Raw genomic sequence first — 56,454 nt, forward strand, 5'->3', positions numbered from 1 at the left:
TGCGGGAGCCGGTCTGGTTTAGTTTAGGGGACTCTAGCTTGCGGCCACTGACAGAGTTTGATGTGGTTTGGATGCGCCCCGATCCACCGGTCAATACTGCATATTTATATGCCACCTATATTCTCGATCGTTTAGCCACAACGAAAACTCAGGTAATCAATCATCCCCAAGGCATCCGCTCAGCTAACGAGAAAATGTATGCTCTGCAATTTACTGAGGTGATTCCGACGACCATTGTGAGCCAATCGAAAACCCAAATCCGGGAGTTTGTCCAGGCCCAAGGTACGGCCGTCTTAAAACCCTTGGGCGGCAAAGGCGGAGAAGGGATTCTATTTTTATCCGCGGGTGACCGCAACTTAAACTCGATGATTGAAATTAGTACGGAGCGGGGGCAATTACCCGTCATGGTGCAGGAATATTTGCCAGCGGCCCAGGCCGGGGATAAACGGATTATTTTGCTAGACGGTGAGCCTATTGGGGCTGTGAATCGAATTCCGACCGGGGATGAGTTTCGGGGGAATATGGCCACAGGCGGGCGGGTGGCAAATGTCGAGATTACGGCCCGGGATCAGGAAATTTGTCAGGCAGTGGGGGCCATTCTCCGGCGAGATGGCTTGGTCTTTGTCGGGATTGATGTGATTGGCGGTTATTTAACAGAGGTCAACGTCACCAGTCCAACGGGGATGCGGGAAATTGATCGGCTAAGTGGGACGCGTCTAGGGAAAACGGTCATGGCCTGGCTGGAAAAAGATTACAGACAAAGGTAAACCGTCTCAACCAACTGAGTGGTTGTCAGTCATTAATGCATTTGCGGATAGGTCAACTTTGGCGAATGGGCCTGGGTGCGTTGGAGCGCGGCCACGAGGCTTTCAATCTTGACCGGCTTACTGACATAATCATCCATTCCGGCTCGGAAACACATCTCCCGATCTCCCTCTAAGGCATTAGCGGTCATGGCAATGATCCAAGGGCGTTGTTGGGCTGACCAACGTTCACAAATTTTTTCTGTCGTGGTGAGTCCGTCCATTTCTGGCATTTGAATATCCATGAGAATCACATCATAGGGCTGACGCTCTAGGGCCGCTAAGACCTCTAGGCCATTGACAGCCACATCCGCTTGATACCCGAGGCGTTGGAGAATATGTCGAGCCACTTTTTGGTTAACAGGATTATCCTCAGCTAATAAAATTCGTAAGGGTAGCCGTTCCCCTAGGGTGACATCCAGGGTGGCCAGGGCCGGAGTTTGAGGAGCTTGGGTTTGGGGATCAAGGGCCTGGAGCAGAGTTTGTCCCAATTGCTTGGCCCGGACTGGTTTTTGCAAAAACGCCACAAATAGTGATTTCGCCACAGCGGTTTGTAACCAACTCCGGGGCGTCATCAAAATCAGGGGCAGTTGGGGATATTTTTGCCGCAGTTGTTGACCCAGTTGAATCCCATTCAGACCAGGCATCTGGAGATCAATCAGAGCCACATCCCAGGGTTGGTCGGGAATCTGCAAAACCTTGGCTGCCTCAGAATAAACGTTTGGAGATAGGCCCAATTCCTGGAGCCGCGCCCCCAGAAGATGGGCAATGGGTTCATGATCATCAACAACTAAGACCTGTTTTCCTTGGAGAGCCGGGTTTTCGGGGGGGGGAAGACAAATTCTCGCCTCGACAGGGACGCGAATCGTAAACCGAAATGTTGTCCCAACCCCAACCTGGCTTTGCACCGTCATATCGCCCCCCATTAGTTGACAGAGCCGCCGACTAATCACCAGGCCCAGGCCCGTCCCCCCATATTGGCGCGTGGTTGAGGCATCCACCTGACTAAAGGGCTTGAACAATCGATCGAGGCGATCCTCAGGAATCCCAATCCCGGTATCCTCAATGGCAAACCGCAGTTCATAGTCTCCTTGGGCCGTTTGGGGGCGACTGTCCACATGGATCATCACTTCCCCTTGGGTGGTAAATTTCACCCCATTGCCGACTAAGTTCACTAAGATTTGCCGAACGCGGGTCACATCCCCCAGGACTTGTCGAGGCGTATGGCAACTGTAGGTATAGCCCAGTTCAATATTTTTCTCATCCGCTTTGGTGGCTAATAAATCGAGAACCTCCTCAATGCAGTCGGCCAAGTCAAAGGGACGTTGCTCCAAACTCATGCTGCCCGATTCAATCTTGGAAAAGTCTAAAATGTCATTAATAATCGTCAGCAAGGTATCCCCGGCCTGGCGAATCGTTTGAATAAAGTCCTGTTGTTGGGGGGATAGGGGCGTATCTAACAGCAAACTGGTCAGGCCCATCACCGCGTTCATGGGGGTGCGAATTTCATGGCTCATAGTGGCGAGAAAATCACTTTTGGCCCGGTTGGCCAGTTCAGCACTCAGGCGGGCCTGCTCCAGTTCTTGATTTTGAATTAGAAGTTGCTCCCGTTGTTCCGTTTCTTGGGACAATAGTTGAGCCTGAGCCAGTCCAATCCCAACTTGGGCCGCTACGGTTTCTAAAAATTCCACTTCCGCAAGTTGCCAGCGATGGTAGCGGTGACAGAGGTGCAAGGCAATTAAGCCATTGGGTTCACCCCGATAGGATGTCCGGACTGCTAAAAGGGACTTGAGAGAAATCTGTTGGCAAAACTCGGCAATACTGGCCGTTTCGGGTTCTTGCTCGACCCGATCCACAACCCAGGCCTGGTCAGAGACTAACACCCGCGCCAGCATCCTATTGCCACTGATGGGTATCTCAAGCTGACTAATGGGCGTAATCCCCTCTGCTAAATATTCCGCCACGAAGGGGATATCCAACTCAGGGGTATGGCGATAGGTATGAATTAAACAGCGATCGACTTTCAACGACCGCCCGAGGGCCTGGGCCGCCATTTCACAGATATGTTTAGCATTCAAACTTTGGCGAATTTCTTCCGTGATTTGCCGCAGAAGCAATGCTCGTCGCATTTGTTGCTGAAGAACCACCTCAGCCCGTTTCCGTTCACTGACATCGGTTTGAATGCCAATATAGTGGGTCAACTGCCCCTGGTCATCATAAATGGGGGAAATGGAAAGTTCATTCCAAAAGACGGTGCCATTTTTGCGAATATTTTTGAGCACAACCCGCCCCGACTGGCCTTTTTTGATGGCATGACGGAGGGCCTGCAGCCCTGGTTGATTTTGATCGTCCCCTTGGAGAAACCGACAGTTGCGGCCAATTACCTCTGAGACACGATAGCCCGTAATTTTTTCAAAGGCCGGGTTGGCATAGATCACGGGGTAGTCTGGGCGGCGATGATCCGTAATCACAATCCCGTTGGTACTGGCTTCTATGGCCCGCTCGCGCAACAGCAGTTCAATTTCAGCCTGCTTTTGGTCTGAGAGGTCACTGGCAATTCCCAAAAAACCGTTAATCTCGCCTTTGGAATTCCGCCGGGCTGTAACCGATAATTTGACCGGAAAGCGACTGCCATCTTTGCGAATATAGGTCCATTCCCGCTCATCGGCCTGACCAGATCGAGAACGATGCACAAAAACCTCAAACCCTGGAGCAATCTCTTGACCCACTTCTTGACTGAGGATTTTAGCCTGGAACTGAATTTCGAGTGGATCATGAAAAATTGCTGGCGTTGCACAACCCAGTAGCTCTGTAGCTTTATAGCCCAACCATTTTTCGGCCACGGAATTAAACGCGCAGATCGTCCCATCAACAGTTGTGGAAATAATGGCATAGTTGGCACTATCCAAAATATCTTTCTGTAGGCTATTGTTATGTTGCCGTTCTCGGAGCAGCTTTTGAACCCGACGCAGATTCCGGCGGACTTCCAGTTGGGTGACAACTTGTTGAGCGAGGGTTTGTAAGGTTAGGGCTTGGACTGGGGTGAGTTGGCGGGGGTGTTGATCAATGACGCATAGGGTTCCAAGGGTAAATCCGGTCGGGGTGATTAGGGGCATTCCCGCATAAAAACGAATATGGGGTTCACCCGTGACTAAGGGATTATCAGCAAAACGTTCATCTAACAGGGTGTCGGGAATAACCAGAAGTTGGGGTTGCAAAATAGCGTGGGCACAAAAAGCCAGGTTTCGGGGAGTTTCGGTTGCGTCCAGGCCCACCTTGGCTTTAAACCATTGGCGATCTTTATCGATCAAGCTGATTAAGGCGATGGGTACGTCACAGACCGCAGCCGCTAATTCGGTAATTTGATTAAAGTCAGACTCCGGCGGCGTATCTAAAACACGATAGGCATCAAGGGCCTGGAGGCGGCGATCTTCGTTATCTGGACAAGGGGCACAGAGCATTGCAAAACCTTTTGACCGGCGATTCCAATGGCTTGAAACCTGGGAGAAATTGTAGGAGATTGGAGGCTCCTAGTCAGTGGTTTCTCAACGGGAATATATAGAGAAATCAATCAATTTCCAGTTTAGGCGATTTGTTCAAGAGGACAGCTAAAGGGGCTTTGATTCGGGAAAATAGGGATTTTCATTTCAGCTAATTCGTAAAAATTGTTAAGATATGTAAAGAAACTCTCAGAAATACAGGCATTATGGGTCAGCGCGTCATGGTGATTGGGGCTGGGATTGGTGGGCTGACGGCGGGGGCGTTGTTGGCGCGGCGGGGTTTTGATGTTTTGGTCTTGGAGCAGGCGGCAGTGATTGGGGGCTGTGCTTCGACCTTTAAGCGGCGGGGGTTTACCTTTGATGTGGGGGCAACTCAAGTGGCGGGCCTGGAACCGGGGGGCATTCATCACCGCATTTTTCAGGAGTTAGAGTTACCGATTCCCGCTGCAACCTTTTGTGATCCCGCCTGTGCAGTCTATTTACCGGATGAACGGGAACCCATCCAGGCCTGGCGAGATCCCGAAAAATGGCAACAGGAGCGACAACGGCAATTTCCAGGCAGTGAACCCTTTTGGCAGTGTTTAAGCCGCTTATTTGATATTAGTTGGCGATTTCAAGCCCGGGAACCCGTCTTACCTCCCCGCACGGTTTGGGATCTGTCGAAACTATTGGCGGCCGTAAGGCCAGATACCCTCTTAACCATTCCCTTTAGTTTGCTGACGGTGGGAGACCTATTAAACCTGTTTGGCCTGGGGCAAGATGACCGATTGCGGCGCTATTTAGATTTACAACTGAAACTCTATTCCCAAGTGGAGGCCCGTGAAACCGCCCTGTTATATGCAGCCACAGCCCTTGCCATGTCCCAGGCCCCGTTTGGGTTATATCATCTCAAAGGGAGTATGCAGGTTTTAGCGGATCGCTTAAGGGAGGGCCTGGAAAACTTTGGCGGTAAACTCCTGACCCGACACCGTGTCGAAAACATTCACCTCGAACATGGCCAGGCCAAGTCGGTCACAATCCGCAACTTCAAAACAGGAGCAACCTGGATAGAAACCGCCGACCACATTGTTGCTAACACCACAGTGCAAAACCTCAGTCAACTCCTTGGTGAGCAAGCTCCAATCCCTTACAAACAACGGATTGAGAAACTTCCCCCCGCCTCTGGGGCCTTTGTGGTTTATTTGGGGGTTCAAGAAGCTGCCATTCCCAAAGATTGCCCGCCCCATTTACAGTTTTTGTACGATAACGATGGCCCCATTGCTGAGAATAATTCCCTGTTTGTTTCCGTCAGCCAGGCCGGGGATGGACGCGCCCCTGAAGGATGTCGAACGATTATTGCCTCCAGTTTTACGGAGCCGATCTTATGGTGGGGCGATGATGTGAGTTATCAGGCTCGGAAAGAAAACTATACCCAAACTGCCTTAGAACACCTTGGCCGATATTTTCACCTCACCCCAGAGACCATTCGCCACGTTGAAGCTGCTACCCCCAGAACCTTTGCCCGCTATACAGCCCGAGATTTAGGTATTGTGGGTGGTTTGGGTCAGCGTTTGAGTACCTTTGGCCCCTTTGGCCTGGCCACCCGGACTCCCATTTCTCGATTATGGCTGGTGGGGGATTCTGTCCATCCGGGGGAAGGAACAGCGGGGGTGAGTTACGGGGCCTGGACAGTGGTGGAGCAAATTCTGGCAGAGGGGTGATGTGCTGTGAATGAGAATCACACTTGATGAGGTTGAGGTATTTTTAACAACGTCTTGAGGTTTGTATTTTATGACTTTGATTAATATTTCTAAGACTTTAACTACCGACTGGGTTATCTAGCTTGGCCTGGATCACTCATTCAAACCCTAATCATCCATATTTTGCTGAATCTCTTGGCAAATGGCTGTTAATTTCTGCTGATTTTCCGGGGTTGGCTCGGCCAAGTAAGTTAGGAGCGCAAAATCGCGTCGATCCTGATATTGCTTTCTCTCAATCTGGCGTTGCTCTCTCTCAATTTCTCGGTTTCGAGCTTGATTTGCCTGGTCTCTTGCTTGATCCTCTCGGTTTCGAGCCAAATTTCCATTGAACCACTTAAGGCCAAGATCAACCAAAGCCACCAAGAGGGTTGCGGCAAAGGCCCATAGACTCCAGTCTCTAAAGGTTCCGGGGGGGAATTGGGGTGGGAAGTCGGTGGGTTCATAAAACCTGAGAGCTGCTGTGACTGCAATTAAGACTGTTAGGAGTGTATTGGGTAAAATTCCCAAAAACATCAGTAATGACTTTTTCATTATAGTTTAGGGTGCTTCGAGTTTAAGTTCCTCTAGCCAAGGCTCTAAAGCATTGACCTGGGAGATCTCCACAGGCTCATAGGGGCTTAAAAGATTAAGAACATCCTGACCATAACTGCGGTGAATAATCCGAGTATCAAACAAGGCAAGGAGAGTGTTTTGATTCCGAATTGGGGCGACAATTTGGGCCAAGCGAGATAAACACTCTGGCCATAAATATTCTCGAAACCAATCTCGATGCTGTTGTTTATAAAATTCAATCCGAGCCGCCACAGGAGGATGTTCGCGAGAGGGAATCGGCAATGTCACCACCAACAGGGTTTGGGGAATCGGTAAAGCGCGGCTGTGGGCCACCCAATACTGCCACCGACAAATCAAAATTCCTCTTTCTGACCGTAGCGGCGCTTCAACCCGCACCTGAGACCCAAAACTGGCAGCTAAATTGGCGGCTATCTGCTCCCGTAAAGGCAAATCATCAACAATCACCACCGCAAACCAGGGATTTTCGGGCGGACTGCTACGGGCTTGCAACTGCCAGAGTAAACCACCTAACTGGGCCTGGAGATAGGGGGCAAATTCCGGTGTATTGGGCAATGGAAATCGCTGCGGCAGATAGAGGGATAAGGTTTCTTGGGCCCGGGCAGGATGAAAGGCTAGGTTAATGGATGCCAAACCACTCAGGCCAAGGCGATGACGCAACAGGGGAGCTTGGGGGTCGAGTTCAATTTGCTGCCCAAGGAAAACGAGGGGTTGGCGGGGCCAGAGGGCCTGGAGTTGGTCTCGAACGTTCAGGGGCCAACCGTAGAGAGTTATCTGCCCATAGTTGGGATCAGGATCGGCTAAAAGACAGTGATGTTGGGGCTTTTGCAGCATCATGAACCATTGTTGCCAGGCCTGGGGGAGGTTCAGGGAATTTATCGCCACTAACTCAGTCAACAGTTGCCAGAGCCGCTCAATGGCCAAGGGGGAGAGGCGGTAGCAGCCATAGGGATTACGGGGATATTGAAAAACCTCATGAATTAGCTTAATCAACACATCCCGAATTGCTTGCCGGGCCTGGGGAAAGCTGCGAGTAAGTTCGTCCCAATTCCCAGGGGTCAGTTTAACCGTCAAGACAGCTTGGGCTGTAGTTTCAAGCATTTCCAGGCCATCAATCACAGTCGGAAGAGCCGAGGGAATCCCTGGAGTTGCGGCTAACATCCCCCTTAACCAGTCGGCCTGGGTAATTAACAGCAAGCCTTGAAAGTTTGGATCTGGCCAGGTTGGTGCAGTCACAACTGGCTTATCAATCGGTAAAAACTCTAAAAGCTGGGGCAATTGCCCGTGGAGAATATATTGCTGGGTTGCGGGACAAGTGACCAGAACTGCTGGGCCAGGCAGTAACAATAGGGGGACTAAATAGCTCAAAGTATGGTGGTAATGATAGGTGGCTTGGCCAGAAATTTGCATTAAGGCATCGCGGTGCAAGTGTAAGGTACGAGCGACTAAACGGGCCAAGGTCAAATGATGGGGCCAGTCACTTCCTCCCACCGCCCGTAAATAGGCCCGTAATTGCTGATGCACCAAAACTTCCAACGCCCGTCTCCCAACTGTATGAACTCCTCAACTACCCCTATCCCCTTGGCCCTGACACCTCCTTAAAAAGAATCTCCCAGGCCTGGCAAAAACTGTAAGTCGTTTGTAGATCACCTTCAGTCTATTGACCAAATGGCAGGCAAGCGGGTAGCAGTGATATTTTAGGGATGCAGTGTGAGGTTTAACTATGAGCTTACCGACTCCCAGTCCCGAAGTGGTATTGCAACAACTGAATTGGCGCTATGCCACGAAAAAGTTTGATGCAGACAAAAAAATTCCGGCAGATGTCTGGGCGTTACTGGAACAGAGCTTAGTCCTTGCACCCTCCTCATTTGGCCTCCAACCCTGGAAATTTTTTGTGATCGAGAATCCGGCCATCCGGGCCCAACTGCTGGAACATTCCTGGGGACAAAAACAAGTCGTGGATGCCTCCCATTTAGTAGTCCTTGCCATCAGAACCACCATTGATGCGGATTATGTGGATCACTATCTCGCTCGGATGGCCGAAGTCCAGGGAGTCCCGGTGGAAAATCTGCAAAAATTTGGCGATGTGGTGAAAGGATTTATTGCCAAGCCACCCTACCCCTTGGATATGCAAGATTGGGCCACTCGACAGGTCTATATTGCCTTGGCTCAGTTAATGACCGTTGCTGCAATGGTGGGAGTGGATACTTGCCCGATGGAAGGCTTTATTCCCGCCAAATATGATCAGGTCTTGGGCCTGGCAGAATTAGGCTATAAATCCGTGGTTGTCTGTCCCTTAGGCTACCGGGCTGCAGATGATAAATATGCCACTTCGCCGAAAGTCCGCTTCCCCGTCTCAGAAGTAGTGGAATATCGCTAAGGAGTTATGGATTGGCTTAACCACGGCCCGAGGGCGGGAAGTAGATCACGGGATACGCACTCCGGCGCAAAATTTCACCGGCAAAGCTCGGAATGGAAAGCTCCCAGATTTTACCCACCGCTGCCGAGGACAAGCCAATGGCATGAATATCCAACTCATGGGCCACAGCTTCAACTTCTGTGACAGGGGTTCCGACTTTAATGATTGTTTTGATCCGTAATCCCAGGCCAGTCAATTCTTTTTCAGTCTCCGCCAAAATTATTTCTGCTTCCTTGACCTTTTGGTTAACACTTAAATCCTGCTGACCGGAATTATTAATTACCCAAACTAGCGTACAAGCCGCAAGGGGATGGGGCGGAGCTTCTTGGGCTAGGGTTTTAATTTGTTGCAGCAGGTGTTGAGCCGAGGGGCTGTGATCGTAGGGAATCATTACATGACGTAAGAGGTGCTGGCAGCGCAAAGCCAGTTCTTCCGAGGTCATGACCCAAAATAAATGGGGCCGGGCAATCATCACTGGAACTTTGGTACGTTGAATTAAATCAATGGTGGTACTGCCAAAGATTTTTTCGTCTAGTAAGCTCCGAGCCGGCCGACTCATCAAGACTAAATCTATCTGGTGTTGCTCAATCCCTTCTAAAATGACATCCACCGCTCGCCGGGTCTCAATAATGACTTCTGCGGTCAAACCGGGAGGAAATTGGCTTTGATCCACTGTCAAAAGTTCCCGGGCTTTGGTCAATTGTTTTTCCCGCTGGCGGATCCGTTCCAAGTCATCCTCAATGTGGCAGGAGTGGAGAAAAATCACCTTTTCCAGGCCATTGACCGCTAATTGAGGAATAAAATTCACCAGTCGCGGCAAGCCATCCGCTAAGTTGGTTGGGATTAAAATGCGCTTGAACATGGCTTTAGAGGTGCTCTCGAACTGTGCTTAGTTTGCAGCTTACCATAGAGTTTCCAGACCCCACCCCCGTTTTACTAGCCCCTAGATGATCTTAAATATCATCCCGGAGGATTTTTGGTAAGGCGGTCAAAATGGCCTGGCTTACCTGACGAGGGCGCAGATTATCCGCAATAGTTAAGGTTAAGTCGGCCTGGGCATAGAACTCATTGCGGGCCTGGGCCAGGGTGGTCAGTTTCTCGGCTAAAGCGGCATGAGCGAGGAGGGGACGGGTGGTATCTCCAGCCAAACGATTGACCAAGTTGGGGATCGATACCTTGAGCCAAATGACCAGGCCATGATGCAGATAACTCCAATTCATCGGCTCTAGAATAATTCCGCCCCCCGTGGCCACCACGAGATGATGATAGCAGGAGACTTCCGCAAGAACTTGGGTTTCTAGTTGACGAAAGGTGGCTTCCCCGGCCTGGGCAAAAATTTCACTCACAGACTGGCCGGCCACCTGTTCAATCAGGCGATCTGTATCCATAAACCGATAGCCCAAGGCCGCAGCAAGTTCTTGGCCAGTGGTCGTTTTACCGGATCCCATCATCCCAATTAAATAGAGATTCGTACCATTGAGGCGATGGGGGAGAGTTGAACATTGCGGGTCAGAAATCATCTTTCCTCCTCTAACCAGTCACCCCAGTCGTCATGATCCCTAACCCCATCATCGGAACCGGAGGGATGGTAGGGGGGTGTTAAAACCCGAAACTCAGCATCCACCACATCTTGGCGGACATTTGGGCGGGGGCGACGGGGTTTGCGCGCTGGCCGAGGGCTGGGTTCGGGCGGAACTGGCTCTGATTCAGGGACTTCTACCTCGGGAGTTTTGACCTCGGGGGCTTCTGGGCTGGGGTAACTCTCTTGGGGGCGGGGGAGTTGATCCTCAGGGGGGGTGACATTCCGGGCCTCTGACCAGCTTGCGCGACGGGGTGAGGCAGTCGGCTCCGTAAACCAGTCCTCAAGTTCAGGATCGGGTTCCGGGGCGGGGGGCGGTTGCGGGCGAGGACGGCGAGGGGGTTCCGCAGCCTTAACAACCCTATTTTGCCCGATTGACCACAGAAATGTGATCACCATCCCCACCAACAAACCTAAACCCAGGCCCGCCAAGATTAACAGTCCAAAGGGGTAAGCCGGAGTCCGCCAAAATAAAAAGACGATGGGGAATGAAACCTGCCAATTCTGCCAAATCAGCAAGGCCAGGCCAACTAGAACAACTAATAGAAGAATCCGCCGCACCAACTATTACTCCTCAGATGAAATTGGCCCCTGCCAACGCTTGAGGGGAACGCAGTCAACCTGGAGTTGATCAAGGGCGCGGGCCACGACAAAATCGACCAAATCTAAGATGGTTTGGGGTTGGTGATACCAGGCTGGGATCGCTGGAACAACGCGGGCCCCCGCTTCGGCCAATTGAGTCAGATTTCGCAGGTGAATCAAACTCCAAGGGGTTTCCCGCGGCACCAGGACTAATTTTCCCCCCTCTTTTAATTGGACATCGGCCGCCCGTTCAAGGAGATCACTACTCAATCCCGCCGCTAATTTCCCCACGGTGGCCATACTACAGGGAATCACCACCATCCCCAATGTCCGATAGGAGCCACTGGCAATGCTCGCCCCTAAATTCGTAGCTGAATGACAAATTAAGGTTCCCCCCGCTTCTTGGGTTTGTGACCGCCAAAACTCAGCTTGTTGGTCGGGTTGAGAAGGCATCATCATTCCCAATTCTGCCCGCCAGACTTGATAAGCCCCCTTAGAGGCAACCAAATCCACTGGATAGCCGGCCTGGAGTAAAAATTTCACGGCCCGGACTGCATAAATTAACCCAGATGCACCGGAAACACCCATAACAATCGGCAGTTTTGCTGTCACAGTTAATCCAAACCAGAACCGATGGCCCAACAGCCCCATTGACTATTGTAGGCGGGGCCTGGATTATCCTAATTTGTAATCATTGCGAGACTGGCCATGAATTCAATTCCGACTACCCATAATTTTGACCTAGAGCACCCAGGCCCCTCTTTATCGCCTGTCAACGATTGGCTTGATGTGGACTTACTGAACCAGCTTTTAGGAGCCGAGTCCCTGGAACAAGAAGTCGAAGCTCTGTTCGCAGACTTACCCCCCTTAGCTCTCAATGAAGTTAGGACTGTATTCTCATCTCCGTCCTCTCTTTTGTTATCAACTCCGACCCCCCAGGAAATCTACTTAACCCATCTCGCCACAACTAAAGCCTTGATCTACCACCTCCAGGCCGTAGTCGCGGAATTTGTCCCTGCTAGCCCTGGCATCTCCCCCCACCCGTTAACTTACCTCACAGATCAACTCCTAAATTCCGTGGAAGCGACTCAATTAGCTCTCGGAGCCTGGCCTGAGCATCCACAGCCCTAAACCCCTTTTCTAGTCAATCAATAAAATAAAAACTGCCTCAAGTGGGACAATTTCCGGTACATTTTGAGAATTGATTCGGCACATTTTTTAGCAGTAGGAGCGTAATCATGCAGGTCTGTGTGATTGGAACAGGGTATGTAGGCTTAGTCACGGGGGCCTGTCTGGCGCACATTGGCCATGATGTGATTTGCATTGATAACAACGCCGAGAAAGTTAAAATCCTCCAGGCCGGGCAATCCCCCATTTATGAACCAGGTCTGACGGAAATTCTCCGGGAGGCAATCCAGGCCCAAAAGATTCAATTCTCCAGTGACTTAGAGGCGGGCATTGAGCATGGGGAAATTTTATTTATTGCGGTGGGGACTCCGGCCTTACCAACGGGGGAAACGGATACTCGCTACATTGAAGCCGTCGCTCGGGGGATTGGTGAAAATCTTAAATCGGGGTATAAGGTCGTGGTCAATAAATCCACAGTCCCCATCGGCTCTGGAGATTGGGTCAGGATGTTGATCCTCGATGGGATTAACGAAAAGCGGCCGGAACTTGTCGATCAAAGTGGGGCAATCAAAGATGAGAGTCTCTTGTCCTTTGATGTGATCAGTAACCCGGAATTTTTACGGGAAGGTTCAGCCGTCTTTGATACCTTCAATCCAGATCGGATTGTCTTGGGGGGGAGTAGTCAGCGGGCCGTTGGGCTGATGAAGGAGCTATACACGCCGATTGTGGAGCGGAAATATGCTGAAAATCAAACCTTGCCGCCCGTACCAGTCCTCGTTACAGATCTCAGTTCTGCCGAGATGATTAAATATGCCGCCAATGCGTTTCTGGCCACCAAAATTAGCTTTATCAATGAAGTCGCTAATATCTGTGATCGGGTTGGGGCTGATGTCGTCCAAGTGGCTCAGGGGATTGGCTTAGATTCGCGGATTGGCTCAAAATTCCTCCAGGCCGGCCTGGGTTGGGGCGGGTCTTGTTTCCCGAAAGATGTCTCTGCCCTTGTCCACACGGCCGATGACTATAAATATGAAGCGGAGTTACTCAAATCTGTGGTGGCAGTCAATAAACGGCAGCGGTATATTGTCGTTGAAAAACTCCAGCAAGTCTTGAAAATTCTTAAGGGCAAAACCATTGGCCTGTTGGGACTCACCTTTAAGCCCGATACCGATGACTTGCGCGATGCCCCGGCGTTGAACCTGATTGAGGAATTAAACCGACTGGGGGCCAAAGTTAAAGCCTATGATCCCCTGGTCTCTCAATCGGGATTACGGTCTGGGCTATCGAATGTGATTGTGGAAACGGATCCCCTCCAACTGGCCGATGGGTGTGATGCCCTTGTCCTGGTTACAGACTGGCAGCAATTTCTGGAGTTAGATTACAGCAAAATTGCCGAGAACATGGCCAACCCCGTGATTGTTGATGGCCGCAACTTTTTAGACCGCCAGGCCCTCGAAACCTTAGGATTTCGCTATGTGGGGGTGGGTCACTAAATTACGGTTATTGATTGTCACTTTTGACTTTCGACTTTTGGCTTGGATCAGTCAATCCACACCCTAACCCTGCTTTGATCGGCCTGGTATAGTTGTCTTAAGACCTTGGTCGTTGTAATTAACCAGGCCAAGTTTTCGAGTCTGCCACTTCTCATCAGGCTGCGATCCATGCAACTTATCAGAATCAGGGGATGACCTATGCTGCATATTCTTTCTGATCAAGCCCAATCCTTCCTCACTACCTATTTTTTTGTCGGCATTGGCTTAACGGGAGTCTCCTTCTTTAGCGGCTGGTTCAAAAAGAGTTATGACGGCCCCCTCAAACAGGCCTGGGGTATTGCCGAGCGGCTCAAAACCGAGAAACAGACCTTAGAAGCCAAAGTGGCCCAAATTCGCCAAGAGTACCAATACCAGGCCCAGCAAATTGAACAGTACAAAGCCCAGGCCGAAGCCTATGCCGCCCAAGTCAAAACCCTGGAAACTCGCTATCTCAATCTAGAAACCAAATATGAGCACCTGGCTGCCGACTATCAAACCCTCCAAGAAAACTATGCCGCCAGCCAAAGCCATTGCCAAAATCTGGAATTTGATCTCCGTGATCTAAGTGCCAAACTCGAAAACGCTGACTATGATAATGAACAACTCCGCCAGGCCTATCAGGCTCAAGAGCAGGAATTTGTTGCCCAAACCACGGCTCACCAGCAACTTCAAGAGAGTTATCGCCTCTTGGAAGCCGAGCAAGTCACCCTCAATGCCCAATGGCAAAGCACCAAAATCGAGTACGAAGCCTTGCAAGCCAACTACCAAGAACTCCAGGAGACGATGACTGAAATTCAAGGCATCTACCAGCAAACTCGGCTTGAAATCACCGACCTAGAGAAACGGGTGACAAAAATTTTGGCCGATAACGATCAACTTTTGGCCGATAACCTGTGGCGGGAAGAACGGTTACGCAAGCTCCGCTTCTGGGAATGGCTGATGGGGGGGTGCAATAACTATGTCCCGCGCTCTAAGTCCTTGTTGACCTTCTATATTGGTATGCCGCTCCAGGCCTGGTGGTCGAATCTTGTTAATCCGGCCTAGGCTCGTGAAGTTATCCCAATGAAACCGGCAACACGGCTTTGGCTTTATCTAGCGTTGATCCCAGTTTTTGGTGTGCTCCCAGCCATCTGGACTATCAGGCAATCTCAAGTCAATTCCGAGCCGCGCAAAATCAGCCGGTTAGTCATTCTTTTAGCCTTGGCCTGGGCGGTGGGTTATGGGGCCTTGAATTTAGGAGCCGGAACTACTGAAATGTGGCCAGAAACTAGCCTCCTATTTCTCAATAGCCTCTGGACATCGGGATATTTTTTGACATTGTTTTGGTTAATGACTCGCCTCAGCCGGAATCAGCCCTTGAGTTTGCCATTTTTCAGTTATTTCGCCAAGTATTTACCCTAACCCATGTCCCGTTCACTGCTGCTGATTCTTGGCCTGGGGATTGTTTTAGGATTAATGCTCTGGTTAGTGGCGGCCCTCCATGGCCTGTATGTTCAAATTGCCTTTTCCAGCCCCCTCCTGGCCAATATCCTCCTAGTTGTCCTGATTCTGGTCTTCTTAGCTCTCCTCTATGCCCTGATTCACTACCTTGGCCTGGTGCGCCAAACCAAAGCCCGCCCGCCCCGCCCCCAGGCCCCGGTAGAAAAAACCGAAGCGGCAGTTGAAACCCTGGAAGCCCTGCAAAAACAACTCAGCCAAGTCGAAGATGAAGTTGCCCGCCTGGCCCTCCAAGCCAAAGCCCGAGAATTAGAACATAGTTTTAGTCGTCAACATATCCGCTTAGTTGTCTTTGGCACAGGTTCGGCGGGCAAAACCTCATTAGTGAATGCAATTGTCGGTAAAATTGTCGGTGAAGTCAGTGCCCCGATGGGAACAACCACCATGGGAGCCACCTATTGCCTCCAGTTGCGGGGGATTGACCAAGATATTTGGATTACCGACACCCCAGGCATATTGGAAGCAGGGATTGCTGGCACAGAACGGGAGCAACAGGCCCGCCAACTGGCCACGGAAGCTGATTTACTCCTGTTTGTCTTAGATAACGACCTGCGGCAATCGGAATATCTCCCCTTAGTCAGCCTGGTGGAAATGGGCAAACGCTCGCTGGTGGTTTTGAACAAAATTGATCGGATGACCGCAGCAGATCGGGACTTAGTCCTAGCCCAACTCCGCCACCGTCTCCAAGGCATTATTGCCCCACCCGATGTTGTCGCCATTGCCGCCGCTCCTCAACCCATTATTTTGGAAAATAGTAATACGGTGATCCCGGATCCCGACATTTTGCCTGTCTTAAAACGGATTGCAGCGATTCTCCGGGCCGAGGGACAGGATCTCGTTGCGGATAATATCCTCCTCCAATCCCAACGTCTGGGGGAAGAAGCCCGCCGTCTCATTGACCGCCAACGGAAACGTCAGGCCGATAAAATTGTCGAACGCTATCAGTGGATTGGGGCTGGAGTCATTTGTGTTACGCCAATTCCAGTCGTGGATTTACTTGCGGCTGCCGCTGTCAATGCCCAAATGGTGGTGGAAATTGGCCGCGTCTATGGGTGTGATCTCAATGCAGCCCGGGGCCGGGAATTAGCCCTCTCTTTGGGGCGCACCTTAGCCAGTTTGGGGATTGTCAAAGGGGCGATGGACTTAGTGGCGACTGCTTTACAACTCAGTGTCGGGGGCATTGTTGTTGGGCGGGCAATCCAGAGTGTTGGGGCCGCCTATTTAACCCGCATTGCTGGGAAAAGTTTTATTGAATATTTCCGCCAAGATCAAGACTGGGGCGATGGGGGCATGAGTGAGGTCGTCCAGCAACAATTCCAACTGAATCGCCGCGATGAATTTATCCAGGCCTTTATCCAAGAAGCGATTACCAAACTGCCGGATACCCTCGGGCGGGCCATTAACCGTAACTCAGCAGCAAAAATTGACAAGGACACTCCATAATTGAAACGATTGAACTCGTATTAGCTTTTCCCCAGAATGCCCTAGTCTTAGGCTCTTAAGCGGGAATCAAGCTAGAATGGGGGCAATCCAGGGAGCTACCTTGGCTAAACTCTTATTCTTTAGGACGTTAAAAACCTCTGTATGACAGAACCAACCCGGACTCCCAACGTAGAAACTCCCAAGTTTGGCTTTAACAGTTTTGCCGAGCGCTTAAATGGCCGGGCCGCAATGGTTGGGGTAGTGGCCGTCTTGTTAGTGGAATATTTTACAGGTCAAGGGCTTCTTTCTTGGTTGGGCTTGTTCTAAACTGATTGGCACGATCTCTATTACTTTCTAACCTAAGCACCATGATTTGGCCCCGTTTTCTCCGTACTGCCTACCGTAAAGAACCGATTTCCGCCTTTGTAGTCATTGTTGGGTCTGTGGATACGGCCATTGGTGGCATGGGTGGCTATGGAGGCTTGGTGCTTCTGGGGCTTTTAGCCGTTAGCTCAGCCCTGGCCTGGCGGTGGTTAACCTGGCAACGTTGGCAGCGGAATCATCCCCCAGACAAGATGGCTGCCTATGCCTTACCCCCCCAATCGGCTCGGGCTTTACCGATGTTGTCAATGTCAAAAAACCAGCGACCCTAGGGACAATTCAGAAAGCTTGGCCTGGGAGAGATCAGATTTTTAATTGCTTTAGTCAGGTCTAAAGTGATGGTATGTTCAATTCGGAAGTATCTGAGGGATTGGCCTGTAAAGAAACCACTAAGTGACGATTCGGTTCTTCCCCTTGGCTTTGGGTATTCAGTTCGGGATATTCCTGCAAAAGGGTGTGAATAATCCGCCGCTCAACTGCGGGCAAGGCTGGAAACTGATAAGCTTGCCCTGTTTCTTTCACTTTTTCAGCGACAGACTCCGATAATTTGACTAGTTCCTGATAGCGTTGGGCTCGGAAATCCCCTAATTCCAACGTAAAGATCAAATGCTCATCTTTCGGTAAGCCCAAATTTAAGGTGGCATTGAGCAGGTATTGGAAAGAGTTGAGTAAGTTGGCCTGGGCACCCAAAAGCTGACTCCGCTGCTCTGGGGTCAGACTCTCGGCCTGAATTTTTAGCCAGCAGCCATTTAACTGACTCACGGGTGGCTCAATCACGGAAATTACAGCCGGAAAACCAGATTTAGTTAGGGCCTGCTCTAGCCATTGGCATCCCTGTTCAATTTTCGGATCGCTCATAGTTAACTCAAGAGAGTGGATTCAATCTAAGGGAGTGACTAGCTACTAGTTTTTCGTTTGGCTTTACCGGCCTCAAAAGGCAGAGCATCTCGATTTTTAACCGCTTCTGCTTTTTCCTTTTCATCCAGGAGTTTTTGCAGGTTTTCCGGTAAGGGTTCTCGCTGCAAAATGAAGGTTTGGACTGTCTGGAAAATATTAGCAATCAACATATAAAGCAAAACTCCAGCCGGGAGGGGGAAAAAGAGGAACATCCCTGAAAAAAGAATTGGAGTCAGTTGATTGACTTGATTTTGCTGAGGATTACTAGTTGCACCTTGGCCAGATAGGAGTTGGTTAACGTACAAGCTAATCCCAAAAGCTGAGATCATGAACAAAATATCCCAGTGAATCCCGTCCCAATTCACGGTCTTACTACCATCAGGGGCCGTCATAAAGAGTTCATTGTCTAAGGCTCCAACTCGCCCAAGGGCATCAATAAACAAAAACCCTTTCTTAGAAGCAATACCAGGAACGATGCCTTCAAGGGTGACATCACCAGGCTGGAGGGCAACAAGATGGCCGTTTTCATCCAGATTGACCCGTTCTTGTCCCCGAGTGACCTGCCAGTGGGGTTGAATATCTGTTTCTGGATAATTTCCCAGGATATCTCCTAGGGGCTTACCTTCCGTAGTTTGAAAGGCCAAATCAATCTTTTCCCCGACCGTGAGCTTAGTGCCTACAGGTAACACCGCTTGGATCGGGTAATGAGTTCCTTCAGCCACATAGATATTTTGAGATTTACTGGCATAGGGCTGAACCTGCACCGCTTGGTCGGCTGGAACAATTTGTAAGTTAACTGGGTATTTTACATCAGCAAAGGGCGATCCCCGGAGGGTAGCAAAGAGGGCAAAGAGAATGGGCAACTGGAGGAGTAAGGGAAAGCAGCCGGCTAAGGGATTACCAAACTCTTTGTAAACCTCTGACATGGCCTGTTGCTGCTTGGCCGGGTCACTCTTGTAGCGCTCTTGAATGTCCTTAACACGCTCTTGCATGAGGGGCTGAACAATTTTCATCCGCCGCATACTGCGAATCGAGCCAGCACTGAGGGGGTAAACCGCAAATCGAATCACTAAGGTTAACGCCACAATCGCCAGGCCATAACTGGGCACAATCCCGTAGAAAAAATCCAGGATCGGCAGCATGACATTACTGGAAAGAAACCCAATACCAAAATCCATGAACTTAAATGAATCCCTAGTGCAAGAACAGCAATCTTATCGCAATCTGACCCCTATCTTAGCGGCCGAGGGCCCCACTGACACCCTGGGCCTGGGGGGTTAACCGTTCCGAGATAAAGGCGTAAACATCACGAAACCTTGGCACAGCCCGCATTTCCAGTCGATTTCCATCTTTTAAGGTCACGACCATATCCCCATAGGCTCCCCAGCCCCGCGGCACGGTCACAACCTTGGCTACTTCGCCATAGACAATATCCGAGCGATCACGCCCTAACCAGCCACCAATGATAGTAATGCGGCGGTCTGTAATGCGATAGCGCACCCACAAGGCCCGAACAATTGCCCCAACGGTTAGCGGTAAACAGATCACTGTAAAACCTAAAAAGATATTGATCAGTAAATCCCCCCAGTGGGGGCCACCTTCATAGTAAATGTCTTCTTTAATGCCCATGTAAGATACCTGCTTGTGCCAGTAACTGCTCTAATTCTGGCAGATATTGATTGGCTTGGAGATCTAATACTGCCCGCCGGGCTACTAAAATCACATCCCAGCCTGGTTCGATCTCCTTTAATAATTCCCAGCAGGCCTGGCGCATACGGCGTTTGACCCAGTTACGTCTGATGGCCAATTTACTGACTTTTTTGCCAACTACCAGGCCAATCCGGGTTACGAGGAATGAAGCGGTTGACAGAGGCAGGCCTGGTTCTAGGGTTGCGCGAGGGAGTAACCAAGTAACAAAATATGGCCCGTGCCAACTTTTGCCCTCTTTATAAATGTGGTTAAAGTCATGCCGAGATCGCAGCCGATGGGGGCCTGGGAGCATTACACAGCTAAGCGGGCTCGACCTTTACGCCGCCGTGCCTTAAGCACCTGTTGGCCTGTGTGTGTTCGCATCCTAGCCCGAAAGCCGGATGTCCGTTTACGTTTGCGAACCGTTCCGCCCAAAGTACGTTTAGTCATAGCCGTATAATCTTCTTAGCCGTGATGAATTATTGCAAGCCAAAAATCAAATAATTTTTCCCATTTAGGTATTTCTAAGCGGGATTCTGATCCTACCATGCCCAATCCAAATTTATATTCCCAGTTTCCATCCCCAGAGGCCAGTGTGGAGATTTCCCCAGAAACATTTTGGAATCAAATTCTCGAGCGACTTCAACTCCTCCTCAGCCGTCCCACCTTTGAAACCTGGATTAAAACTGCCACTGTGGAAAGCTTTGATGGTAAGGTGCTGGTGGTCTGTATGCCCAATCCTTTTGCCCGTAATTGGCTGCATAAATACTATCTAAAAACCATCTCTGATGTTGCCCATGATGTGATGGGATATCCGGTGGAGATCCGCTTAGCAATTGCCCAAGGCAGTGAAGAGTCAACAGAGATACCCAATCCTCCCCCCCAAACCATGGAGCTAGTCCCGAATCAATCTGGCCCCTCTTTGCTCGTCCCGCCCCCAGCCCCCAGTCGTGACCGGATTGGAGAACTTAATCCCAAGTATGTTTTTTCCCGCTATGTGGTTGGGCCCAATAACCGCATGGCCCACGCGGCCTGTTTAGCAGTTGCCGAGTCCCCCGGCCGGGAGTTCAACCCCCTCTTTCTCTGCGGAGGAGTCGGCCTGGGAAAAACCCACTTGATGCAGGCCATTGGCCACTATCGGCTAGAAATTGACCCCCAGGCCAAAATTTTCTATGTTTCCACAGAGCAATTTACCAATGACCTGATTGCGGCAATTCGGAAAGATAGTATGCAAACCTTTCGGGAGCACTACCGGGCCGTAGATGTCATTTTGGTTGATGATATTCAATTTATTGAAGGTAAAGAATACACCCAAGAAGAGTTTTTCCACACCTTTAACACCCTCCATGAAGCCGGTAAACAGGTGGTTCTCGCCTCGGATCGCCCCCCGAGCCAAATTCCCCGGCTCCAAGAACGACTGTGTTCGCGTTTTTCTATGGGCCTGATTGCGGATATTCAACCGCCAGATTTAGAAACGAGAATGGCAATTCTCCAGAAAAAAGCCGAGTACGAAAACATTCGCTTACCGCGGGAAGTTGTGGAATACATTGCCTCTAGCTACACCTCGAACATTCGCGAACTAGAGGGGGCGTTAATTCGGGCTGTGGCTTATATTTCCATTTCTGGCTTATCTATGACTGTGGAAAATATTGCCCCAGTTTTGAATCCTGCCAATCGAAAAATTGAAGCCTCACCAGAAATTATTTTCAACGTGATTACAGAGTCCTTTGGCATTGCAATTGAAGACCTCAAAGGTAACTCACGGCGGCGAGAAATTAGCGTGGCCCGACAGGTGGGGATGTACCTGATGCGTCAATACACCGGGCTGAGCTTACCCAAAATTGGCGAAGAATTCGGCGGCAAAGACCACACCACAGTGATGTATAGCTGTGAAAAAGTAACTGAACTGCAACGCACAGATCCCGAAATGGGTTCCCTACTAAGACAACTCAGTGACCGGATCAATCTCGCCAGTCGCCCCGCCGAAGCCTGAGGAAAACCTCAGAACTCAATAAGATTCCAGCAGAGTTTTGTGGAAAAGTGCCTATTTTCTGTGGAAAACCTTGGGAAAAACCTGTGGAAAACATGAAGGAGTTGTGGAAAAAGATTACAAAATTTAATGCCCTGTGGAAAACTCACCTACTTTATCCACAGGTTTTCCACAGGCTTAAAGTGGTTTAATCCCTTATGGGAAGAGACTTTCAAAAAGTTTTCCACAGTTTCCACAGGCCCTACTACTACTATAAGAAGATCTATTTATCTAGAATTAGTAGATCAGAGACTATTAAAAAAAGAAAAAAATTATGCGGTTATGGTTTGGTAAACGGCTTAACAGTCAGGACTGTGCATTGAGGTAGTCAATTTTTTTGTCCTTAAAATCAGGACTAAGCCTAGAAAACCTCGAAACTGCTTTGACGATCAGAATAAATTTTCTCAATGTGCTGAGATTCTGACTTGTTATCCCCAGTTGAGATCGTTGCCTGTGGAATTGTTGAATGTAGAGTCATTTCTGCGCTCGTTGAAGATGGGTTGACTCCCCTGAAGATAGGTTTTCTTGTTCGCCCAAAATCAAGGGGCTTAAACGGGCAACTAGACGTAAACTTAAAAATCACCCAGGCCAAAAAAAACTGCCCATAGCTGATCTCGATTAAAGAAAAAGCTACCGACAGTGGCCGTTGGAGTTTTAAGTTTGGGAATTAGGGCATTCTTGACTCAGGTAACTCTTAAGATTGTCTCAATATCTCACTTGAGATTATAGGTGAGCTTACTTGTTGGGTTGGGGAGTTAACCGGAGGTAGGGTTTGACCTCAGTCACGCCTTTGGGGAATTTTTCCCGAGCCAGATCAGTTGGAATGGACGGCACTACCACACAATCATCCCCATCTTTCCAGTTAGCGGGGGTAGCAACACTGTGGTAATCCGTCAATTGTAGAGAATCAATCACCCGTAAAAGCTCATCAAAGTTCCGACCAGTGCTGGCGGGGTAGGTGATGGTTAAACGTAATTTTTTGTTCGGGTCAATGATAAACACAGAACGGACTGTTAAGGTGTTGCCAGTGCTGGAGTTGGGGTGAATCATGCCATACAGGGTAGAAACTTTTTTATCCCCATCGGCAATAATTGGATAATTGACAGTGGTGTTCTGGGTTTCGTTGATATCGCTGATCCAACCCCGGTGGGAGTCAGCATCATCTACACTGAGGGCAATGACTTTCACGTTGCGCTTGGCGAATTCGTCTTTCAGTTTGGCCACAACCCCTAATTCGGTAGTACAAACGGGGGTATAGTCCGCCGGGTGTGAGAAGAGAATCACCCAACTATCTCCGGCCCAATCGTAAAAGTTAAGTTCGCCTACGGAAGAATCTTGGGTAAAGTTGGGTACGACATCCCCGAGTTGGAGGGACATAGATGACTCCTGTATCAAAAAACAGCATCATAGATTACTAAATGATCATGCCACAGACTCCTATATGTCGGTCGGAATATGGCAGAAATTACATAAACTCTTGTAAATATTGCTTAAAGTACCCCTGTGTTTAAATTTGACTGCCAGGCCCGTTGTCCCGAAACCCAAGCCCGTGTCGGTGTCTTTCATACCCCCCATGGCATCATTGAAACGCCGCGTTTTATGCCGGTGGGAACCCTGGCCAATGTGAAAACGGTGACACCGGCCCAACTGGCCACCACTGGCGCGCAAATGATCCTTGCCAATACCTACCATCTCCACTTGCAACCTGGGGAAGAAATTATAGCGGCGGCGGGAGGATTGCATCGCTTTATGGGTTGGTCGGGGCCAATTTTGACGGATTCTGGCGGCTTTCAGGTTTTTAGCCTCAGTCAAATGCGGGCCATTAGTGATGCTGGGGTGCTCTTTAAGTCTCCTAAGGATGGGCAGGAGATTTTCATGAGTCCAGAAATCGCCATGGAGATTCAAGGGCAATTGGGGGCTGATGTGATTATGGCCTTTGATGAATGTCCCCCCTATCCCGCGACCCGTGAACAGGTACAAGCTGCCACAGAGCGGACAATCCGTTGGTTATATCGCTGTCACCAGGCCCATTATCACCGCCCCAATTCCCCGCTATCCCATCCCCAGGCCCTCTTTGGCATTATTCAGGGAGGAGTATATTTAGACCTCCGCCGGGCCTGTGCCGCTGAAATGGTCAAACTGGACTTACCCGGTTACGCGATTGGGGGGGTGAGTGTGGGAGAACCGCCGGAATTAATTGCCGGAGTCGTGGCCGCAACTACGCCCCTGTTACCGGAAGATAAGCCCCGCTACTTGATGGGAGTTGGTACTTATCGGGAAATGGCCCAGGCCATTGCCGCCGGAATTGATTTGTTTGATTGTGTCATTCCCACCCGTCTGGCCCGTCATGGCTCTGCTTTAGTGCAAGGGGAGCGTTGGAACCTCAAGAATGCTCGCTTCAAAACAGACTTTACCCCCCTGGATGAAACCTGTACCTGCTATGCCTGCCAAAACTTTAGTCGGGCTTACCTAAGTCATTTAATTCGCGCTCAGGAAGTCTTGGGGTTTACCCTGTTGGCGATTCACAACTTGACGGAATTGATTCGTTTTACCCAACGAATTCGGACGGCAATTTTAGCGGGGACTTTTACTAGTGAATTTGCGAGTTGGTTAAAGCCGCAGGAATCAGCCTAATTCATCGAAAGCTTGCTTTTGCTCTTGCCTAGCGATGTCTAGCCGCCCCGTAAAATAATTTTTTGGTTTTGTCGTGCGACTAACTCCAGCTTCATTGGCCCAGAAGTGTAGATGGCCTGGGGAACAATACTACTAATTTCCATCTCACCGGGATAGTTTCTTAAGGCCAAAATAAACTTGACGAGTTCAATTTGATCAAAGGCTCCCACAGTGCCGCTGACTGGATCAGGCCAAACCCCAGCTTCAATGGCCCGTTGATTGGAGGTGCTAAAGAGGGCATCTAAGCGTTGGAGAATTTGTTCGTCACTCATTTTGCTGGGATTGAGGCGAATTTGGGCAATGGTAGCTCCCGGCTCAAAAATCAAGGTATTTTCGGCGGCCTGGGGAACAACTAAGATATTGGCCTCGCCTTGGAGATAGTTGGCTGCGGCTAATATCCGCACGCTATAGGTTTTGCCCGTTAATAGCTGCTGCATGAGGCGATCAATATCTGCCGTTGTAACTTGAATGACCTGATCTGTGGGTTTAATGTTTTGGGGATTATTCAAAATAATTGCATTGCGGCGGGCCTGGCGGAGAAATTCTTCGATGGCCTGTTGGGCTTTGGTGGGGCTATCAATGTTTTTCACAACTCCAGCCGCTAACACTTGCCCCGCCCGAATCGAAATGGTTCCGCGTCTTAAACCCAGCAGGAGGACTTCGACATTTTCTTCAAGGCGTTGGCGACTGGTTTCCAAGGTCTTGATTTCAGAGCGGAGTTTGGTTTGTTGATCCAACAGGGCTTGGCGTTGTTGATCGGCGCTGGCGAGTTGGGTTTGAATCGTGGCAATGGAGTCCTCAAGGGCTTGCTTTTGGCGTTCGGCAGCGGCAAGACGCGTTTGTATCTCGGTGACAGCTATTTCGAGTTCTTGGCGTTGACCTTGGGCAGTCTGGAGTTGACGCAAGGCCGTGGTTTGTTCTGCCTGGAGACGGGTAATTTCGGTTTGCAGGGTGCGGCTTTTGGCCTGGACTTGGGCCAGGTTGGCCTGGGTTTGGCGATAGCGGGCTTGGAGTTGTTTAAATAAGCGTTGGGTCTGGGCCTGGCGGGTAAGGGCGGCTTTGAGGCTCTTTGTGGCCCCGGCTAGTTGGGTTTTGACCTGGGAAAGGTTGGCCTGGGATGCGGCTAGATCCGACTCAATCGAATTTTTCTGAATCAGAGCGGTTTTGAGTTCCACTTCTGCAGCTTGGCGTTGACGTTGAATTGATTCAATCCGAAATACAGCATCCCGCAGTTCTTTACTAACTGCAAATAATATGCCCAGGGTTGAACCAGCAATTAGACTCCCCGTCAGAATGGTAATTAAAACGGCGGTTTGCTTAGGACGTAAATTAAAGAGAGATAAACGGGCTTTACCGACCTTTGACCCCAGCCGATCGCCGACGGTTGCAATCGCCCCACCCAAGATAATAACCGCCAGAATTAAAACATACCCAACCATGGATTTAGTTCCAGTTCACTCACATCACCACCTCATCCCCTTGGCCAACACCCCTAGATTAGACCAAGCCTTCCAGGCCCGTCACGATTGGCAAAACTCATCTAATTCATGACCGTTGATAGACATAGACGCGTTTCTTAACGTTACTGTGTCTGGGGTAAAGATAGGGCATTTAAGGAGGAGCAGATTGAGAATGTTCTACGGTTGTGGCTTTCCCCTGGCCTGGTAGGGATGAGCCACCATAAGAAGCTTCTCAATGTCACCTCATTCCCACTGGCTAGAGATCATTACCGGTTAGACTCTCAACATCAGCATTGGCAGGCCCATACCGGGGGTAATGGTGTCACTCTAGGCAGGGTTTTTAAGTATTGGTTTGACTCAGGCTATGGAGCTTTTAAAATAACTGCTGCATCCAGGCCAGGCCAGTTAGGTTGACCGTATCGCGCACAATTAAAACCATCCCTAAGCCCAACAACAAAACCAAGCCCGTTTGCATGACCCCTTCTTGAATCCGAGTTGGTAAAGGTTTACCCCGCAGCCCTTCAATCAGCAAAAAGACTAGTTGACCCCCATCTAAGGCCGGTAAGGGCAAAATATTAATTACGGCTAGGTTAATACTAATCAAGGCGGCAAATTGAAATAACTGCCCAAAATTAGAGCGGACAATATCAGCCCCAATGGCCACAATCGCCACCGGCCCAGACACTTGTGAGGCGGCCTGATCTAAGTGCTGAAACAGTTTAATAAAACCGCTAACCGTCAACTGGGTAATCCGCTCAAACTCCCGGGCCGCCGCGCCAACTAATTTAACCGGATTGAGGGTATGTTCACGGGTCACTTCCACGTTGGGAGCCAATTGTACCCCCACCCTAGCCCGACCATCCTCGCCCAATTCCGGTACAATCGTCAGATTTTCGATACTATCGCCCCTAGCAACGTCTAACTGAAGCGGTTCCCCGGGGTGAGACTGAATCTGCTCCATCAAGTAAGTAATACTTTCAGCGTTTGCTCCTAAGGGATAGCCATTGACGGCTGTAATGCGGTCTCCAGCTTTGACCCCGGCTTGAAAGGCAACAACACTACTCTCGGTCGCTAATTGTGGTACTAAGACCCCCGGCTGATAGGTAATTTGGGGAATGCCAAAGAGGCCCATCTGGGTCAGAATCAGCACAAAGGCAAAGAGGAGATTCGCTAACACCCCCGCACTGATGACGATGGCCCGATCCAACACCGGGCGGTTTTTCAAAAGATTGGGATCCTGAGGGGGAATTGCACTATCGGGATCATCATCGGGGAAGCCAACATAGCCGCCCAAGGGAATTCCCCGCAGCGCGTATTCTGTTTCTGGGCCCTGATATTTCCACAAGACCGGGCCAAAACCAATGGAAAAGCGATTAACATAGATGCCCTGAGTCCGTGCGGCTAAGAAGTGTCCTAATTCATGGACAAAAATTAAAAGTCCGAGAACAGCAATTGCCGCCACGATGGACAAAAGGGACATAAACGTTACCTAATCTGTCTGAAAAATACTCATATCTTAACGTGACGGGCTGAACATCAACCGTTGGGAAAACTTTAGCCCTAGAGATTTGGGGCAGTGGTGACCGCTGTTGAGACTAGTTCCGGGTCTCCAGACATGATAATTTCAAGGTCGGTATTGGCCTGGGCTAGACCCATTTGGCTAAATTGCCCCAAACAGCCATCCATTAAGCCATAGACAATCACGACTCCCCCAGCCGAGACAGCCACCAACACACTAGCAATTGCTAAGGACGAATCCTTGAGTCGATAAGCTCCCTGGAGAAGCCGCACCGACCAAATCACTAAGCCAATAACCAGCAAGAGTAAGAGAATCATAATGTTAATTATCTTAACAACTCTTGCCAAAATTCTCATAATTACTTAACAATTTCCTAAGATTGCAGGCAGACTCGTCTTGGCAACTCGCGATATTTCCTTATTCTCTAGCGGATGATTCTAGGGATATGGAAATATTAGAGATATCTTCAGGCTCTTTTTCCCGACTGGTTTAACTTTTATGAAGCGTTTCTTAAGCTTTGCCCTCAGCCTAGCCCTAGTGATCTCAATCGGCTTAACCGGGTGTAGTAATACTCCCCCAGGCCTGAGTGGTAATTTTCGCCAAGACACCATTGCTGTTATTGATAGCCTCCGCCAGGCGATTGCCTTGCCTGAAGATGACCCCACAAAAGCCGCCGCCCAGGCCGATGCCCGCACCAAGATCAATAGCTTTATTGCCCTTTATCGCCGTGATGACAACTTGACCAGCTTGACTTCCTTTACGACTATGCGTACTGCCTTAAATTCTTTGGCTGGTCACTATAGTTCTTATCCCAATCGCCCCGTCCCCGAAAAACTGAAAACCCGTCTTGAGCAAGAGTTTCGCCAGGTGGAGTTGGCCTTGGATCGGGAAGCTAATAGTTAAGATTCAAGTAAATGATTACAGCTTGATTTAAGCGAGGATTAGGCCTATGTCTTTGGAGAATCCAGGCAACAATATTAACGATCTCCTTCAAAATGGCGCGCAGGTAGTCAAAGGAATTGATGATACTAAGGTCACACAGGAGGTAGTTAAAACTGGCATGGCATTGGGGGCAGCAGTCAGCACAGCTACGGGATTAACGGTTGCTGCAACTTCGGGAGCCGGAATTGCCTCTGGACTTGCAGCCGCAGGTACTGTTGTTGTTGGTGGTATGGCGATGGGGCCAGCAGTTTTAGCCGCAGGGCCGGCCTACGCTGGAGCCAAAATTATCAATGAAACCCTTTTCAAAGATCAACTCAACCTTTGATCAGAAGAGCGGATTGCACGGGCGGCGGCAAGAACTGCAACAGGAATTGGGGCCGCTGCTGGTGTGGCTGGGGCTGGGGCAATCACGGTTGCAGGTGGTGCATCTGGGGCTGCAATTATGAGTACCTTGGCTGGTATCGGTGGCATTGTTGGCGGAGGGGCGATTGCTGGCACTGCCATCGTGGCTGTTGCTCCTCTTGCGGTGGCTGGGGCGATTGGCTACGGAATCTACAAACTTTTTGGCGGTCATGAAACCCTAACTGACCAGTAAAGCTAATGCCTCAGTCGCTGTTGGGCCTGTGATCGAAACCAATCAATAACTTGCTCTAAGCTCAGTTCCTCTGGACTCACCTGGCAAAACTCGCCGGCCTGTCTGAGTTGATTGAGGGAGGCGATCAAAAATTGTCCATACCAGGTGAGGAAGCCAGGGGATTGGTGTTCTTCTTTTAGCAGTGTTTCGTCCTGCTCCAGCCCTTGATAAATTAGCTCTGGACTGAGTTGATTTAGGGAAACCTGGGCTTGCTCGGCCATGGGTTTCAGGTAGCGCAGGGAATAGAGAGCCACCCGGATTAAAAATCGTTCTTGAGCGGGAAGGAGGGTTTGCTCAATGGCCTGGGCTTCCTCGAGGGTAAGGAGGCGGTTGGGATCAAAGTTGCTGAAGGGACTGGCCATGGAGGTAGAGTTGGGTATTGGGTTAACAGGAAGAACCGACAATCATGGAGCCAATCCCAGAGTCGGTGAAAATTTCCAGAAGTAGGGAATGGGGAATCCGCCCGTCAATGATATGGGCTGCTTTGACACCTTGGGCGAGGGAGCGGATACAGCAATTGACCTTGGGAATCATCCCCCCAGAGACAGTTCCATCTTGAATCAGTTCACGGGCCTGGGCAATATCCAGTTTATAGAGCAGGGTGCTGGGGTCGTGGTAATCCCGTAAAATTCCTGCGGTGTCTGTCAGCAAAATCAGTTTTTCGGCCCCCAAGGCAGCGGCAATTTCCCCGGCCACGGTATCGGCATTGATGTTGTAGGCTTGGCCGGTTTCATCGGCAGCAACGCTGGAAATGACGGGAATATAGCCTTTTTCAACTAGGGTCGAGACAACGCGGATATCTACACTTTGAACATCGCCGACAAAGCCAATCCCATCTTGTCCCTGACTGCGGGCCTGGATGAGGTTCCCATCTTTACCACAGAGTCCCACCGCCTGCCCCCCGGCCTGGTTAATCAGGGAGACCAGTTCCTTATTGACCCGCCCCACCAGAACCATTTCTACCACATCCATTGTGGGGGCATCGGTCACTCGCAGGCCATTCTTGAATTGGGGTTCAATGTTGAGTTTGGTTAGCCAGGTGTTAATTTCTGGGCCGCCCCCATGCACTACTACGGGTCGGACTCCCACAAAGGACATAAAGACAATATCCCGAATCACCGTTGCTTTCAGGTTGCTGTCTTTCATGGCTGCACCCCCATATTTGACAACCACCGTGCGTCCGGCAAAGGCCTGGAGATAGGGGAGGGCTTCGCTGAGGACTTGTACCCGGTCGGTGTCATTCAACATGGTTGCATTCCGTAAAATAGTTCTGCAAATGATCGGGAATTATTACATGATTTAGTCGTAGATTACACCAGTCTGTTTATGTCGGCTGCTTTCACACCTGCTCCGATGATTACCCTGCTGACTGATTTTGGCTATCAAGATTCTTATGCAGGCATTCTGCGCGGCATCATTTTCCAAATTAACCCCACCGCAACCATCATTGACCTGACCCATGGCATCGCTCCTCACGACTGTCATGCCGCAATGTTCCAACTCCGCCAGGCCACGCCCTACTTTAATCCTCAAACCATCCATCTAGCGGTGGTGGATCCAGGAGTAGGCAGTAGTCGCCGGGGCCTAGCCATCCAAACGAGTCAAGGGGTTTTAGTTGGCCCAGATAACGGGATTTTTACAGGAGTACTGCACCAGGCCCAGGTTAGCCAAGCCGTCGAGTTAACTAATCCAGACTATTGGCTCCCATTGGAAATTAGTACCACGTTCCATGGCCGAGATATTTTTGCCCCCGTAGCAGCCCATTTATCCTTGGGAGTAGCCCTCGGTTCTTTCGGAAATCCAATTGATCCGGCTGCTTTAATCCGTTTACCTGGCCTGGAACCGGAACAAACCTCTGTGGGCTGGCGGGGAATTGTCCAAGGCATTGATCATTTTGGGAATGTCATCTCAACCTTGCCAAAAACACTCTGCCAAGGCGGGACGTGGATGGTTCAGTACCAGGCCCTAACTTTACCGTTGATGCAGATCTACAGCGAAGTTTCTCCCGACCAGCCCATTGCCCTGATCGGTAGTCATGGTTGGCTTGAAATTGCCATTAACCAGGGTTCTGCAGCCCAAATCTATGGAACTCGACTGGGGGACACCATTTACCTATACCCTGCCTAAATAGAACCTACTATCCAAGAGCAAATCGGATGTGTTACCTTGGTAAATGCCTTGAATTTAAGGCGCAAAGCAGTGGGTCGCTAGCTCAGCGGTAGAGCACTCGGCTTTTAACCGATTGGTCTTGGGTTCGAATCCCAGGCGACCCATGAAATATTTATCTGAGACAGTCTGATAATGTCTATAAAGTATTGCTGGTAAAGGTTTACAGCCTTATTGGTTGTCTCAGTCAGTCTCATGTTGTCTCAGATAAGCTAGGGATAAGTGGGGGTATGAATTAGGGTATTGCCCCCTTGTCTCAGACTAGCTACCCCCAATGCTGACAGAACTAGCTATCCGTAAGGCTAAACCGACTGAGAAACCCCAAAAGCCCTTTGATGGCAGTCGGTTATTTCTGGAAGTGCCGCCCAAGGAAAATAAGCGATGGCGGCTGAAGTATCGGTATTAGGGCAAAGAAAAGCTCCTGAGCCTGGGGCTTTATCCTGCAATCACTTTGGCAGATGCCAGACAGCGGCGGGATGAGGCCAAGAAGCTGTTAGCCCATGGCATAAACCCATCTGCGGAGCGCAAAGCTACCCAGGCGGCTAAATTTGCCAGTGAGTCAGGGCGGTTTGAGATTGTGGCCAGGGAATGGTTCAGTAAGTTTCAAACTCAATGGGCAGAGAGTCACGCCAAGGTGAATATGCAACGCCTGGAGCGGGATGTGTCCCCTTGGTTGGGTGATCGTCCAGAAATTTCCAATCAGCAAACCCTCTATCCATTAGAGCAGCTGTGTTTTCCGGAATCATTGTCAGGATTTGCTCGATAAATTTAAGATCATTTTCTTGACCGAAGTTAATCACACAGTCACTCGTGACATTCTGAGTCAGGTTAAATCCATTCAGGAGCTTGACTTGATGATATCCTTGCGACCAAAAGAGTTGACTGGTTAGAGTGACTACGGTTGAGTCAATCGGGAATAACATTAATGTTGAATCCGGATTTTTCCGTCTAACTCTCTGAATCAGTTGAGCATAGATTCGCCGAAATAAACCATCATCACGAGTTTTATTGGCTTTTGAAAACGTGGATATATCAACCTCAATTCCTGATTTGTTTAAACGGTAAAATAAGGCTCGCATACTCGTTAATCCTTGGTCTATGACGTAGGTTAACTAGATTTTGAAAAATAGTTGAGAGTTAAGAACTGGGTAATCGTGACTGCTGAGTTGCTTGAGAATCGATTTGAAAATGTTTGTAAGTGATGCCATTATACTCTCACTATTTTTTTGTTTATTTAAAGGGAGAATACTTAATTTCTGCCCTTTTTTTGTACTTTAAGCTAACTTTCAACACTTCTGGAATGGTACGAGATGCAAGATGCAGTTGACTACTGGGAACTTTTTGAATATCCCAAAATAGTCTGGAAGGATTTATCAACATATTCAGAATTTTGTCTGGACTTAGCCGGAACATTTACAAATGATTTATGTTTTATATTGCAATCAAATGATCAGTATTTACTAGCCGTTTTGAACTCTCCGATGATGTGGTACTACCTTTTTAGGAACACCATTTATCGAATCAATGAAACCTTAAGACTAAAGAATATTTACACTGAGTCTTTACCCATTGCGTTGCCGACTGATCAAATAAAGTCACAAATTGAGCCTAAAGTGAGTCGCTTAATTGAAATCACCCAACAAAACCAGGCCAGCCATCGAGAACTCCTGGATTGGCTCCAGACCGAACAGAACATTCCCAAACTCGGCCAAAAACTCGAAAACTTTGCTAGCTTAGACCGTGATCAGTTTGTCCAAGAAGTCAGAGCCAGAAAGCCCAAAACCGAGAGCCTTAGCCCCAAGGGTTTGAAAGAACTCCGAGAAGCCTATCAAGACTATGCCCCCCAAATCCAGGCCCGCAATGCCGAAGCCCTTACCTTGGAAATTCAACTTTCAGATTTAGTCAATCAAGCCTATGGCCTCACCCCTGAAGAAATTGATCTGATGTGGAAAACTGCCCCGCCAAGAATGCCCATCCCCCGGCCTTTTTAATGGATTAGTGGATTTTGGCCTGGCCTGGAGATCGAGTTTAATATGCAGTGACGATTTCTGTGGTGCTGAGGCTATCTGTTTTAGTCAAGTCCTCGATTTTAATCCAATGAACAGGCTTCCCCTCAGACAGAGCGATCGCAGCAAGTTTCTCGTTTTGCTCATTAATTCAAACATCAGCGGTGATCGGAAAAACAGCGGCTCCATTGGGTATATCGGCTAAGATTTCAGGATTCTTCAGAGCCTGACCTAATTGTTGAGCGACTTGTATATTGACCGCAGCTAGGTGTTGTTGTTCAGCTTTAGTTAAGTTCAGACTCATATCGTTCTTGCTCTTTGTACCAGTTCTCTAGCATTCAATCTCAGGCTATCTCGCAACACAGGCTCGGCAATCAATACATCAACCCCAAAAGGGGTGAAAGGTTTTGTAATATGGCACTGTATTAACTTCGTAGTGTAGAAGACTCCAGGCAATGACTATCTCTTTGGAATTACCATCAGGCCTAGAGAACGAGCTTTCTGACGAGGCTGCCCAACTAAATCTACCGCTGCCGGAATATATTCTTCGAGTTCTCTCCTTTCGCCCATTTCTGCAAAACCCGCCCAAAACCGGAGTTGAGCTTGTTGCCTACTGGGAAAGTATTGGGGTGATCAACTCACGGCCAGATATTACTAATAGCCAAGAATATGCCCGCAGATTAAGCGATCAAGCTGAACACCGAAAGCAGGTTTAGAGTCTAAATGTACTTGGTTAATACCGATGTCATGATCGACATTCAGCGGGGGTATGGGCCTGGCCTGGTTTGCAGAACTAACGGGTATTCATGGCTTTGTCGTCATGGAGTTGATTCAAGATGCTCAGAACAAGCAAGCTCTAGTCGGTTCTTACCTCTCCAGGCCTGGGGCACAACCTCCTGTAGCCAAGGTGTTGATCTAGGGACTTGAGCGCAAGAGTCACCGATTAACTTAAGGATGACAACTCATGGGACCCAGATAGCGACAGAGATAGGGTGAAAAAACTTCATAGATGACTGTTAACGGGCGATGATCGTGCCAGAACAAGTAATGTCGGCCCCAAAACGGCCCGGTTTCCCCGAAGGCAGCAGCTAACTCTGGGGAATGACCCAAATAAACCCCCTGAATATCCCGATACAGTTCGACCTTTAGTTTGGCCAGACTTGCCCAAATGGGTAAAGCCCGGTTTTGGAGATATTCATCCACATGGGCAGCTTCCCACCAAGACGTGGCATAGGCCAAACGTTGCCCCGAAGCTGTCCGTAGCCACACCTGTCGTCTGAGTCTGGGGCCAGGAATTGCCGTGATTGCCGGTGGCGCATGATCTGGATCCAGGCCAACTAGGGACATATCAATCACATCCACTTCTGTTGGTTCTCCGGTGAGGAGTTGTAAATGGCGGGTTGGCGAGCCGTCTCCCAAAATTAAAATCTGCCAGGCCGGGGCCAACAGGGCATGGGGTAATCCCACGGGAATCACATCCGTTGTTCCTTGCCAAACCGGGTCTAGGGCATACCAGGCCGGGGCTTGCGGATCCCTGATTACGGTTGCTGGCGTTAGAAACGGTTGAGAGGGCATAGGAGTTTGTGACAAAACTTTACTTCCCTTACTGTAACGATATTTGCCCCATCGCGTCCTCAAACTTCCCCTATCCCCCGACATGAATTCTCGGCCGTTGCTCAGGATCCGGTTCGGCTTGACGCAACACTTCCCGCGTCACTAAGGCCGTATCTCCTTCGCCAAACAAGATAAAGCGGATTAAAAACTTAATCGGATGTCCCTCGGCCCAACCAAAGTAAACATGGGGGAGTTGGCCTGTATCATGCCGAATTTGGAGCAAAATTGCCGCAATGGCATTGGGAATCGCCGCGGCCTGGGTGCGTAAAACCCGCTGTTCTCCAATGGTTAGCCCCTGAACTCCAATGGTTTGGCTAAAGGTGGACGCATCAGCAACCTGCACCTCCAAAAATAGGACTGAATCTGTTGGCGGAATATGGTCATCCTCACGGACCCGCTGTTCCTTGGCCTGGTAGTCATTGGGGACTGTATTGGCACTGTAGCGATGGGCAATCAGACGAATAATCCCTTGATGGTTACTTTCCTGGTTAATAAACTCCATTGCCGCTGGATCAAAGCTGACCGACTCAATGCGTAATTCCGTAGACCGCCAGACGCGGGAAATCAGGGAAATGATCACAACCACCCCAATAAAAAAGCTGGCAATCTTAATCCCTTCCGGTCGCTCGGCAATATTGACAAGAGTTGTATAGGCAAAAACCAGACTAATAAAGCCAAAGCCCCATTTAGCCAGGCCTGGGCGATGTCGAAAGGCCAAGGTGACAGCGACAGCGGCCGAACTCATCAAAACTAACACCCCCGTTGCATAGGCCGCCCCTTGGGCATCCACATTGGCCTGGAAGAGCACGGTAACGAAAAAAGCAATGGCGGTATAGACCAAGACCAAGGGCCGCCGCATTCTTGTCCAACTGGGAGCCATGCCATAGCGGGGTAAATAGCGGGGAACTACATTCAACAGCCCCGCCATCGCCGAAGCCCCGGCAAACCACAAAATTAAAATGGTACTGATGTCATAAACCGTGCCAAACCCATTCCCCAAATACTCATGGGCAAGATAGGCGAGGGCCCGGCCATTGGCGCGTCCTCCAGTTTGAAATTCTGCCGCCGGGATTAAAAAAATGGTTACCAGACTACTGGATAACAGAAAGATACTCATCAGCACCGCCGCCAGACCCAACATTTTTCCGGTATTCTTAATCCGGCCGATGGGTTGATCTTCTGTATCTCCGGCCTGACCCCGAATCAAGGGCATCACTACCACCCCGGTTTCAAAGCCCGATAGCCCCAACGCCAATTTAGGAAAGAGTAACCCTGCCGTCACCAGCAGCAGCAGTGGGTTTGGATAACTGGTGAAGAGGAGATTTTTCCAGGCCACCACCTGCCCCCAGTTTTCTATGACATGATAGCCAGCCACAATAATCGTGATGGTATTCAGGAATAAATAGACAACTACCAAGGGCACGGCAATCCCCACGGCCTCCCGAAAACCCCGCAGAAAAACAAGGGCTAGGAGGACAATCAAAACCAATGTGACGAGAACATTTTCCCCTGGAAACAGTCCCAGGCCCTGTACAAAGGGATTCTCTAAGAGGTGGGCCGTGGCATCGGCGGCGGAAATGGTAATCGTAATCATGAAGTCTGTTGCCATAAAGCCCAACAGGCCCAAGACAAACAATTTCCCCTGCCACCAAGGAAGGAGATGTTCCAGCATGGCAATGGAGCCTTCTCCCTGGGGGCTAAAGCTGGCCACCCGCCGATAAATTGGTAACGCGCCAAAGAGTGTTAGGAGGATCAAAATCAAGGTTGCTACGGGAGAGAGGGCCCCAGCCGCCAAAGCCGCAATTCCCGGTTGATAGCCCAGGGTCGAAAAGTAATCCACACCCGTCAGACACATGACCCGCCACCAGGCCTGGGACTGCTCGTGCCCCTGCGCTGTATTTTCCCGCAATAACCAATGGGATAACTTGGCCGGGTAACTTGGGCGCAAGCGCATAGGAAATCCTTAAAAACTGAGGCACAACTGAATCATATCCAGGCCCTATTCTCTCCCATGATCCGCTTTCCAAAGCAAAGGCAAAGCTTAAGTTTATCCGGGTCGAGGGGCTATATCTAAGCTGGTAGAAATTCTCAAGGCATTGCCTCAGAACTTTTGCTGACCTGCTCCAATCTAACCCCACATGGATCATGCCATAGCATGATTTCAATCATCTTCAAAGATTAATCTCTCTGATCAGGCATCCAGAGTTAACGCTTGAGACTGATTTCGCTAGGAAAATCACCGCCATAGGCTGTCTCACCATGCTCATGAATATCCAAGCCCTCATCCTCCACATCGGTACTCACCCGTAAGTCCATCACCAATGACAGTAGTTTGAGAATAATGAATGTACCGAAACCCGCTAACACCCAAGAAACGATGATGCTGGTGAGTTGAGGAAGCAGCTGGCCTGGATTGCCGGACAGTAAACCATCGGTATTGGCAAAACCATTGACCACTTTGGTCGCAAACACCCCGGTTAAAAGGGCCCCGACTGTTCCCCCCACTCCATGGACCGGAAATGTATCCAGAGCATCATCAAACTTTAACTTGGCTTTTAAGTTGACGGCTCCATAGCAGCACAAGGCTGTAATGACCCCAATCGCCAGCGCACTCAGGGGAGTCACAAAACCGGCCGCAGGAGTAATTCCGACCAGGCCAGCCACAAAACCACTTCCTAATCCGACAGCAGTGGGGACACCTCGTAGTAGCCATTCCGCCAACATCCACGTTAAGCCTGCTGCTGCTGCTGCAATCGTTGTTGCGACCACTGCTACTGTTGCTGAAGGTAATTTGGCCACATCACCACCAATCCCTAAGGCACTACCGCCATTAAAGCCAAACCAGCCAAACCAGAGCAAACCCACCCCGAGCAAAACAAAGGGCACATTGTGAGGCAACATGGGGGCAACTTGATGATCCTTGCGCGGCCCTAGCATCCAGGCCGCTACTAAGGCCGAGACTCCAGAACTGATATGCACTACCGTCCCCCCGGCAAAATCGAGCGCATTGATGCTACCTAAAAAGCCCCGTCCCCAAACCATATGGGCTAAGGGCGAGTAAATAAAAGTTGACCATAGGATCAGAAACCAAAAGTAGGCCTTAAAACTGATCCGCTCCACAATCGCGCCTGATACCAAGGCCACCGTAATAATGGCAAAGGTCATTTGATAGACCATAAACAGTTCATGGGGAATGGTCGCGGCATAAATTCCCCCAGGATCTGGGGCCAGATTAACACCGTGTAAGCCAAGCCAGTCCAAGCCGCCAATAAAGGCTCCAATCCCAGTTTCAAAATTCTTGTCATTGAGGGAAACATGACTGAAGGCTAAACTATACCCCCACAGCACCCAGGTTACCCCCACTACTGCCATGGAAACCAGGCTCATCATGATGGTGTTCAAGACATTGCGGGAGCGGACTAAGCCACCATAGAAAAATGCTAGGCCGGGTGTCATCAACAAAACCAAGGCTGTACTGACTAACATCCAGGCTGTGTCGGCTGCGTCAATAGCCTTGTAGGGATCTGTGGCGGCAGCTGCGGTTTGGGCCAGAGAACCCTCAGCTAAGGGCCCAGCCAATAAACTAGAAAATCCGATTAGACATAGAGGCAAGGCAAATAGAACAATAAAGCGGCGGGAGCCAGCCAAGGGAGCCGGGGGCTGGGAGAGATCAGCAAATCTTCGGAACGCGAACCAAAGAGAGGATGTAGTTTGCCGCCAGGCTTTTAACTTGAAGCGAGTGTACCGAAAAAAATGCCACTTGAGAGGTGAAAATTTTGTCATTGTTGCTCAGTCCTTAGCCCGATAAAGGCGATGTGAACAAAAAAGCAGGTCTCAAAAAATTTCCTAGTAATTGCTACGCATGAAAACTCCTACACACTTAAAACCCCACAGTTAGACCGAATAGGGGTGGAATTAACCGTTTTGGGGAGATACAGGTAAATTTAGGAGAACTTGAGGGGCAGTATTACGGAGCTTTTCCTCGCTGATAAAGTCCGTTTTGAACTTGAGTTAAATACTGCTGATTCAAGGGCTACCACAAGTCATTGAGGACAGGTAACTGAATCTAGAAATGAATTTAATCTGCTAAAACTTTGGCGAAGTCGTATCAGAAACCTTTAACTCCACTATCCCGCTATTGACTGCCTCAGTTGCCCGGAAAATGATTAGGTCTTAGTCGGGGTAAATATTTCAGTTGCTGCCTCTCTTACTATTACGAAAGCTCAGCTAGGACATTCTGTATCTAAGAAAACAGATTCTCGGTAAATTATTTACCTGAGTCCTCAGGCAAGGCTTTAATGCCATTCTTAATTCACGAACTGATGCTGCCTATATCCTGAGGGTTGATATCCGGGTCTTCGACAAGTAAATCATTAACGGGGAAGCGATCCAATAATTGCCGGGCCTGGGTGGCTGATTTCTTCAGGGTTGGGCTGGCATGGGGCGCATGGGGAATTTGGGAGAGAACATCCAAGGTGCGGCGCAACAGACGGACTAAATCCCCTTGATCCAAGTTCGTAGCTTGGCAGAGAGCAGACCATTCTATTCCTAAGGCCCAATGCTCTACCAGGCCGACTAAACCCGTTTCTAACCAAATTGGGAAAATCACTCGTTTGCGGCGCTGGGCCTGGAACAATTGGCGGCGGATCGGGCGCAAGCTGCTTAAGGCCTCTTCAACTGGTGCAGAAAGAGCATGATCTGTCCAGCTATCGGGGCGGGGAGTTTCGGTGACTAAGGCGGCACAGGCAGCGGCTAGTTGTTGCGGGGGCAACTCATCCAAGGCCCCAGAATCGAATGCCAAGGCTAACCACAGTTCGTTCTCGCCCCGCAGAGAAGCAGCTAATTGCCCCAAGGGGGTTGCAACTAAATCCTCCAGGCCTCCAAACTCTTGCAAAATGGCGATTAAACTCAAAAAGTCTTCCCAATGGGGGTGGGCTTGCTGGCTCAGTTTTTCTTGGCGATCCACCAGGTCTGTTAATAATTTCTCCCGTCGTCGCCGTAACCGTAAAGCCGTCCCTGGATTCGCCCCCACCGGTAGGGTGGCCATTTCAGCCTCAATTTGGGCAATTTTCTTGGCCTGGGCCTGGACTTCTAGGGAAACATCGGGATGCATCTCCGGTAAAGCTTTGGCGATGTCGGCTGCTTCCGTGGGCCCGTTCCAGGAATACCCACGTTTAGGGGAAATGTCGGTAGGCCAAGCCGGGAACACCACCGGAGCTACTTTGCCAATGGCCTTGACCTGCTCCAATGCGACGACATAAAAGCGATTATTAACTCCCCAACAACCTAAGAGGGGAAATTGCCCCGGCCCCGGCAGTTTGGCAGCAAGGATCGCCGTTAGATAGGCATCTTCCACCTTGGGATGGAGTTCGGTCGTATCCAAGCAAACTAAAGTCCCAGGTTGAGCAACCAAAAGTTGGGGAACCCGCTGTTCATGGGCCAGGGCCTCGGCCTGGTGGCTCAGGGTTTTCAGGAGGCGTTGTTCTTGGCGGAGCCGTTCCCGCAGCTTTTGATAACGACTCAGGGCCTGGGGGTTGGCAGGATCTAGACGCTGGTTAATCTCTTCCAGTTCTGCTTCTAATGTCGCAATGGCCTGGCGTTGGGGAGCAAGGTGTAAGGTAGCAAGGTATTGACCAAAACTGCGCTCAATCAAGTCTCTGGCTTCTTCTAAGGTATGCCGTTGCAGTAGATTCAAAACCATCCCATAACTGGGTGTAAACTGACTCACCAGGGGATCCGGGCCAACGGTAGCTAAATAGGCCGCTTCCCGTGCCCCTTCAAAGGGGGTTTGCAGTGTCACCACATGGCCAATTTCGTCCATCCCCCGCCGCCCGGCCCGGCCGGAAATCTGCAAAAACTCCGAGGCTGTTAAGAGACGATGCCCAGAATCGGTGCGTTTGGAAAGGGATGATAACACCGTTGTCCGGGCTGGCATATTAATTCCGGCTGCCAACGTTTCCGTGGCAAACACAACTTTGATGAGACCGTCTTGAAATAGCTCTTCAATCAGGGTTTTCCACAGGGGTAGGACTCCGGCATGGTGAGCGGCAATTCCCTGGCGTAAGGGGGCAATGTGGGCAGTCGGGACAACGGCACCATTACGGGCTAAGAACTCGTCCAAAATTTGGTTCAGGGCCTGGGATTCGTCAGGATTGAGCAAGTTTACGCCACCCATTTGTTGGAGGGCCTGGTCACAGCCGCGCCGACTAAAAATAAAGTAGATGGCTGGTAACATTTGCCGCTGGGCTAACTGATTGACCACATAGGCTAAATTGAGGAACTCTGGGCGTTTTCGGCCCCGGACAGGAGGAGGGTTGGAGCGCAGTAAACGGGCATTGAGATGGGTTTTCTCGCTGTTTAGGAGGGGAAATAATCCCTTTCCCTGGCAAAAATAAAACTGTAGGGGAACAGGTCGCCAATCCGAATAAATTAGCCTGGTTTCCCCGTGAACGGCGGTAATCCAATCCGTTAGTTGTTCCCCATTGGCGATGGTGGCAGAAAGGGCGACTAACTGAATTTCGGCTGGACAATAAATGATTGACTCTTCCCACACTGTCCCTCGTTGCCGGTCATTCATATAATGGCATTCATCTAAAACCACCGACTCGACTCCAGCTAAGGATGTGCCCACTTCCCCAATCGGCGTTCCATAGAGCATATTCCGAAAAATTTCGGTGGTCATGACGAGAATGGGCGCGTCACGGTTAATGGACACATCTCCCGTCAACAGGCCCACCTGCTCGTGGCCAAATTGTTCGCGAAAATCCCGCAGTTTTTGGTTAGACAGTGCCTTTAAGGGAGTCGTATAGAAAACCCGCCGTTGCCGCGCCAAAGCCCGATGAATCACATACTCCCCAACCAGAGTCTTCCCAGAACCCGTCGGGGCACAGACGACAACGGAACAGTTTTGATTGAGGGCCTCAATGGCCTGGAGTTGGAAGTCATCTAGGGAAAAAGGAAATAATGCCGTAAACTCCTCTAACCCATAACTAGTTTGGTTCATGGGACTGGTTCAGAAACCAAAACTTCCCCCTGGAGCAAGCGATTTGCCGCATCCAATAACTGCTCCTCTAAATAAGGTTTGGTGAAATAGCCTCGTGCTCCCAGTTGGGCAGCCATTTGCCGGTGACGATCTGCCCCCCGTGAGGTCAGCATCGCAATCGGTAGTTGGCTTAAGGTAGGATCTTTCTGCATCCGCGACAGCAACTCCAGGCCATCCATTCGCGGCATCTCAATATCACAGAAAACCAAATCACAGGGCAAACCAGAGCGGAGTTTTTCCCAAGCATCCTGTCCGTCGCGGGCCTGTTCGACTCGATAACCAGCCCGTGTGAACGTCATCGAGAGGAGTTCCCGCACCGTAATCGAATCATCAATAATCAGGACTAAGGGTTCAGCTTTAACTATTTCTTCCGGAAGAGGGGGCATCGGTGTTCCCCAATCTCCAGGTTCCAGACGATTGAGCGAGAGATCAACTAATTCTAGGATGTCCGCAATGGCCATGGCCCGCCCATCCCCCTGCACCGTGACACCAGCAATTCCCATGGGTTTGGGAACCGGCCCCGCCAGTTGCTTAATCACAATTTCCTGCTCACCAATGACCTGATCCACTTGTAGGGCAATCAAATCATCGGCACTGCGGAGAATGACAACAGAAATGACATCTTCCTCATGACTGGCTCCACCATAGACATTACTTCGACTAATTTGTCGCCGATAAGGAAGTAAATCTGTCAATCGCCGGAATGTCAACTGCCGATCGCGCCAGGCCAGTTTCTGTTCGCCCTCCTCACTCACCTGTAAGCGATCTTCGGGAATATCTAGCATATCTTCCACACCATCAATGGGGAAGGCAATCCGGCAGTGATTATCAATACAACAGAGGGCTTTTGTGATACTCAGAGTCAGAGGTAAGCGAATCGTGAAGGTTGTGCCTTTCCCGAGGGTGGAATCGGTGTTGATACTGCCGCGAATTTCCTCAAGGCTAACCCGGACGACATCCATCCCCACGCCACGCCCAGCCAAATCATCGGCCTGATCCTTGGTGCTAAACCCAGACCGAAAAAGGAGACCATAAATATCTTGACGGGTCAGGTGATTAGCTTCAGAAGCAGAAATAATTCCGGTGGCAATGGCCTTGGCTTTAACCCGTTCCGAATCAATCCCATGGCCATCATCACTGACGGAAATAATTGTCTGACTACCCTGGTAAAAGGCTCGAATCTTCACAGTTCCTTTTTCTGGTTTCCCCTTGGCGCGACGCTCCTCTGGGGTTTCAATCCCGTGGTAGATGGCATTGTTAATTAGGTGGGTCATCGGATCATAGAGCCGCTCGAGAATCCCCTTATCTACGAGAATTCCTTCCCCTTCAATCTCCAAGTTGGCTTGCTTGCCACATTTGCTGGCAATTTGGCGAACGGCACCCGGTAAGCGTGTGGCCATTTCCCGGAAGGGCACCATGCGGGAACGACTCAAACTTTCTTGGACTTGGGTGGTGACTTGGCGGAACATCCGGGTTGTTTGCTCAACTTCATCGACCACATATTCAATGTCGGAGGCAGCCTCTCGAACGCGAACAATTCGTTCAATAACTTCCTGGGAAAGGGTATGGAAGCCAGTGAACCGATCCATTTCCAGGGAATCAAATTGCACCCCGGTGGCATGGTTAGGGTCATGGGTGCTCTCCCGCCCAAGGCCGCGAGGTTGAGAAATGCCGCTGAACAAAGAGCTTTCGAGGAGGGAACGGTCGTATAAATCCTGCATTTGTTGGCTGACATCCCCCAACTGCTGAACCTGATAGAGGAGGTTATCTAAAAATTGTCGGAGCCGCTCTTGGTTATCTTCTAAGGCATTCCGATTAACAACCAATTCCCCGACTAGGTTGTTGAGACCATCTAAATGCTTGACAGAAACCCGCATGGTTTGATCAAAGCCTGCACTGGCACTACGCCGAGTCGCTCGCGGACGTAAATTGAGGGCTGGGGTGATGGGATCGGAGGAGAGGGCTGGATTAGGGGTTAAGTCGGTGAGTAGGGAATCAAACTCCCTCAGTTGGGAGGCTGGAACAGATTCAGGGCCGGCAACCGGTTCCTCAAGGAGCGATTCTAGGTCATCCCAGGCCGGAGTTGGATCAGCTACAGTCTCTGGGGCTTGAGGCGGAGCTTCAGCTAGAAGGGCATCAAGGTCTTCAAAGTCAACCGTAGGTGCTGGGGTAGCAGTCACACGCCCCGCAAAAATTTCACTAATTTCGCTCAGATCATTGAGAATATCATCTTGGTCTGAAACCATACCAGGACTAGGTAAGAGTCCATCGGCAGTAGCGGCCATGAAGGCTTCTAAATCAGCCGAAGTTGCCAGTTGTTCTAAATTCTCCTGATCCCCCAACAAGCTAAGTTCTGGGGCTGGGACAATCAGTTCATCAAGAACGGCGGCCACCTCTGTAGCTTCGTGCCAATCCGAGGTAGGAATCTCGACCCGGTCGGGAGGTGTCAAAGCATCTAAGGTGGCAGGGGTAATTTCTTCTGCTAAGAAGGTATCTAAAAAGTCACTGTCAGCGGTTAAATTGGCTTCGCTTTGATCAATGCCCTCCAGCAAGGTATCAATCAAGCTCCCCAAACCAGCCGCATCAGCAGGAATCTCTAGGGACTGGGGTTCTAGGGGCTGTGATGCCGTTGTTTGGGCAAAAAAGGTAGCTAGGTCAACTTCTTCTTCACCCAGGCCACCGCTGGCAAGGGGGTCTGGCTCGGAACTGGTGAAATCTAAACCGCCCAACTCAGCTAGATCCTCAACTGCTGCGGTTCTCTCCCCAAATAGACCCGAGAGATCCATCTCATTGCTAGCTCCGGCTGCTGCCGCCGTGCTTTCTAAAAATTCGGAGAGATCATCATCGGCATCAATCACAGGCTGAGTGGAGTCAAAGCCATAGTCCAGGCCTGGCCAGGGGGGAGGCAGTTCTCCAGAAAGCTCAAAAATATCATCTAACTCACTCAGATCCGCTTCCGTTGTCTGCCAGACCACCGCTTCTTCCGTTAATTCGGCGGCAATCACGTCTGGTTCAGAGGGGAAGAACTCCCTGGATTCTTCTAATGCTCCAATTGGATCTAGTCCGGCCATGGGCATCACTGCCTCTGGAAGACTCTCCTCTAAGACCAATGGGGACTCAAGAACCGATTCAACCGGTAAGAGAGCCAGCATTTCCGGAGAAAGGCGAATCTCATCCTCTTGCTGGGCTAGGACGAGATCACGGGCCGCCTTAATGTCTTTAATGATGGTGGGAGCCAGGGCTAAAAGACTATTTTCAGGATTAGCAATGGCTCCATCGGCAGCCTCTAATAGGTTGACCCAGGCCTGGAGATCAAAGGGTTCTCCCAACTGCCCTAAGCTAACACAAGCGGCTTTTAACTCTTGGCGAATTTCCGGGGAGTCCGCCTGTTTGAACAGCTGCAACATCCCCCGGAGCCGTTCCGGGACATCGGTTTGAAACACAAATTCCCGCCCATCGCTAGGTTCGGCTATTGCGGTGGGGGTGATCGGGATGGGAAGCAGAGTAACGGCAGGTGTGGGTGCGCCGGACACTAAACCACTCAGATGAACTTCTAACTGATCAAAGACAGGTTCAGTTTGACTCAGGGCCTGGTTGGCCACCTCTTCAGATAGGCCAAAGGGGCTTTGGAGTTCGTCTAAAAGTTCTCGTAGGGCATCAAACCCCCGTAAAAAAAGAGTTTCTAAGGTTTCATCTACCCGGACGGGATGCTCCTTAAGGATCTTGAAGTAGTCTTCTAGTTTGTGGGAAATTTGCTGAATGCTGTGCAAACCGAGCATGGCGGCCCCACCCTTAACGGAATGAGCGGCCCGAAACATTTCACTCATGGCTTCCGGGTCATCAACCACCCCCTGCAAATTCATGAGGCTGGTCTCAATGGTGGTTAAATGCTCTTGAGCTTCCTCAATGAAATAGCCTAAGATGCGCTTTTGCTGATCAGTCTGCATCGCCCACTCCTTGAATTACCCCTGTTCTTCCGTTTGTTCAACCTTAAACCGCTCTACCGAAGACTGTAGATCTCGGGCAACGGTCACCAGATTGTGCAGAGAATCCGAGACTCGTTGGGCTTCCTGAGAGGTGGCCTGGGCTGTGAGTTCTACGGACTGCATCACGTGAGCCATGGAACGGGCCGTTTCCGTCTGCTCCACTGTGGCACTGGTAATGGAGCGCACCAAGCTATCAATCTGACTGGAAACTTGGATAATATCCTCCAGGGAGTGTTTGGCTTGTTCTGCCCGCCGCGTCCCTTCAATCACCTGTTGAGTACCTTCTTCCATTGCCGTCATCACCGCCCCGGTTTCACTTTGAATTTGGAGGACGATTTGCTCAATTTCCTTGGAGGATTTAGCAGCCCGATCTGCGAGTTGCCGGACTTCATCTGCAACGATAGCAAATCCTTTCCCCGATTCCCCAGCCCGAGCGGCTTCGATACTGGCATTCAACGCTAACAGGTTGGTGCGGGCCGAAATTTGGGAAATTAAGCCGACAATTTTGGAAATCTCCTGGGATGACTCGGCGAGATGCTTGACTTTCCGGGTCGTTTCCGCCACTGTTTCCCGAATTTGGAGAATCCCGGCCACGGTTCGCTCCACCGCTTCGCCACCTTTGAGAGCAGCTTCTGTTGCATTGCGAGCGACGAGATTGGCTTCTTTCGCACTTTCGGCCACCCGTTGAATGGCATTGGTCATCATCTGCACCGAGTTGAGCGTCACCGCTAATTCTTCGGCCTGGCGTAAGGCATCGGAAGAGAGACTACGAGCAAAGGTTTCATTATCCGTTGCCCCTTTATTGACTTGCCTGGCTGCAACTTTCACCTGTTGGACAATCTTGCGGAGATTAAAAATCGTCAGGTTAAAGGAGTCAGCAACGGCCCCCAGAACATCCGCTGTGACCTCGGCTTGCACCGTCAGATCTCCGCGAGCAGCCCCTTCGACATCATCCAATAGGCGAATCACCTGTCGTTGCAGGTCATCCCGTTGTCGCTCATTTTCCTCTGCTTTTTGCTGACTCTCGGCCATCACCCCTTGGATTGACTGAGTCATGGTGTTAAAACTGGTGGCCAGCTGCCCTAACTCATCTGGAGCAAAGACCGTAGCGGTGGCTGAAATATCACCAGTAATGACAGCATTAAACTGAGCCTGTAAATCAGTAGTGCAGCGCTTAATATGATCCACATTTCGCCGCCCTAAGGCGTAGGCAGCAACACCTCCAGCAAAGCCCCCTGCCAGGCCACCTAGCAAGGCACTGGGGACGTTTTCACCCTGATTAATGCCCAGGCCAACCAACCCAGAGGCCAAGGCAGAGACAACCCCCACCGTCAGGGCCGTAGTGGTATTGCGCTTACTAAACGAGGAAGCACTGGTATCGCTACTGCTCAGGGACGTAGTGGTGGCTACAACAGGACGGAGTAGGGGCGAGGGGACAGGGGGAGGTATGGGAATTGGGGCTGGCTGGGTAAAGGCTGACAAGTCCTCAAGCTCGGCACTGGCCTGGGCAATACTGGGGGCATCATTGTCACCGAAATCTAGATCGGGTAATTGACTCAACTCCGCTGATAAGTCCAGATCTTCAGGGACAATCGCGAATGTTTCATTCATTCGGGCTGCGGACTCGCCCTCTAGATCAATGGGGAGGGGAAGCTCTGAGGCCTGGAATGTATCCATTTCCCACTGAGGAGATACCCCAACTGGGCTTTCGGAAGACTCCACTTCGCCAAAATCGAACTCTCCTGCTCCAGTGCCAAAAATCTCTAATTCTGGCAATTCCAGAAGTTCGAGATTGGGTTCTGCCCCTTCGGCATCCGGATCAGCAAAGGTACTCCCTGTAGGAATAGAAGGAGGTTCGGCCGTATCGGTGGCATTCATAAAGATCGGGTCCACTTCTTCTGACTCTTCCCAAGCTGTCCCAGGAGTGGGTTGGGCTGCAAAATAATCCCCAAAGAGATCTTCGCCATCCTCCTCCAAGGCCGAGGGAATGGAATCCAAGTCAAGGGATGAGGGGCTTGAACCTGACTCAGAATTTGGTTCGGGAGTTTCTAAAAAGGCTGTTAAGTCATCTTCATCACTGGTTTCCTCCAGTTCAAGGGGAATATCGGTGTCTGTAAACTCTAGTAAATCTACGACATCAAGGCCGGGTAATGGGGACTGCGTTAACTCTGCCTCTGGTAGTGCTTGCGTCTCCAGGCCTGGCTCAGTTGCAAAATAAACAGCAGTCTCTGCCGCTTCTCCATTGGGTTGACCCGATTCACCATCAAGAGACAACAGAGCCGCGTCAGCCTCAAAATCCAGTGCAATTCCTGAGTCATCGGCGAGATTATCAGCAAAGAAATCCTCTAGATAATCTGAGTCCGGTTCAGACTGAATCTCTCCTGGCAACTCAAGCTCAGAAGACCTGGCAATGGCTGGTTCTTCATCCCAGTCCAAATCCAAACCCAATTCAGAAGGGGTAACTTCTGTCTGAGATAGCTCTTCTATAGGTGTGACTGAATCCGTGACCAGAGAAGAAATTGATTCGGAGAACTCTAGCTCGGCAATCCCATCCAATTCCTCAGCGAAGAAGTTGGCGATCGGTTCTGGGGCTGGCACATTTCCCTCAAGCTGAATTTCCGTAGCGAACTCATCTATAGCCAGGGACTCCGTCTGCCCGAAGTCGTTAAGGTCACCACTTAGGTCACTGATATTATCTAAATCAAAATCTTCTAAGCCATCAAACTCTTCAAGGTCTGCAATATCACCCAGATCTCCAAGGTCATCCATGTCCCCTAAAGCATTGGGATCAAAGTCAAAATCAAAGTCTTGGGTGGTTTCTAGGCTAGCCTCAACGGCTGGTTGACTCGGCTGAGGAGAAGGTTCCCGCGAATTTGGCTCAGACCAGGCCTGGGGAGTTTCGGTTACAAATACATCTCCATCCCCAATATCTGTGGCAAAGGGATCCCCAAACAAATTATCCAAGTTCCCAAGACTTACCTCTCCCACCGAAACCACTAATTCCGAATCAAGGGCGGAAAGGTCTGGTTGATTGGGCATGAGCATGGTCATTTCGTTTTCGGAATCTAGCTCATCAGCCTCCAGGGCTGGCCCTTGGTCAAAATTAAGGCCGACGAAGTCAGAATCCCCATCAATCGCTCCTAAATCAGTAGGAATATCGCTCCAGTCCAGATTGCGACTCTTGGGAGCCTCTACCGCGATGCTAATGGCAAAGGGATCTAGGTCTGACTCTCCTGACAAAGCTTCATCTGTTGAGGTGAGAGAGAACTCAGCCGGAACGGACAAATCTTCGGGTAAAGAGTCACTGGCCTGGAACTGCGCACTCACAGATTCCGTCTGAGAGAGGGCCTGGTTAGTTTGGATAAAGGTATGGCCCATTTGCAATCCGGTGGGTTCATCACTATCCCAGTCTTCTTCGTAAGCGTTACCCCCATTCGCTCCCCCAATGTCCACCAGTTCTAAGGTCTTAGACAGACTTTCATTGGCGCAATTAATCAGCTCCGGATCAGAGGTCAGATTTAACACCAACTCGTATTGCTCTTGGGCTGGTTGATATTGTTCCTGACAACAGTAGATATGTCCCCGCAGTAAGCGAATATTGGGATCATCAGGACGAGTGATGACCAGCTTATCCACGATTGTCGCAGCCTGGTCATAATTCCCCTGAATATAGGCTGTCACAGCTTTTTGATATTCTTGGGTGTACTGGGTACTGGATGCCATTAAACTTGCTCCCCTAACTGCACTGTGGTGTGTGAGACATCGCCTACTACGCTTACCTACTTATATAGAGTATGTTTAATTCCTGTTTGAAGATTACAAAGACCGTCAAATGTAAAGAAAGTTGAATCTACGGTATTGCAGGCCGATCTTTTAATTTAATGCTTATCCTCCCCAGCGAGCACTACGAATCACGGCAACTGCATCCAGCAACTTTAAGCTCTGGGATGAGGCTTCATCCATAATCCATTCTCCTCGAATAAAGGGAATCATGCTGTCGCTAATGTTACCAGGTGGGACAATCGCCTCTGGATTCAACCACTCCATACCTTTCACCTGATCCACGGCCAGGCCAACGACTAATTCCTCATCTTCAATGGCAATAATGGAAATTTCCGGCCGATCGGCATTGATCGGGACTTCTTCCCCCAAAAATTGCCCAGCATCTGCTACCCAAATGACTTGCCCCCGTAAGTTCAGGACTCCCAAGAGGGTGGCTGAGGTATTGGGAACAGGGGTAATCCGATCTGGGGGAGTGGCAATCACTTCTCGAACGCCAACGGCAGGCAGGGCCAATTCAGTCCCAGAACTGAGGGAAAACCGTAAATGTAAATCTCCCTCGGGGGTTTGAAGGCCCTGGAAATTGCCATCTAGAACCTGGGAATCATCAGCTAAAAAATCTGAGCTACTCAGCATTACCCGGCTCCCCTCAATAATTGCTTGATTGTGCCAATTAATTCCTTCGGCTGAAAGGGCTTGACAATATAGGCATCTGCTCCCTGTTTCATGCCCCAATACTTATCAAAGTCCTCACCTTTGGAGCTACAGATAATGACTGGAACGTTCTGGGTACTCGGATCTGACTTAATTTCCCGACAAACCTCATAGCCATTTTTACGAGGCATGACAATATCGAGAACAACAATATCGGGTTGCAGAGCCTTGACCTGTTCCAGTGCTTCTACGCCATCAGTAGCCAACGCAACGATCATCCCCGACTTAGCCAGAAGCTCACTGATCATTTCCCGTTGGGGCGCACTGTCTTCAACAACTAACACGTTACTCATGGAGATGACTCATGGCATTGCCACTGGAAGGGTGAATGATGATGTTGATACTATCCTGAGCAATAACTTACCATACAAAATTTACTAGGGTTTAGGGTGTTTTCTGGGGACAAATATCCAACTGTCTGTCAGGGGCTAGGGAGAAACCCTAATTGGGGATTAGTTTTATTCCGTTTAACTAGGGCTATGCTATGGACTCATCATCCCACCCTGCTCCCCGAAAAATCTCCATCAAGATTGCCGATCTCGCTCAGATGGAAGGATACGTCAGCTCTAAGTCAGGAGCGAGGAAATTCCTAGCTCAAACAAAAACCTAGGGATAAGCTGAAATGCCTCTAGTCTCCCTAGGTTCTTGCTGCTGAGTAGATATTAAGGATAGGTTAGAAAAACAGGAAACTAAAACTTAAATATGAATTCCACATTCAGTTTTGCCTAGTCCCCGCCAACGCCCGGCCCGCTCATCTTCGCCCTCACCCACCGGAGTTGTCAGGGGTTCGTCGCCAATACTGGCATAGCCTTGATCGTGGAGTGGGTTATACATCATTCCATGCTCTGCCACGTAGATCCATGATTGTTTGCGTGTCCAGGCCGCCAAGGGGTTAATTTTATAGCGGCCCAGCTTATCTAGTTCCACATAGGGCATTTCGGCCCGGGTTACGGCCTGATCGCGACGGCGGCCAGTAATCCAAGCCGTTGTCCCCAGCTCTAATAACCCCCGCTCTAAGGGTTCAATTTTGGTCAGATGATGAAACTTGGCCACATCGGTATCCCAGAGGGATTCACCAAATTTTTGGGCAAATTCCGTCCGATCATTGACTCCCCGAATTTGATAAACCTGTAGGTCTAGCTTGTAGTGAGACTCTGCTTTTTTAACGAGCTCTAGGGTTTCGGGGAAATGATGGAGGGTTTCTAGGAATAGAACCGGGATTGGAGCGGCGGGCTGGAGTTGGCGATAGAGCAGATCTGTAATCACCAAGTCATCGACATTAAAGGCACTTGTTTGTACCAGTCCGGTGGGAAATTGGGCGAGGGCCCAGGCCAAAATTTGAGCCGGATGCTGACCATCTAGCTCTTGGTTAACTTGGTCTAGATCGATGGAGGGGCTGAGGACTGCGGTCATGGCTTAATCTTCTACTGTAACAAAGTGGAACAACCGAAATGTTCTGGCGGAAAATCCGTTTTAAACCTGTATTGTCAATCTTAAAACAGCGCGCCCCCCCGCGAGAACGAACTGAGAAGTTGGACAAGAAATTGCAGCAGAAAGAAAGCAATGATGGGGGAAAAGTCCAGGCCACCGATGGGGGGGATTAAATTACGAAAAACATTTAAATAGGGGTCAGTTAATTGAGCCAGGATTGAAAAGACCGGATTCCCCCAGTCCACATTTGGAAACCAAGTTAAAAGGACGCGGATTAGCAGGATAATTAAGTAAATTTGGAGAAAATTACTCAATGCGGTGAGAACTAAGGGGACAACAGAGGCATCATTCATAAATTCATTCACAGATAACGGAACTCCCTAGGGCTAATCAGCAAAATTGAGTGATGGTAGCGAATTTGTCTCCAACGGGGGACTGGTCTAAAGGTTGCTGGATTCTGAAACGGTACTGAGGCGTTGTTGCAGATCATCCACAGCGTCGTTGAGTTGTGCAATTTTAGCTTCTAGTCCCTGACGGGCTGACTCCATTGCGATTTCATCGTTCATCCCTAAGGGTAAACGTCCCCCTGATGGCGATCTATTGGGCGGCCCTGCTTCTAACTCAGCGAGTTTGTTGGTTAAAAAAACAGCGGTAAAGGCACCAACAATGCTTCCAAATACTGCCCCAGCAATAAACCCACTCCCAAAGCGGTCACTGCGATTTTCCATATCTGCCTGCTACCATGTCCTTTCTCACTCTAACGGATCTGGTTCAAGTCCCAAAACTCCGATCCCCTGCATCTCCCAGGCCGGGGACAATAAACCCCTGCTCATTAAGTTCTGGATCAATGGTAGCGGTATAAACCTGGACGGCTGGGAAATTCGTACTCAACTTTTGCAAGGCAGGGGGGGCCGCAACAATCGAAATAATTCGGACTAGGCTGGGGTCTATGCCCCGTTGGGTTAATTCGGTCATAGTCGTCATAATTGAGCCGCCCGTGGCCAGCATCGGTTCACTAATCAGCAGGCGTGTCCCGGGTTCAAACTGGTCTGGAAATTTATTTAGATAGCAGGTTGGTTCTAGGGTGGCTTCATTCCGAACAATGCCGATGTGATAGGTCTTAGCCAGGGGAATCACGCTCTCGACCCCGCCCAACAAGGCTAATCCTGCCCGCAAAATCGGCACCACCACCAAGGGGGCCTGGGCATCAATCACTTTTGCCGGACAGGTCGCCAAGGGGGTTTTCACAGTGGTATCTAGGGTTGGTAACCACTCCCGCGCCGCCTCATAGGTTAACCAGCGACCTAGCTCTGTCATGGCAGTCCGAAACAAGGCAGTGGGAGTTCCGGCATCTCGAGCTACGGCTAACCAATGTTGGATGAGCGGATGGGGAGGTACATAGACTCGCAACTGTAACGCCATATCACCAGAGACTCCAAGGCTTTGGCTATCATACCCCGTTAGCCGTCTCGGAAATTTTTGCAAAACAGTTGCGATTCTTTCTCAATTAATTTATAGTAATTTTTAGTGTTCTCCTCTCTTGAGGAATCGGCAGGTGGGGTCAGTCGTTGGTGGCAGGCCCCATTTTTTTGCGATTATGATCTTTGAGATCTCTATTATGGCAGGGGTCATTCACTGAATGTTGCTGCATGGGAATCCTATCTTTTGCCAGCCCTAGAGATCAGCTGCTCCAATCCAGTGGAAGTAATTCTTAACTACTTAGGAATTAGACTCAATTAATAGGTTAACTGCCTCCCCTGACATCGGCCCCGCCAAACTCTGTAGTTGTCTCAGCTTCGGGCAAAGATGGACTAATTATTAAGACTTGTTGCAATCTCTGGAGAAAGTTGTTACATTGATTTACAAGTTCATCGGGTTTACGTCAGGAGTCAAAACTATGACAGACGCTACTAAGGTTGCCAAGACAGAAGACCGGAATGCTTGGGTATTTGGCTTTACCCCCCAGGCCGAAATTTGGAATGGTCGTTTGGCCATGATTGGATTTGTTGCTGCCCTTGTGACTGAATTACTCACCAAACAAGGTGTTCTGCATTTCTGGGGTTTACTGTAATTCCCTAGATTCTCCTTTGTGTTTCGTGTAAGCACAATTCTCAGCGGTCAAAGTGTAGTCAGGGGTCTAAGTTTTAGGCCTCTTTTTTTTGTCGTTTTTTTAAGGCTGGGGTTGGCGATTGGAATCCGTCAGGGCTTTTTGAAGTTCCGCTTGGGTTTTCGGCATCCAGGCCAGTCCCCGTAATTTGCGTAACATTTCCATGGCCTCTTGGCGCGATTGCCCGGAATTTGCCTCATATCGTTGCCAAAAATCTTCCCACCAACCCGGTGGTTCTTGTTTGGGGCCTTGATATTCCGTTGGCCGGCCGGTGCTCCCATCCACCACTAAACTGCCGACAAAATCCGCATCCTGATAAACTCGGCTGATTTGGGCATTGATTTGGCGCATATCCTCTGGTGAGACCATGCCATTACTAGTGGCTTTATAAAACTGCACCGTGACGCGGATCGGGAAACGGGGGTCGCGCTCAATCGGGAGGTTATCAATTTCTGTATAAGGCCCTTCCACCCGCCCATGGCCAATCACCGCCGCTTCCACATTAGAACCACCTCGACTTGCCGATTCCATCATCGGAGCAGCACTGGGAAGGGCTTGGTTCAGGCTGAAGTCGCGCCGAGGCTGGGGCTTTTGTTTAAGGGGGACTTGGATCAACATCACCATATTGAGTCCACTGCTCTCGGCCTGCTCGGAAGTGAGGGGAATTGAACTGGTGGGAGCGTCCGGGTTAGAGCCAAAATCACTGGCCCGTTGTCCGGTTAGGCTGGCCCGGGAGCCATTTTTGTTAAAGAACAGCCGTTGTCCCCAGGTGCGCCCGGCCGCAAAACCATCCCGTTTGTTGTCAATAATTGTGGCACTGGTTCCTTCTCGAGTCACAAGGATGGCTAAAACAGCCGGATTTTTTTCATAGGATTGATAGTTAAATAGCACGGGGTTAAATTCGGCTTTACCACCAGCGGGAATGGGCAGAAAACAGGCCTGGGCACTGACAAGTACATGGGTATCTCTGGGGGCAAGGAGGGATTTGGTGCGGCCTTTCCAAGAGTTAGAGGTGTGGAGATAGTTGCGGAAATTGCCCAGAAATTCTTTCAGGGTGACGCGTTTGAGGGGGTGACCTTTTTCATTGCCGACCCGGATATAAAATCGCTCCAGGGGCACATCCCCGGTTTTGTCAGTAAAGTTGGGATAGCGAATCACGGGCATGAGGCTCAGTTCATAGGCTTTGGTTTGGGGATTGAACTGCTGCATTTGAATCGTCATGTCGCTGATGTTGGGGCCAACGGCTGAGTTTTGATAGCGGCCCGTATCTTCCCAGGTGATGTTGAGAATATTCAGACCATACTGTTGGGACAAACGAATCGCTTCGGCATTGTTCAGCATGGCCTGGGTGCGTTCAATAGTGGTGCGGTATTGCTGATACTGATCCAGAGTTATGGCCATCGTTGAAGGCTCTGTTTCTGATTTGGGTTCCGTGGGACTGTTGCCCGTGGGATTAACCAGGCCCCAAGGTTCGGCGGCAATGGCTGGACTGAGGACAGAAGCATTAGGGCTATTCGCCGCCCATTGGTCAGAAACTTTGAGGGCAATGAGGGAAAGTGTCCAGAGACCCACCAAACTAGCGGGCAAAAGTAAACGGGTCATTGGGATGCCTCCTAGGGTGATTGAATAGCCCGATAGACAGTTGGTAAGCCTGCCCTTGTTCTTGGGATTAGGGTTTAATGGAGTTCTGAATCTTAGATTAGGGGAGGATCAAGAAAGGTGCTGCTGAGTTGCAGTTTTGGTAACGTAAGTTTCCGTTGATCATCGCAAACATGGCTGAAATTAAGACAGATGCTTTAGACTAGGACATTAACTACATTTGTGAACTTTAATTTATGAATTTTGCGGTGAGATTCGCCAAATGTAAGGATGATAACTATGTTTGCAACGCCTGAGGGGGCTTGACTCCATGAATGATGTTCTCTCTTTATCTCGTGGTTTGAGTGGTTTGAATAGTGGCTATGAAGTTGTGATTGTCAAACCGCGGGCCTTGAGCGACACAACCCTAATTGTCCAGGCCTTGCGTGCGGATAAAGCGGTAATCCTTAACTTAGAAGATTTAGAAATTAGTGAAGCCCAACGGATTTCTGATTTTGCCGCCGGGAGTACCTATGCCATTAACGGCCATCAAACCCGCCTCGGCGAAGCGGTGTTTCTATTTACCCCCAATGTGATTGCCATTCAAACCCCCAACTCCCAAACAGCAACTCCGGCAACTGGTGCGCCAGCCCCCCAACCGGTCAGTTAGTTAGCTCAAGTTCTCCGGCCCCTCCCCTATCATCAAACTCTGAACCGAAATCATCACTGGTGAGGGACATCAGAGATTATTTATTTCATGCCAACCTGTTTGTCCGGCTGAGTTACCCCTGACAGGTTGTCACCCATCTTGTCAGGATTTTTTTGGCGAAAGAGCGAGAAACGGGGCCTGAATCGCTAACATGGAAATGGTTCCGGCCAATGCGAGTGATTTGAGGAAAAGCGCGTGGGGATCCCAGTTCCAATGTTTTACCCAGTTATCGGCCAAATTGTAAATGTGGGCCTGGGGCCAGCCGGGATTTTGGGCATTGGCCTGGCCGTGGGGGGAGCCGTTTTATATTTCTTGCGCTCTGTCCGCCC

Annotated in this window: 54 protein-coding genes, 1 tRNA gene and 3 pseudogenes (2 of these 58 only partly in view); 25 read left to right on the forward strand and 33 right to left on the reverse strand. The window is 50.0% G+C overall.

Features of this window, described 5'->3' with window-relative positions; translation table 11 throughout:
• On the forward strand, positions 1 to 767 hold the 3' portion of the coding sequence (gene gshB / locus RIF25_RS01940) for a glutathione synthase (RefSeq protein ID WP_322876870.1). Its footprint begins 205 nt before the window's first position; only the last 767 of its 972 coding nucleotides appear in the window; its start codon lies off the left edge, out of view; it ends in the stop codon at positions 765 to 767.
• A 32-nt stretch (positions 768 to 799) separates the two neighbouring features.
• Here the strand turns inward: gshB and RIF25_RS01945 are convergent, their stop codons facing one another.
• Positions 800 to 4,264 (reverse strand): response regulator, encoded by a 3,465-nt coding sequence (locus tag RIF25_RS01945; protein ID WP_322876871.1) that lies wholly within the window; start codon positions 4,262 to 4,264, stop codon positions 800 to 802.
• A gap of 245 nt (positions 4,265 to 4,509) precedes the next feature.
• Between RIF25_RS01945 and crtD the strand changes: the two genes are divergently transcribed.
• Positions 4,510 to 6,003, forward strand: a complete 1,494-nt coding sequence (crtD, locus tag RIF25_RS01950; protein WP_322876872.1) for a C-3',4' desaturase CrtD — start codon at positions 4,510 to 4,512, stop codon at positions 6,001 to 6,003.
• Between the two features lie 147 nt (positions 6,004 to 6,150).
• Here the strand turns inward: crtD and RIF25_RS01955 are convergent, their stop codons facing one another.
• Complete coding sequence (locus RIF25_RS01955; protein ID WP_322876873.1) at positions 6,151 to 6,573, reverse strand: hypothetical protein; 423 nt, start codon at positions 6,571 to 6,573, stop codon at positions 6,151 to 6,153.
• Between the two features lie 6 nt (positions 6,574 to 6,579).
• Positions 6,580 to 8,148: an ATP-dependent DNA helicase gene (locus tag RIF25_RS01960; protein ID WP_322876874.1), complete on the reverse strand. Its 1,569-nt coding sequence runs from the start codon at positions 8,146 to 8,148 to the stop codon at positions 6,580 to 6,582.
• 187 nt (positions 8,149 to 8,335) lie between these two features.
• On the opposite strand from RIF25_RS01960, the gene RIF25_RS01965 reads away from it, so the two are divergent.
• Entirely contained in the window at positions 8,336 to 8,992 is a 657-nt protein-coding gene (locus RIF25_RS01965; RefSeq protein WP_322876875.1) for an NAD(P)H-dependent oxidoreductase, read from the forward strand.
• Between the two features lie 16 nt (positions 8,993 to 9,008).
• Here the strand turns inward: RIF25_RS01965 and RIF25_RS01970 are convergent, their stop codons facing one another.
• The 4 genes from RIF25_RS01970 to RIF25_RS01985 all read right to left on the reverse strand — a co-directional run bounded on the left by RIF25_RS01970 (position 9,009) and on the right by RIF25_RS01985 (position 11,780).
• The gene (locus RIF25_RS01970; protein WP_322876876.1) at positions 9,009 to 9,893 is read right to left on the reverse strand and encodes a universal stress protein; all 885 of its coding nucleotides are present in this window, start codon (positions 9,891 to 9,893) and stop codon (positions 9,009 to 9,011) included.
• Between the two features lie 91 nt (positions 9,894 to 9,984).
• A complete protein-coding gene (locus RIF25_RS01975; RefSeq protein ID WP_322876877.1) occupies positions 9,985 to 10,551 on the reverse strand; it encodes a shikimate kinase in 567 nt (188 codons plus the stop codon).
• Entirely contained in the window at positions 10,548 to 11,174 is a 627-nt protein-coding gene (locus tag RIF25_RS01980) for a hypothetical protein (RefSeq protein ID WP_322876878.1), read from the reverse strand. Before RIF25_RS01980 ends, RIF25_RS01975 begins: the two co-directional genes overlap by 4 nt.
• A 3-nt stretch (positions 11,175 to 11,177) precedes the next feature.
• Positions 11,178 to 11,780, reverse strand: coding sequence for a flavin prenyltransferase UbiX (locus RIF25_RS01985; protein WP_407682300.1), 603 nt, complete (start codon positions 11,778 to 11,780; stop codon positions 11,178 to 11,180).
• A 120-nt stretch (positions 11,781 to 11,900) separates the two neighbouring features.
• Between RIF25_RS01985 and RIF25_RS01990 the strand changes: the two genes are divergently transcribed.
• The 7 genes from RIF25_RS01990 (at position 11,901) to RIF25_RS02020 (ending at position 17,421) form a co-directional block, all read left to right on the forward strand.
• A complete protein-coding gene (locus RIF25_RS01990; protein ID WP_322876880.1) occupies positions 11,901 to 12,323 on the forward strand; it encodes a hypothetical protein in 423 nt (140 codons plus the stop codon).
• Positions 12,324 to 12,430: 107 nt separating this feature from the next.
• Complete coding sequence (locus RIF25_RS01995; RefSeq protein WP_322876881.1) at positions 12,431 to 13,810, forward strand: UDP-glucose dehydrogenase family protein; 1,380 nt, start codon at positions 12,431 to 12,433, stop codon at positions 13,808 to 13,810.
• 198 nt (positions 13,811 to 14,008) lie between these two features.
• Positions 14,009 to 14,893: a coiled-coil domain-containing protein gene (locus tag RIF25_RS02000; protein WP_322876882.1), complete on the forward strand. Its 885-nt coding sequence runs from the start codon at positions 14,009 to 14,011 to the stop codon at positions 14,891 to 14,893.
• Positions 14,894 to 14,911: 18 nt separating this feature from the next.
• Entirely contained in the window at positions 14,912 to 15,250 is a 339-nt protein-coding gene (locus tag RIF25_RS02005) for a hypothetical protein (protein ID WP_322876883.1), read from the forward strand.
• 3 nt (positions 15,251 to 15,253) lie between these two features.
• Positions 15,254 to 16,789 carry a YcjF family protein gene (locus RIF25_RS02010; RefSeq protein WP_322876884.1) on the forward strand — a complete coding sequence of 512 codons (1,536 nt, stop codon included), beginning with the start codon at positions 15,254 to 15,256 and terminating at the stop codon, positions 16,787 to 16,789.
• A gap of 141 nt (positions 16,790 to 16,930) precedes the next feature.
• Positions 16,931 to 17,095: a chlorophyll a/b-binding protein gene (locus tag RIF25_RS02015; protein ID WP_015126304.1), complete on the forward strand. Its 165-nt coding sequence runs from the start codon at positions 16,931 to 16,933 to the stop codon at positions 17,093 to 17,095.
• 41 nt (positions 17,096 to 17,136) lie between these two features.
• Positions 17,137 to 17,421: a hypothetical protein gene (locus tag RIF25_RS02020; protein ID WP_322876885.1), complete on the forward strand. Its 285-nt coding sequence runs from the start codon at positions 17,137 to 17,139 to the stop codon at positions 17,419 to 17,421.
• Positions 17,422 to 17,479: 58 nt separating this feature from the next.
• On the opposite strand, the gene RIF25_RS02025 is transcribed toward RIF25_RS02020, so the two are convergent.
• The 5 genes from RIF25_RS02025 to rpmH are packed head-to-tail and all read right to left on the reverse strand — an operon-like array spanning position 17,480 to position 20,185.
• Positions 17,480 to 18,007 carry a Jag family protein gene (locus tag RIF25_RS02025; protein WP_322876886.1) on the reverse strand — a complete coding sequence of 176 codons (528 nt, stop codon included), beginning with the start codon at positions 18,005 to 18,007 and terminating at the stop codon, positions 17,480 to 17,482.
• Between the two features lie 38 nt (positions 18,008 to 18,045).
• On the reverse strand, positions 18,046 to 19,224 hold the full coding sequence (gene yidC, locus RIF25_RS02030) for a membrane protein insertase YidC (protein ID WP_322876887.1): 1,179 nt from the start codon (positions 19,222 to 19,224) through the stop codon (positions 18,046 to 18,048).
• A gap of 58 nt (positions 19,225 to 19,282) precedes the next feature.
• Positions 19,283 to 19,675 (reverse strand): PH domain-containing protein, encoded by a 393-nt coding sequence (locus RIF25_RS02035; RefSeq protein ID WP_322876888.1) that lies wholly within the window; start codon positions 19,673 to 19,675, stop codon positions 19,283 to 19,285.
• On the reverse strand, positions 19,665 to 20,048 hold the full coding sequence (gene rnpA, locus RIF25_RS02040) for a ribonuclease P protein component (protein WP_322876889.1): 384 nt from the start codon (positions 20,046 to 20,048) through the stop codon (positions 19,665 to 19,667). The genes RIF25_RS02035 and rnpA overlap by 11 nt, the downstream gene beginning before the upstream one ends.
• Positions 20,048 to 20,185: a 50S ribosomal protein L34 gene (gene rpmH, locus RIF25_RS02045; RefSeq protein WP_015126310.1), complete on the reverse strand. Its 138-nt coding sequence runs from the start codon at positions 20,183 to 20,185 to the stop codon at positions 20,048 to 20,050. The genes rnpA and rpmH overlap by 1 nt, the downstream gene beginning before the upstream one ends.
• 145 nt (positions 20,186 to 20,330) lie before the next feature.
• On the opposite strand from rpmH, the gene dnaA reads away from it, so the two are divergent.
• Positions 20,331 to 21,728, forward strand: coding sequence for a chromosomal replication initiator protein DnaA (gene dnaA, locus RIF25_RS02050; RefSeq protein ID WP_322876958.1), 1,398 nt, complete (start codon positions 20,331 to 20,333; stop codon positions 21,726 to 21,728).
• Between the two features lie 771 nt (positions 21,729 to 22,499).
• Here dnaA and RIF25_RS02055 read toward each other — a convergent pair.
• On the reverse strand, positions 22,500 to 23,141 hold the full coding sequence (locus RIF25_RS02055) for a peroxiredoxin (RefSeq protein ID WP_322876890.1): 642 nt from the start codon (positions 23,139 to 23,141) through the stop codon (positions 22,500 to 22,502).
• A 126-nt stretch (positions 23,142 to 23,267) separates the two neighbouring features.
• Between RIF25_RS02055 and tgt the strand changes: the two genes are divergently transcribed.
• Positions 23,268 to 24,398 carry a tRNA guanosine(34) transglycosylase Tgt gene (gene tgt / locus RIF25_RS02060; RefSeq protein ID WP_322876891.1) on the forward strand — a complete coding sequence of 377 codons (1,131 nt, stop codon included), beginning with the start codon at positions 23,268 to 23,270 and terminating at the stop codon, positions 24,396 to 24,398.
• A 38-nt stretch (positions 24,399 to 24,436) separates the two neighbouring features.
• Here the strand turns inward: tgt and RIF25_RS02065 are convergent, their stop codons facing one another.
• The 3 genes from RIF25_RS02065 to RIF25_RS02075 all read right to left on the reverse strand — a co-directional run bounded on the left by RIF25_RS02065 (position 24,437) and on the right by RIF25_RS02075 (position 27,733).
• Positions 24,437 to 25,876, reverse strand: coding sequence for a DUF3084 domain-containing protein (locus RIF25_RS02065; protein WP_322876892.1), 1,440 nt, complete (start codon positions 25,874 to 25,876; stop codon positions 24,437 to 24,439).
• Positions 25,877 to 26,270: 394 nt separating this feature from the next.
• Positions 26,271 to 27,377: an RIP metalloprotease RseP gene (gene rseP / locus RIF25_RS02070; protein WP_322876893.1), complete on the reverse strand. Its 1,107-nt coding sequence runs from the start codon at positions 27,375 to 27,377 to the stop codon at positions 26,271 to 26,273.
• Between the two features lie 80 nt (positions 27,378 to 27,457).
• Positions 27,458 to 27,733 carry a hypothetical protein gene (locus tag RIF25_RS02075; RefSeq protein WP_322876894.1) on the reverse strand — a complete coding sequence of 92 codons (276 nt, stop codon included), beginning with the start codon at positions 27,731 to 27,733 and terminating at the stop codon, positions 27,458 to 27,460.
• A gap of 181 nt (positions 27,734 to 27,914) precedes the next feature.
• Between RIF25_RS02075 and psb27 the strand changes: the two genes are divergently transcribed.
• The 3 genes from psb27 (at position 27,915) to RIF25_RS02090 (ending at position 28,953) form a co-directional block, all read left to right on the forward strand.
• Entirely contained in the window at positions 27,915 to 28,319 is a 405-nt protein-coding gene (gene psb27 / locus RIF25_RS02080; protein ID WP_322876895.1) for a photosystem II protein Psb27, read from the forward strand.
• Positions 28,320 to 28,365: 46 nt separating this feature from the next.
• A complete protein-coding gene (locus tag RIF25_RS02085) occupies positions 28,366 to 28,683 on the forward strand; it encodes a hypothetical protein (RefSeq protein WP_322876896.1) in 318 nt (105 codons plus the stop codon).
• A 117-nt stretch (positions 28,684 to 28,800) separates the two neighbouring features.
• Complete coding sequence (locus tag RIF25_RS02090; protein ID WP_322876897.1) at positions 28,801 to 28,953, forward strand: hypothetical protein; 153 nt, start codon at positions 28,801 to 28,803, stop codon at positions 28,951 to 28,953.
• Positions 28,954 to 28,955: 2 nt separating this feature from the next.
• Here the strand turns inward: RIF25_RS02090 and RIF25_RS02095 are convergent, their stop codons facing one another.
• Both RIF25_RS02095 and argB read right to left on the reverse strand, forming a co-directional pair.
• Positions 28,956 to 29,354, reverse strand: coding sequence for a hypothetical protein (locus RIF25_RS02095; protein WP_322876898.1), 399 nt, complete (start codon positions 29,352 to 29,354; stop codon positions 28,956 to 28,958).
• A 22-nt stretch (positions 29,355 to 29,376) separates the two neighbouring features.
• On the reverse strand, positions 29,377 to 30,240 hold the full coding sequence (gene argB / locus RIF25_RS02100) for an acetylglutamate kinase (protein WP_015122814.1): 864 nt from the start codon (positions 30,238 to 30,240) through the stop codon (positions 29,377 to 29,379).
• A 78-nt stretch (positions 30,241 to 30,318) separates the two neighbouring features.
• On the opposite strand from argB, the gene RIF25_RS02105 reads away from it, so the two are divergent.
• From RIF25_RS02105 to RIF25_RS02120, 3 genes and pseudogenes are all read left to right on the forward strand, one after another.
• Positions 30,319 to 31,119 carry an SAM hydrolase/SAM-dependent halogenase family protein gene (locus RIF25_RS02105; protein ID WP_322876899.1) on the forward strand — a complete coding sequence of 267 codons (801 nt, stop codon included), beginning with the start codon at positions 30,319 to 30,321 and terminating at the stop codon, positions 31,117 to 31,119.
• Between the two features lie 74 nt (positions 31,120 to 31,193).
• Positions 31,194 to 31,265, forward strand: a tRNA-Lys gene (locus RIF25_RS02110).
• Positions 31,266 to 31,432: 167 nt separating this feature from the next.
• Positions 31,433 to 31,834: pseudogene (locus RIF25_RS02120) on the forward strand (tyrosine-type recombinase/integrase); the annotation flags it as partial.
• Here RIF25_RS02120 and RIF25_RS17070 read toward each other — a convergent pair.
• Positions 31,752 to 32,237, reverse strand: coding sequence for a transposase (locus RIF25_RS17070; protein ID WP_407682272.1), 486 nt, complete (start codon positions 32,235 to 32,237; stop codon positions 31,752 to 31,754). The pseudogene RIF25_RS02120 and the gene RIF25_RS17070 sit on opposite strands and share 83 nt — an antisense overlap.
• A gap of 231 nt (positions 32,238 to 32,468) precedes the next feature.
• On the opposite strand from RIF25_RS17070, the pseudogene RIF25_RS17075 reads away from it, so the two are divergent.
• Together RIF25_RS17075 and RIF25_RS02125 are read left to right on the forward strand one after the other, a co-directional pair.
• A pseudogene (locus RIF25_RS17075) lies at positions 32,469 to 32,717 on the forward strand (TaqI-like C-terminal specificity domain-containing protein); the annotation flags it as partial.
• Positions 32,718 to 32,771: 54 nt separating this feature from the next.
• Complete coding sequence (locus RIF25_RS02125; protein ID WP_322876901.1) at positions 32,772 to 33,149, forward strand: hypothetical protein; 378 nt, start codon at positions 32,772 to 32,774, stop codon at positions 33,147 to 33,149.
• Between the two features lie 166 nt (positions 33,150 to 33,315).
• On the opposite strand, the gene RIF25_RS02130 is transcribed toward RIF25_RS02125, so the two are convergent.
• Entirely contained in the window at positions 33,316 to 33,468 is a 153-nt protein-coding gene (locus tag RIF25_RS02130) for a hypothetical protein (protein ID WP_322876902.1), read from the reverse strand.
• A 151-nt stretch (positions 33,469 to 33,619) separates the two neighbouring features.
• Between RIF25_RS02130 and RIF25_RS02135 the strand changes: the two genes are divergently transcribed.
• Together RIF25_RS02135 and RIF25_RS17080 are read left to right on the forward strand one after the other, a co-directional pair.
• Positions 33,620 to 33,880 (forward strand): hypothetical protein, encoded by a 261-nt coding sequence (locus tag RIF25_RS02135; RefSeq protein ID WP_322876903.1) that lies wholly within the window; start codon positions 33,620 to 33,622, stop codon positions 33,878 to 33,880.
• 7 nt (positions 33,881 to 33,887) lie between these two features.
• Positions 33,888 to 34,017 (forward strand): annotated as a pseudogene (locus RIF25_RS17080) (VapC toxin family PIN domain ribonuclease); the annotation flags it as partial.
• Between the two features lie 95 nt (positions 34,018 to 34,112).
• Here the strand turns inward: RIF25_RS17080 and RIF25_RS02145 are convergent.
• The 12 genes from RIF25_RS02145 to upp form a co-directional block, all read right to left on the reverse strand.
• The gene (locus RIF25_RS02145) at positions 34,113 to 34,739 is read right to left on the reverse strand and encodes a chorismate lyase (RefSeq protein ID WP_322876905.1); all 627 of its coding nucleotides are present in this window, start codon (positions 34,737 to 34,739) and stop codon (positions 34,113 to 34,115) included.
• A 70-nt stretch (positions 34,740 to 34,809) separates the two neighbouring features.
• Entirely contained in the window at positions 34,810 to 36,732 is a 1,923-nt protein-coding gene (locus tag RIF25_RS02150; RefSeq protein ID WP_322876906.1) for an APC family permease, read from the reverse strand.
• 251 nt (positions 36,733 to 36,983) lie between these two features.
• On the reverse strand, positions 36,984 to 38,561 hold the full coding sequence (locus tag RIF25_RS02155) for an ammonium transporter (protein ID WP_322876907.1): 1,578 nt from the start codon (positions 38,559 to 38,561) through the stop codon (positions 36,984 to 36,986).
• A 529-nt stretch (positions 38,562 to 39,090) separates the two neighbouring features.
• Positions 39,091 to 41,781 (reverse strand): DEAD/DEAH box helicase, encoded by a 2,691-nt coding sequence (locus RIF25_RS02160; protein WP_322876908.1) that lies wholly within the window; start codon positions 41,779 to 41,781, stop codon positions 39,091 to 39,093.
• The gene (locus RIF25_RS02165; RefSeq protein WP_322876909.1) at positions 41,778 to 45,767 is read right to left on the reverse strand and encodes a response regulator; all 3,990 of its coding nucleotides are present in this window, start codon (positions 45,765 to 45,767) and stop codon (positions 41,778 to 41,780) included. Before RIF25_RS02165 ends, RIF25_RS02160 begins: the two co-directional genes overlap by 4 nt.
• A gap of 15 nt (positions 45,768 to 45,782) precedes the next feature.
• The gene (locus RIF25_RS02170) at positions 45,783 to 49,529 is read right to left on the reverse strand and encodes a methyl-accepting chemotaxis protein (RefSeq protein WP_322876910.1); all 3,747 of its coding nucleotides are present in this window, start codon (positions 49,527 to 49,529) and stop codon (positions 45,783 to 45,785) included.
• 162 nt (positions 49,530 to 49,691) lie between these two features.
• Positions 49,692 to 50,222, reverse strand: a complete 531-nt coding sequence (locus RIF25_RS02175) for a chemotaxis protein CheW (RefSeq protein WP_322876911.1) — start codon at positions 50,220 to 50,222, stop codon at positions 49,692 to 49,694.
• Positions 50,222 to 50,593 (reverse strand): response regulator transcription factor, encoded by a 372-nt coding sequence (locus RIF25_RS02180; protein WP_322876912.1) that lies wholly within the window; start codon positions 50,591 to 50,593, stop codon positions 50,222 to 50,224. The genes RIF25_RS02175 and RIF25_RS02180 overlap by 1 nt, the downstream gene beginning before the upstream one ends.
• 403 nt (positions 50,594 to 50,996) lie before the next feature.
• On the reverse strand, positions 50,997 to 51,713 hold the full coding sequence (cysH, locus tag RIF25_RS02185) for a phosphoadenosine phosphosulfate reductase (RefSeq protein ID WP_322876913.1): 717 nt from the start codon (positions 51,711 to 51,713) through the stop codon (positions 50,997 to 50,999).
• 80 nt (positions 51,714 to 51,793) lie between these two features.
• Positions 51,794 to 52,084, reverse strand: coding sequence for a YggT family protein (locus RIF25_RS02190; protein ID WP_322876914.1), 291 nt, complete (start codon positions 52,082 to 52,084; stop codon positions 51,794 to 51,796).
• 87 nt (positions 52,085 to 52,171) lie between these two features.
• Entirely contained in the window at positions 52,172 to 52,459 is a 288-nt protein-coding gene (locus tag RIF25_RS02195) for a hypothetical protein (protein ID WP_322876915.1), read from the reverse strand.
• A 43-nt stretch (positions 52,460 to 52,502) separates the two neighbouring features.
• Positions 52,503 to 53,153, reverse strand: a complete 651-nt coding sequence (gene upp, locus RIF25_RS02200) for a uracil phosphoribosyltransferase (RefSeq protein WP_322876916.1) — start codon at positions 53,151 to 53,153, stop codon at positions 52,503 to 52,505.
• Positions 53,154 to 53,628: 475 nt separating this feature from the next.
• On the opposite strand from upp, the gene RIF25_RS02205 reads away from it, so the two are divergent.
• A complete protein-coding gene (locus RIF25_RS02205) occupies positions 53,629 to 53,802 on the forward strand; it encodes a chlorophyll a/b-binding protein (RefSeq protein WP_015122834.1) in 174 nt (57 codons plus the stop codon).
• 99 nt (positions 53,803 to 53,901) lie between these two features.
• On the opposite strand, the gene RIF25_RS02210 is transcribed toward RIF25_RS02205, so the two are convergent.
• Positions 53,902 to 55,440, reverse strand: coding sequence for a hypothetical protein (locus tag RIF25_RS02210; RefSeq protein ID WP_322876917.1), 1,539 nt, complete (start codon positions 55,438 to 55,440; stop codon positions 53,902 to 53,904).
• Between the two features lie 307 nt (positions 55,441 to 55,747).
• Between RIF25_RS02210 and RIF25_RS02215 the strand changes: the two genes are divergently transcribed.
• A complete protein-coding gene (locus RIF25_RS02215) occupies positions 55,748 to 56,086 on the forward strand; it encodes a cell division protein SepF (protein ID WP_322876918.1) in 339 nt (112 codons plus the stop codon).
• A 252-nt stretch (positions 56,087 to 56,338) separates the two neighbouring features.
• Positions 56,339 to 56,454: the beginning of a Ycf66 family protein gene (locus RIF25_RS02220; protein ID WP_322876919.1), read on the forward strand. Its footprint extends 766 nt past the window's final position; only the first 116 of its 882 coding nucleotides appear in the window; it begins with the start codon at positions 56,339 to 56,341; its stop codon lies beyond the right edge, outside the window.

Origin of the sequence: Pseudocalidococcus azoricus BACA0444 (assembly GCF_031729055.1) — a bacterium.
Taxonomy (GTDB): domain Bacteria; phylum Cyanobacteriota; class Cyanobacteriia; order Thermosynechococcales; family Thermosynechococcaceae; genus Pseudocalidococcus; species Pseudocalidococcus azoricus.

What these genes read in the sequence shown, in the direction of transcription:
- RIF25_RS02020 (WP_322876885.1), top strand. Translation starts at nt 17,137, where the DNA reads ATGATTTGGCCCCGTTTTCTCCGTACTGCCTACCGTAAAGAACCGATT.
- RIF25_RS02155 (WP_322876907.1), bottom strand. Translation starts at nt 38,561, where the DNA reads ATGACAAAATTTTCACCTCTCAAGTGGCATTTTTTTCGGTACACTCGC.
- RIF25_RS01975 (WP_322876877.1), bottom strand. Translation starts at nt 10,551, where the DNA reads ATGATTTCTGACCCGCAATGTTCAACTCTCCCCCATCGCCTCAATGGT.
- RIF25_RS01970 (WP_322876876.1), bottom strand. Translation starts at nt 9,893, where the DNA reads ATGTTCAAGCGCATTTTAATCCCAACCAACTTAGCGGATGGCTTGCCG.
- RIF25_RS01945 (WP_322876871.1), bottom strand. Translation starts at nt 4,264, where the DNA reads ATGCTCTGTGCCCCTTGTCCAGATAACGAAGATCGCCGCCTCCAGGCC.
- RIF25_RS02130 (WP_322876902.1), bottom strand. Translation starts at nt 33,468, where the DNA reads ATGAGTCTGAACTTAACTAAAGCTGAACAACAACACCTAGCTGCGGTC.
- RIF25_RS17070 (WP_407682272.1), bottom strand. Translation starts at nt 32,237, where the DNA reads ATGCGAGCCTTATTTTACCGTTTAAACAAATCAGGAATTGAGGTTGAT.
- RIF25_RS02075 (WP_322876894.1), bottom strand. Translation starts at nt 27,733, where the DNA reads ATGATTCTCTTACTCTTGCTGGTTATTGGCTTAGTGATTTGGTCGGTG.
- upp (WP_322876916.1), bottom strand. Translation starts at nt 53,153, where the DNA reads ATGGCGTTACAGTTGCGAGTCTATGTACCTCCCCATCCGCTCATCCAA.
- cysH (WP_322876913.1), bottom strand. Translation starts at nt 51,713, where the DNA reads ATGACCGCAGTCCTCAGCCCCTCCATCGATCTAGACCAAGTTAACCAA.
- RIF25_RS02170 (WP_322876910.1), bottom strand. Translation starts at nt 49,529, where the DNA reads ATGGCATCCAGTACCCAGTACACCCAAGAATATCAAAAAGCTGTGACA.
- RIF25_RS02005 (WP_322876883.1), top strand. Translation starts at nt 14,912, where the DNA reads ATGAAACCGGCAACACGGCTTTGGCTTTATCTAGCGTTGATCCCAGTT.
- argB (WP_015122814.1), bottom strand. Translation starts at nt 30,240, where the DNA reads ATGTTGAATGACACCGACCGGGTACAAGTCCTCAGCGAAGCCCTCCCC.
- RIF25_RS02035 (WP_322876888.1), bottom strand. Translation starts at nt 19,675, where the DNA reads ATGGGCATTAAAGAAGACATTTACTATGAAGGTGGCCCCCACTGGGGG.
- RIF25_RS02090 (WP_322876897.1), top strand. Translation starts at nt 28,801, where the DNA reads ATGAGTACCTTGGCTGGTATCGGTGGCATTGTTGGCGGAGGGGCGATT.
- RIF25_RS02065 (WP_322876892.1), bottom strand. Translation starts at nt 25,876, where the DNA reads ATGGTTGGGTATGTTTTAATTCTGGCGGTTATTATCTTGGGTGGGGCG.
- RIF25_RS02195 (WP_322876915.1), bottom strand. Translation starts at nt 52,459, where the DNA reads ATGGAAAATCGCAGTGACCGCTTTGGGAGTGGGTTTATTGCTGGGGCA.
- psb27 (WP_322876895.1), top strand. Translation starts at nt 27,915, where the DNA reads ATGAAGCGTTTCTTAAGCTTTGCCCTCAGCCTAGCCCTAGTGATCTCA.
- rnpA (WP_322876889.1), bottom strand. Translation starts at nt 20,048, where the DNA reads ATGCTCCCAGGCCCCCATCGGCTGCGATCTCGGCATGACTTTAACCAC.
- RIF25_RS01995 (WP_322876881.1), top strand. Translation starts at nt 12,431, where the DNA reads ATGCAGGTCTGTGTGATTGGAACAGGGTATGTAGGCTTAGTCACGGGG.
- RIF25_RS02205 (WP_015122834.1), top strand. Translation starts at nt 53,629, where the DNA reads ATGACAGACGCTACTAAGGTTGCCAAGACAGAAGACCGGAATGCTTGG.
- RIF25_RS02015 (WP_015126304.1), top strand. Translation starts at nt 16,931, where the DNA reads ATGACAGAACCAACCCGGACTCCCAACGTAGAAACTCCCAAGTTTGGC.
- yidC (WP_322876887.1), bottom strand. Translation starts at nt 19,224, where the DNA reads ATGGATTTTGGTATTGGGTTTCTTTCCAGTAATGTCATGCTGCCGATC.
- RIF25_RS01990 (WP_322876880.1), top strand. Translation starts at nt 11,901, where the DNA reads ATGAATTCAATTCCGACTACCCATAATTTTGACCTAGAGCACCCAGGC.
- RIF25_RS02145 (WP_322876905.1), bottom strand. Translation starts at nt 34,739, where the DNA reads ATGCCCTCTCAACCGTTTCTAACGCCAGCAACCGTAATCAGGGATCCG.
- RIF25_RS02165 (WP_322876909.1), bottom strand. Translation starts at nt 45,767, where the DNA reads ATGCAGACTGATCAGCAAAAGCGCATCTTAGGCTATTTCATTGAGGAA.
- crtD (WP_322876872.1), top strand. Translation starts at nt 4,510, where the DNA reads ATGGGTCAGCGCGTCATGGTGATTGGGGCTGGGATTGGTGGGCTGACG.
- rpmH (WP_015126310.1), bottom strand. Translation starts at nt 20,185, where the DNA reads ATGACTAAACGTACTTTGGGCGGAACGGTTCGCAAACGTAAACGGACA.
- RIF25_RS02010 (WP_322876884.1), top strand. Translation starts at nt 15,254, where the DNA reads ATGTCCCGTTCACTGCTGCTGATTCTTGGCCTGGGGATTGTTTTAGGA.
- RIF25_RS01965 (WP_322876875.1), top strand. Translation starts at nt 8,336, where the DNA reads ATGAGCTTACCGACTCCCAGTCCCGAAGTGGTATTGCAACAACTGAAT.
- RIF25_RS02095 (WP_322876898.1), bottom strand. Translation starts at nt 29,354, where the DNA reads ATGGCCAGTCCCTTCAGCAACTTTGATCCCAACCGCCTCCTTACCCTC.
- RIF25_RS02175 (WP_322876911.1), bottom strand. Translation starts at nt 50,222, where the DNA reads ATGCTGAGTAGCTCAGATTTTTTAGCTGATGATTCCCAGGTTCTAGAT.
- RIF25_RS02180 (WP_322876912.1), bottom strand. Translation starts at nt 50,593, where the DNA reads ATGAGTAACGTGTTAGTTGTTGAAGACAGTGCGCCCCAACGGGAAATG.
- RIF25_RS02150 (WP_322876906.1), bottom strand. Translation starts at nt 36,732, where the DNA reads ATGCGCTTGCGCCCAAGTTACCCGGCCAAGTTATCCCATTGGTTATTG.
- RIF25_RS02210 (WP_322876917.1), bottom strand. Translation starts at nt 55,440, where the DNA reads ATGACCCGTTTACTTTTGCCCGCTAGTTTGGTGGGTCTCTGGACACTT.
- RIF25_RS02160 (WP_322876908.1), bottom strand. Translation starts at nt 41,781, where the DNA reads ATGAACCAAACTAGTTATGGGTTAGAGGAGTTTACGGCATTATTTCCT.
- RIF25_RS01955 (WP_322876873.1), bottom strand. Translation starts at nt 6,573, where the DNA reads ATGAAAAAGTCATTACTGATGTTTTTGGGAATTTTACCCAATACACTC.
- RIF25_RS02085 (WP_322876896.1), top strand. Translation starts at nt 28,366, where the DNA reads ATGTCTTTGGAGAATCCAGGCAACAATATTAACGATCTCCTTCAAAAT.
- rseP (WP_322876893.1), bottom strand. Translation starts at nt 27,377, where the DNA reads ATGTCCCTTTTGTCCATCGTGGCGGCAATTGCTGTTCTCGGACTTTTA.
- RIF25_RS02215 (WP_322876918.1), top strand. Translation starts at nt 55,748, where the DNA reads ATGAATGATGTTCTCTCTTTATCTCGTGGTTTGAGTGGTTTGAATAGT.
- RIF25_RS02105 (WP_322876899.1), top strand. Translation starts at nt 30,319, where the DNA reads ATGTCGGCTGCTTTCACACCTGCTCCGATGATTACCCTGCTGACTGAT.
- RIF25_RS02025 (WP_322876886.1), bottom strand. Translation starts at nt 18,007, where the DNA reads ATGAGCGATCCGAAAATTGAACAGGGATGCCAATGGCTAGAGCAGGCC.
- RIF25_RS02000 (WP_322876882.1), top strand. Translation starts at nt 14,009, where the DNA reads ATGCTGCATATTCTTTCTGATCAAGCCCAATCCTTCCTCACTACCTAT.
- RIF25_RS02135 (WP_322876903.1), top strand. Translation starts at nt 33,620, where the DNA reads ATGACTATCTCTTTGGAATTACCATCAGGCCTAGAGAACGAGCTTTCT.
- RIF25_RS01985 (WP_407682300.1), bottom strand. Translation starts at nt 11,780, where the DNA reads ATGGGTGTTTCCGGTGCATCTGGGTTAATTTATGCAGTCCGGGCCGTG.
- RIF25_RS02190 (WP_322876914.1), bottom strand. Translation starts at nt 52,084, where the DNA reads ATGAATGATGCCTCTGTTGTCCCCTTAGTTCTCACCGCATTGAGTAAT.
- RIF25_RS02055 (WP_322876890.1), bottom strand. Translation starts at nt 23,141, where the DNA reads ATGTCCCTCCAACTCGGGGATGTCGTACCCAACTTTACCCAAGATTCT.